The organism is Mycobacteriales bacterium (genome assembly GCA_035995165.1).
Classification (GTDB): domain Bacteria; phylum Actinomycetota; class Actinomycetes; order Mycobacteriales; family CADCTP01; genus CADCTP01.
The window spans coordinates 1-57,068 of record DASYKU010000070.1 but is presented as its reverse complement, the minus strand read 5'-3'; the positions used below and the strand labels follow the sequence as shown (position 1 = coordinate 57,068).

Here is a 57,068-nt window from a genome sequence, read left to right as displayed (position 1 = left end):
CCGGTGCTGCTGGACCGGATGCGCGACGGCGGGCTGCGGCTGTCGGTGACGCTGCCGCCGTCCGAGGGCACCGCGCCGGTGCCGCCGGACGTGGGCGCGGCGGCGTACCGGATCGTGCAGGAGTCGCTGACCAACGTGCTGCGGCACGCCGGCACCGACGAGGCGTCGGTCCGGGTGGCGCTCGACGGCGCCCTGCACGTCGAGGTGGCCGACCGGGGGACCGGTCCGGGTGGCGGCGAGGGCGGCAGCGGCATCGCCGGGATGCGGCGGCGGGCCGAGTCGGTCGGCGGCCGGCTCGACGCCGGGCCCCGCGACGGCGGCGGCTTCCTGGTCCGCGCGGAGCTGCCGGCATGATGGGCGCCGTGTTCCGCGCAGGGTGGCCGGCATGATCCGGGTCGTCGTCGTCGACGACCAGGCCCTGGTCCGGATGGGGCTGCGGGCGCTGTTCGAGACCGAGGACGACACCGAGCTGGTGGCCGAGGCCGAGGACGGGCGGGCCGGGCTGGCCGCGATCCGCCGTACCGTCCCCGACGTCGTGCTGATGGACGTCCGGATGCCGGTCCTGGACGGGCTGGCGGCGCTGCGCGAGATCACCGCGGACCCGCGGCTGGCGGCGGTCAGGGTCGTCGTGCTCACCACCTTCGAGCTCGACGAGTACGTCTTCGAGGCGCTGGCCGGCGGCGCCAGCGGTTTCGTGCTCAAGGACGCCGACCCGGTCGAGCTGCTGCGCGCGGTCCGGATCGTGGCCGATGGCGGCTCGCTGCTGTCGCCGAGCGTGACCCGCCGGGTGATCTCGGAGTTCGCGGCCGGGCGCCGGGTCGCGCCGCACCCGAAGCTCGGCGAGCTGACTGACCGGGAGCGGGAGATGGTCGCCTGGGTGACGACCGGGCGGTCCAACGAGGAGATCGCGGAGGCGCTGGTGATCAGCCCCGCGACCGTACGGACCCACGTGAGCCGGGCGATGCTGAAGCTGGGCGCCCGGGACCGGGCCCAGCTCGTCGTCTTCGGCATGGAGTCCGGACTGCACGTCGACTGACCCGGCATCGCCCTCGTGGCCGGGCGGGGCGAAGATGGACGGCGTGAGCGAGTCCCCGCAGGCGACCACCCGGTCCGACGTCGTCACCGCCCGGCCGGTCCGGCTGCGCCGGGTCGCGGTCGGCATCGCGATCGTGGTGGTCGTGCTGTTCAGCCTGATCGCCGCGCTGCTCGGGCACACCAGCAGCGAGGGCGTCGTGTTCGGCCCGGGCGACCAGGCCGCGATGGTCGTGCTCGGCCTGCTGCTGGCCGCCGGCGTGCTGCTCATCGCCCGGCCGACCGTGGTCGCCGACCTGTCCGGCCTGCACGTCCGCAACATCCTGAGCACCAAGGACGTGCCCTGGGAGGTGGTCCGGATGGTCTCCTTCCCGGACGGCTCGCCCTGGGCGATGCTGGAGCTGGCCGACGACGACCGGCTGGCGGTGCTCGCCGTCCAGGCCTCGGACGGGCCGCGGTCCGTCGCCGCCGTCCGCGGGCTGCGCGATCTGCAGGCCCGGCACGCGGCCGGGGAAGGCCGGGGCGGCAACGAGCGTTCACATGGGGTAACCTGAAAGGGACGACCAGCCCCTGCCCTGTGCTGGGGTGTGCAAGCGGAGCGCACGCTCCCACCCGAATTGCCGCAAGGTAGTCGGGTCCGGTCCCACCGAGGTGATCACCCGCCACGGTGGTGGAGGCGTCGCCTTAGCCGGCGCGCCTCCCGACCGGTCGGAATCGTGCCCCCGTGAGCGCCGTCCCTGACCGCTCACCGAGGAGGCCCCATCAGTACTGAGCCCCGCATCAACGACCGGATCCGCGTCCCCGAAGTGCGGCTCGTCGGTCCTGAGGGCGAGCAGGTCGGCATCGTGCGCATCGAGGGTGCGCTCCGACTGGCGCAGGAGTCCGAGCTCGACCTGGTCGAGGTCGCTCCGATGGCCAGGCCGCCGGTCTGCAAGCTCATGGACTACGGCAAGTTCAAGTACGAGAGCGCACAGAAGGCGCGTGAGGCCCGGCGCAACCAGGCCCTCACCGTCATCAAGGAGATGAAGCTCCGGCCGAAGATCGACCCGCACGACTACGCGACCAAGAAGGGTCACGTCGAGCGGTTCTTGCGTCAGGGCGACAAGGTCAAGGTCACCATCATGTTCCGCGGACGCGAGCAGTCCCGGCCGGAGCTCGGCTTCCGGCTGCTGCAGCGGCTGGCCGACGACATCCAGGAGCTGGGCTTCGTGGAGTCGTCGCCGAAGCAGGACGGCCGCAACATGGTGATGGTCGTGGCCCCGCACAAGAACGCGAAGATCGTCCGCGCTTCCCGCGAGCCGTCGGCCGACTCGTCGTCCGAGGTCCCGGCCGAGGCGGCGGCAGCACCCCAGCCTGAGACCGCCGGCTGACCCACCCGGTCAGCCGACACCTGACGCGCTCGCGCGTCCTTGCGAGGAGAACGTTTCACCATGCCGAAGAACAAGACGCACAGCGGCACTGCCAAGCGTGTCCGGGTGACCGGCAGCGGCAAGCTGCGGCGCCAGAGCACCAACCGCCGTCACCAGCTCGAGCACAAGTCGAGCACCCGCACCCGGCGGCTGGCCGGCACGACCGACATCGCGCCGGCGGACGTCAAGCGCGTACGCCGGCTGCTCGGTCGCTGACCGCCCTGACCAACACCGCCGCCCCGGACCCCGGCGCGGCGCCTGACGACGAGGACTACCAGTGGCACGCGTGAAGCGGGCGGTCAACGCCCAGAAGAAGCGCCGGACGACGCTGGAGGCCGCCAGCGGCTACCGCGGCCAGCGCTCCCGGCTGTACCGCAAGGCGAAGGAGCAGCTGCTCCACTCCGGCAACTACGCGTTCCGCGACCGGCGGGCGCGCAAGGGTGACTTCCGCCAGCTGTGGATCACCCGGATCAACGCGGCCGCCCGCGCGAACGGGATGACGTACAACCGGTTCGTGCAGGGGCTCAAGGCCGCCGGCGTGGAGGTCGACCGCAAGGTCCTGGCCGACCTGGCCGTGACGGACCCGGCCGCGTTCACCACGCTCGTCCGGACCGCGCAGGCCGCGCTGCCGGCGGGCGAGTCCGCCGCCTGAGCGTGAACCCGGCTCCCGACGCCGCGCCGCCCCTCCCGGGCCGGCGCGGCGTCGCCGTTCCCGGACCCCGGGCGGTGTTCCCCGCCCCGGGCCCGCGCGCCGGCGTTCCCGGCCGGGGCGCCTGGCGGGACGGCCGGGTGGACCTCGCCGGCGGGCGCCCCGGATGACGGAGTTCACGGAGCGGACGCCGCGGGTCGTGGCGGCGCGGAAGCTGACGCGCCGCGCGGGGCGGGACGCGGCCGGGCTGTTCCTGGCCGAGGGACCGCAGGCGGTCCGGGAGGCCCTGGCCCACCCGGACCGGCCGCGCGAGCTGTTCGTCACCGCCGCCGCCGCGGCCCGGCACCCCGAGCTGCTCGACACGGCCCGGACCCGCGGCGTCGAGATCTCCGCGGTCACCGACCGCGCCGCCGCCGCGCTCTCGGAGACCAGCAGCCCGCAAGGGATCGTCGCGCTCTGCCCGGTCCTGGACGTACCGCCGGACGCCGCACTCGCCGGCACGCCGAGGCTGGTCGTGCTGCTGGCCGACATCCGCGACCCCGGCAACGCCGGCACCGTCCTGCGCAGCGCCGACGCCGCCGGGGCCGACGCGGTCGTGCTGGCCGGCGACAGCGTCGATGCGTACAACGGCAAGACCGTGCGGGCCAGCGCCGGGTCGCTGTTCCACCTGCCGGTCGTCCGCGGCGCGGACCTGGACCGGACGCTGGCCGCCGCCCGGGCCGCGGGCCTGACCGTGCTGGCCGCCGACGGCGCGGGGGAGCGGGACCTGGACGACCTGCCCGAGCTCGCCGGCCCGACGGCCTGGCTGTTCGGCAACGAGGCCTGGGGGCTGCCGGCCGCGCTCGGCGCCCGCGCCGACGCCCGGGTCCGGATCCCGATCTCGCCCCGGGCCGAGAGCCTGAACCTGGCCGCCGCCGCAGCCGTGTGTCTGTTCGCCTCCGCGCGGGCCCAGCGGGTTCCCGGCGGCGGATCAGGGATGCGTACCATTCCCTAGATCCACAAGGGCCGAAGGGGGGAAGCCCTGCTGGACGCGTACGACGACCTGCCCGACGGCGTGCTGGTCGCAGGCCCGGACGGGACGGTCACCGCGCTCAACCGCACCGCCCGTCGAGTGCTGCGCCCGTCCGGCGACCCGGCGGGCCGCGACTACCGGGAGGTCCTCCCGCTGGTCGACTCCGCCGGCGCCGACTGGTGGGGCTGCGTCGCGCCCTACCGCGGGCTGAACATCCGCTCCGGGCATCCCGAGCGGCTGCTGGAGCTGCGCGGCACCGACCGCGAGCTGCTGGTCACCTCCCGGTACGTGCGGGAGACCCCGGGCGGTCCCGTGGTCCGGCTGGTGGTCGCGTTCCGGGACACCTCGGCCCGCCGCCGCGCCGACCGGGACCGCTCCGACCTCGTCTCCACCGTCGCGCACGAGATCCGCTCGCCGCTGACCACGGTCAAGGGCTTCACCTCGACCCTGCTGACCCGCTGGGACCGGCTGACCGACACCCAGAAGAAGACCATGCTGACCGCGGTCAACGCGGACGCCGATCGGGTCACCCGGCTGCTGTCGGACCTGCTGGACGCGTCCCGGATCGACGCCGGCCGGCTGACGCTGCGCCCGCAGGTGGTCGCCGTCCCGCAGATCGTGCGCAAGGTGCTCTCCGGCCGGGTGGCCGCGGGCGACCCGCCGGACCGGTTCCTGGTGCTGGCGGCCGCGGACCTGCCCGAGACCTGGCTCGACCCGGACCGGGTCACCCAGGTCGTCGCGAACCTGGTCGAGAACGGGATCCGGCACGGCGCCGGCACCGTCAGCATCGAGGTCGTGCCGGCCAAGACCGCGGCCGGCGAGCCCGGCGTCGGGCTGACCGTCGCCGACGAGGGCGGCGGCATCGACGAGGCGGTCCGGTCGCGGATCTTCTCCCGGTTCTGGCGGGCCGGGCAGGCCGGCGGCACCGGGCTGGGCCTGTTCATCGTCAAGGGCATCGTCGAGGCGCACCACGGTGACATCGAGGTGGACGCGGCGCCGGGCGGCGGCGCCCGGTTCCGGGTCCGGCTGCCGGCCGGGCACCCGCCGTACGAAGAACAACCCGCTCGGCCCTAGCGCAGGTCCCTCAATACACTTCTGGGGTGTCCGAAGTGAATCCTGCCGCCGGGCTGGCGGCCGAGGTCCTCGATTCCGCCGTACGGCAGGCGGAGAAGGCCTTTGCCGAGGCCGGCGACCTGGACGCGCTGTCCAAGGTCAAGCCGGTCCACCTCGGCGACCGCTCGCCGCTGCGGCTGGCCCGGCGCGGCATCGGCGCGCTGCCCGGACCGGAGAAGGGCCCGGCCGGCCGGCGGCTCAACGAGGCCCTCGGCGCCGCCCAGGCCGCGTACGACGCCCGGCTGCTCCGGCTGACCGAGGAGCGCGACGCGCGCGTCCTGGCGGAGGAGACCGTCGACGTCACGCTGCCCTGGGACCGCCGCCCCCGCGGCGCGCGGCACCCGATCACCAGCCTGTCCGAGCGGATCGCGGACGTGTTCGTGGCGATGGGCTACGAGGTCGCGGAGGGGCCGGAGGTCGAGTCGGAGTGGTTCAACTTCGACGCGCTCAACTTCGGCAAGGACCACCCCGCCCGGGCCGCGATGGACACCTTCTACGTCGACGGCGACCCGGGGCTGCTGCTGCGCACCCACACCTCGCCGGTGCAGGCCCGGGTGCTGCTGGAGCGCACCCCGCCGCTGTACGTCGTGGTGCCGGGCAAGACGTACCGGACCGACGAGCTGGACGCGACCCACAGCCCCGTCTTCCACCAGGTCGAGGGGCTGGCCGTGGCCGAGGGCATCACGATGGCGCACCTGCGCGGGACGCTGGACCACTTCGCCGCGCAGATGTTCGGCCCCGGTCTCGGCACCCGGTTCCGGCCGCACTTCTTCCCGTTCACCGAGCCGTCGGCCGAGTTCGACCTGCAGTGCTGGGTCTGCCGCGGGGCGTCGGTGGGCGACCCGTCGCGGCCCTGCCGGACCTGCAAGTCCGAGGGCTGGGTCGAGTGGGGCGGCTGCGGCATGGTCAACCCGCGGGTGCTGACCGCCTGCGGGGTCGACCCGGAGCGCTACAGCGGCTTCGCGTTCGGGATGGGGATCGAGCGCACCCTCATGGCCCGGCACGACGCCGAGGACATGCGGGACATGATCGAGGGGGACGTGCGGTTCACGCTGCCGTTCGGAACGGAGGTCTGAGCCGTGCGGCTGCCGCTGTCCTGGCTGCGTGAGCACGTCGCCCTGGGCGACCGCCCGGTCTCGGAGATCACCGCCGGCCTGGTCCGGCTCGGGATCGAGGTCAACGCCGTCGACTTCGTCGGCTCCGACCTGTCCGGACCGGTGGTGGTCGGCCGGGTGCTGGAGTTCGAGGAGTTCGTCGCCGGCAACGGCAAGACCATCCGCTGGTGCCAGGTCGACGTCGGCTCCGGCCCCCGCGGCATCGTCTGCGGGGCCCGCAACTTCGCCCCTTCGGATCTCGTGGTGGTGGCGCTGCCGGGCGCGGTGCTGCCGGGTGGCTTCGCGATCTCGGCGCGGAAGACGTACGGGCACGTGTCCGACGGGATGATCTGCTCGGCCCGCGAGCTCGGCCTCGGCGACGACCACGCCGGGATCCTGGTGCTGCCGCCGCCCGCGGCCCCGCTCGGCACCGACGCGATCGAGCTGCTGGAGCTGCGCGACGTCGTCCTGGACCTGGAGACGACGCCGGACCGCGGCTACCAGATGTCGGTCCGGGGGATCGCCCGCGACCTCTCGCTCGCGTTCGAGGTCGGGTTCAGCGACCCGGCCGCGGTCGAGATCGCGCCGGCGTCCGGGGGCGGCTGGCCGGTCGTGATCGAGGACCCGGCCGGCTGCGACCTGTTCACGGCCCGGACCGTGACCGGGCTGGACCCGGCCGCGCCGTCCCCGCTGGAGATCACCCGGCGGCTGGCGCTGGCCGGCATCCGCTCGATCTCGCTGGCCGTCGACGTCACCAACTACGTGATGCTGGAGACCGGCCAGCCGATGCACGCCTTCGACCGGTCCCGGCTCACCGGGGCGATCACGGTCCGGCGGGCCCGGGCGGGCGAGATGCTGGAGACCCTGGACGGCACCCGCCGGACGCTGGATCCCGACGACCTGCTGGTCACCGACGGGTCCGGGCCGATCGCGCTGGCCGGGATCATGGGCGGCGCGGCCACCGAGATCGGGCCGGCGACGACGGACGTGGTGCTGGAGGCCGCGCACTGGCAGCCGGCCACGATCTCCCGCGGCATCCGCCGGCACAAGCTGCCCAGCGAGGCGTCCAAGCGGTTCGAGCGCGGGGTCGACCCGGCGGTGGCCGGGGCGGCGCTGGCCCGGGCCGGCACGCTGCTGGCCACGTACGGCGGGGCGACCGCGGCCGGCGGCGTGACCGTCTCCGGCCCCGGCCCGGCGCCGGTGACCGTCACGATGGCGGCGGACCTGCCGGAGCGGACCGCGGGCGTGCCGATCCCGGCCGCGACCGTGGTCCGCCGGCTCTCGCAGATCGGCTGCACGGTCGAGGCGTCCCCCGGCGGGCTGCTCACCGTCGACCCGCCGTCCTGGCGGGACGACCTCCTCGACCCGGCCGACCTGGTCGAGGACGTGGTCCGGCTGGAGGGGTACGACACGATCCCGTCCACGCTGCCGACCCCGCCGCCGGGCACCGGGCTGACGGAGCGGCAGCGCAGCCGGCGCTCGATCGGCCGGGCGCTGGCCGCGGCCGGCTTGGTCGAGGTGCTGACGTACCCGTTCGTGGCGCCGTCGGCCTGGGACGAGCTCGGGCTGGCCGACGACGACCCCCGCCGGCAGGCGCTGCGGCTGGTCAACCCGCTGTCCGAGGCCGAGCCGGAGCTGCGGACCACGCTGCTGCCGGGGCTGCTGAGCACGCTGCGCCGCAACATCGGCCGCGGCCTGCGCGACGTCGCCCTGTACGAGACGGGTCTGGTCTTCCTGCCCGGCGGCGCGCTGCCGCCGCTGCCCCAGGTCGGCGTGTCCCGGCGGCCCACCGCGGCCGAGCTGGCCGAGCTGGCCGCCGGCATCCCGGACCAGCCCACCCACGTCGGGGTCGCGCTGGCCGGCGAGCTGGACCGGCCGGGCTGGTGGGGTCCGGGCCGGCCCGCGGGCTGGCCGGACGCGATCGAGTCGGCCCGGGTGGTGGCCCGCGCGGCCCGGGTGCCGCTGACCGTCCGGGCCGCCCGGCAGGCGCCCTGGCACCCGGGCCGGTGCGCGGCGCTGCTCCGCGACGGGACCGTCGTCGGGTACGCGGGGGAGCTGCACCCGCGGGTCGTCGCGGCCCTGGAGCTGCCCGAGCGGACCTGCGCGATGGAGCTGGACCTGGACGCGCTCGGCACCGGCGGGATCGTGCGGGCGCCGGCGCTGTCGAGCTACCCGCCGGCGCTGCTGGACGTCGCGCTCGTCGTTCCCGCCTCGGTTCCGGCCGCGTCGGTCGCGGCGGCGCTGACCGACGGCGCCGGGTCGCTGCTGGAGTCGCTGCGGCTGTTCGACGTGTACGCCGACCTCGAGCGGCTGGGGCCGGACGTGCGCTCGCTGGCATACGCGCTGCGGTTGCGGGCGCCGGACCGGACGCTGACCGCGGAGGAGGCGGGCGCCGCCCGCGACGCCGCCGTCGCCGAGGCCACCCGCCGCACCGGAGCCGTCCTCCGCACCTGACGCCCGGCACGCCGCGTCGGCCTCGCCCGGCACACCGCATCGGCCTCGCCCGGTACGCCGCATCGGGCCTCGCCCGGTACGCCGCGTCGGGCCTCCGCGGGGCCGCGTCGGGCGGCTGGCGGCGGGCTAGAGGTGTTTCAGCGCCTCGCGGCGGGAGAGCGGGCTGAGGTCGTGGGTGTCGGCGAAGGCCCGGACCCAGTCCGGGTCGAGCCGGGCGTGCTGTCGCAGCGCCCAGCCGATCCCCTTGCGCAGGAAGAAGTCCGGGTCGGCGAGAGTGGCCTCGATCGCCTCGGTCAGCAGCGCGACGTCGGTCCGGTCCTTGGCCCCGATCTGGCAGATCACCGCGGTCCGCCGCCGCCACCGGTCGGGGTCCCGGGCCCACGTGCGCAGGGCCGGCCGCACCGGGTCCGGGTGCTGGAGAAGCAGCGGCCCGACCAGCCGGATCGCGGTGTCGTCGACGAAGTCCCACCAGGCGCCGGTGACCACGATCTCGTCCAGCAGCGCGAGCGAGGCCGGCGCGTCGGCCTGCAGGTACCGCGGGTACCGGCGGGCGATCGCGAGCGCCGCGTACCGCTCCTCGCGGTGGGTGGCCTCCCGCCAGAGCGCCAGCACCGTCGACCGCCAGCCGGCCGGGTCCGTGATCGGGTGCGCCGTCAGCACCGGCCGCAGCGCCGCGGTCCGGGCCGGCATCGGCACGCCCAGGAACGGCATGTCCGACTTCATGTACGCCCGCATCGGCTCCGCCGCCGCCGGATCCGCCACCGCCCGCAACGCCGCCCGGACCGCCTCCACCAGCGCCCGGGCTGAGTCCTCCGTCACGTCCGGACCGTAGCGGGCCGTGCCGACCGCAGTCGCCGTCGCCGGATCTGTACACTTGATCCGTAGGCGGTCAGGACCGCCTCACTCTGCGGGCGAGTCGCCCGCCAGGCCGTACGGCGGACGTGACGCCAGATGCGGCCCCTAGCCGATCTGGAGTAATCCCGCTTGTCCCGCTCTTCCCGCCGCCCTCGGGCGGCTCAGTCCACCTCGTCCTCCACCGCCTGGTCCACCACGACCGGCGGCTCGAGTTCCGGCTCCGGCCGGTACGGCTCCTCTTCCGACCGTTCCACGGAAGGCCGCTCCGGCGGTCCCCGCGGCCGCTCCGGCGGCCGTCCGACCGGCTCCGGCCGTCCCGCGTCGGGCCGCTCCGGCCGCCCGTCCCGGCCGCGCTCCGAGCCGCGCCAGGCTGCGGTCAGCGAGCTCGAGCTCGCACTGACCGCCTCCCTGGAGGCGCCGGCCGGCCCGGCCGACTTCGCCGAGCTCAAGCTTCCGCAGCCGTTGCTGACCGGGCTGCAGCGGCGCGGCATCAGCACGCCGTTCCCGATCCAGTCCAAGACGCTGCCGGACGCGCTGGCCGGTCGTGACCTGCTCGGCCGGGCCGAGACCGGCTCCGGCAAGACACTGGCCTTCGGCCTGCCGATGCTGGCCCGGCTGATGGCCGACCGCACCCGGCGCTCGCCCGGTGCCCCGGCCGGCCTCGTCCTGGTGCCGACCCGCGAGCTGGCCGGACAGGTCCAGGACGCGCTGTCGCCGCTGGGCCAGCCCAACGGCGTCCGGGTGCTCGCGGTCTACGGCGGCGCCTCGATGGGCCGGCAGATCTCGGCCCTGCGCCGCGGCGTCGACCTGCTGGTCGCCACCCCGGGCCGGCTGCTCGACCTCATCCGGCAGGGCGAGTGCAACCTCGGCTCGGTCGAGATCACCGCGATCGACGAGGCCGACCACATGGCCGACCTCGGCTTCCTGCCCGACGTGACCACGATCCTGGACATGACCGTGCCCGGCGGCCAGCGGCTGCTGTTCTCGGCCACCCTGGACCGGGGCGTGGACCGGCTGGCCCGCGCGTACCTGACCGACCCGGTCGCGATCGCGGTCGCCTCGGCGTCGACGCCGGTCACCGGGATGGACCACCTCGCGTTCACCGTCCGGCACGAGGACAAGGTCCCGGTGCTGGGCCAGATCGTCTCCCGGCCGGCCCGCACGCTGGTCTTCGTCCGCACCAAGCACGGCGCCGACCGGCTGGCCAAGCAGCTGGCCCGGGAGGGCACCGAGGCCGGCGCGATCCACGGCAACCTGGCCCAGAACGCGCGGCAGCGGGCGCTGGACGCGTTCTCCGCCGGGCGCACCCGGGTGCTGGTCGCGACCGACGTCGCGGCCCGGGGGATCCACGTCGACGACGTCGACCTGGTCGTGCACTACGACCCGCCGGCCGACCACAAGGACTACCTGCACCGCTCCGGCCGTACGGCCCGGGCCGGCGCGAAGGGCACCGTCCTGTCGATGCTGCTGCCGGAGCAGGCCCGCGACGCGGGCCGGCTGTTCGAGCGGGCCGGGCTGGACGTGCCGGTGACGCCGGTCGGCCCGGGCCACGACGCGGTCACCGCGCTCGGGCGCTCGGGCGAGCCGATCGTGGTCCGCGAGCCGGAGCCGTCGGCGCCGCGGTCGTCCTCGACCCGGTCCGGCCGCCCCAACCGCGGTCGCCGTCCGGGTCAGCGCCCCGGCCGTCCCGACCAGCGGCGCTCGGCCCCCGCGGCCTAGGGCTGTCTCTCCATTGGCGGTGGCGTCCTGACGGCGTCCGGCACGGCGGAGGAGTTGGCCGATACCTCTCTGTATCGGTCGGCTCCTCCTACGCGGCCGGTCGTCGTCTGGGCGTCACCGGCGCCGCCAGGCAGTTGAGAGACACGGCCTAGTTCTCACACCACGGAGCCGGTGGGCGCCTCGGCGCCTGCCGGCTTCCGTGCGTCCGGAGCCGTTCAGAGGTTGACGGCCCCGGAGGCCAGGCAGAGCAGCGCCTTGTGGTGCCCGGCTCGACCACCAGCGCCCGCCCCGCGGCGGCCCGATCTTGACCCGGTCGCCGACCTCCGGCGTGCCGGACCAGCGCGTTGGACACGTCGCCGCCCTCGACCGCCCGCACGTGCAGGTCGAAGGTGTCGTTCGCCCGCGGCGCGCTGGCGATCGACATCTGCCGCCACATCTTCGGGCGCCGGTCCAGCTCGATCGTCGTGCCACCGCGTAGTGGGCCGGCTCGACGTCGAACTTGCGGTGGTCGGCGCCGAGCTGGGCCAGGTGCCCGGACAGCGTGGCCGGGTCGTCCGCGGTCACCCACTGGCCAGGACGCCGCGCGCCTCCGCGCCACCGCGACCCGCGCGCTCAGGGGTCGGAGTGTTCGGCGAGGTGGGCGAGGGTGCGGAGTTGTTTGCGCATCATGATCAGGTCGCCGTAGACGAGCGCCCGCCGCCGGAACGGGTCGAGCCCGCTGAGCCGGTACCGCACCAGCAGCCGGGACCGGTCCGGGCCGGCCGGCACCGCCGCGTACGTCGCGACGCCCTCGCCGAACCAGCGCCGGCCCCGCTCGGAGTCCAGCCGGATCGTCAGCTGCTCGCCCGCAGTGAAGTCGACCAGCGTGAAGATCCGCATGACGGGCTGGCCGACCTCGAGCAGCTCCAGCCCCGGCGTCAGCCGCCGTGGGCTGCGCCGCCCGCCGTTGTCGAGCCGGTCGAACGAGTACGGAGCCGCCCGCAGCTGGCAGATCCAGCGGAACGTCCGCGCGGCCGGCGCAGCGACGTCGACCGCCCGGTGCAGGACCAGGTCCGCCTGCGGCAGGATCCTGTCGCAGGGCAGCGGACGCGCCCGCTCCGCCGCGACCGCACCCCAGGACGTCATCGGATCACAGCAGCGATCGCAGCACGTACGGCATGATCCCGCCATGCCGGTAGTACTCGGCCTCACCGGGGGTGTCGATCCGCACGACCGCCTGGAACTCCCGGCCGTCGGCGCGGACGGTCACCGTCCGCGGCACGTCGCCGCCGTTCATCGCCTCCACCCCGACCACGTCGAAGGTCTCCTCGCCGGTGAGCCCGAGCGACTCGGCCGTCTCGCCCTCCGCGTACTGCAGGGGCAGGACGCCCATGCCGATGAGGTTGGAGCGGTGGATCCGCTCGTAGGACTCGGCCAGCACCGCGCGGACGCCCAGCAGCGCCGTCCCCTTGGCCGCCCAGTCCCGCGAGGAGCCCGAGCCGTACTCCTTGCCGGCCAGCACGAGCAGCGGGACCCCGGCCTCCGCATACGCCACGGACGCGTCGTAGATGGTCGTCTGCTCGCCGGTGAGCAGGTTGCGGGTCGCGCCGCCCTCGACGCCCGGCACCAGCTGGTTGCGCAATCGGATGTTGGCGAAGGTGCCGCGGATCATCACCTCGTGGTTGCCGCGGCGGGAGCCGTAGGAGTTGAAGTCGCGCCGCTCGATCCCGTGCTCGGACAGGTAACGCCCGGCCGGGGAGTCGGCCTTGATCGCGCCGGCCGGGGAGATGTGGTCGGTGGTCACCGAGTCACCCAGCTTGGCCAGCACCCGCGCGCCGGCGACGTCGGTGACCGGCGAGGGCTGCCGGTCCATGCCGTCGAAGTACGGCGGCTTCCGTACGTACGTCGAGTCGGCGGCCCAGGCGAACGTGTCGCCGGTCGGCGTCGGCAGCGAGGTCCAGCGCTCGTCGCCGGCGAAGACGTCGGCGTAGTCCCGGGTGTACATCTCGCTCGCGATCGAGGTGTCCACGACCTCCTGCACCTCGGCCGCCGAGGGCCAGATGTCGCGCAGGTAGACCGGCTGCCCGTCCGACCCGGTGCCGAGCGGCTCGGTCGTGATGTCGACGTCCATGGAGCCGGCCAGCGCGTACGCCACGACGAGCGGGGGAGAGGCGAGGTAGTTCATCTTCACGTCGGGGTTGATCCGGCCCTCGAAGTTGCGGTTGCCGGAGAGCACCGACACCACCGCGAGGTCGGAGTCGTTGACCGCCGCCGACACCGGCTCCAGCAGCGGGCCGGAGTTGCCGATGCAGGTCGTGCAGCCGTAGCCGACGAGGTTGAAGCCGAGCTTGTCCAGGTAGGGCGTCAGGCCGGCCCGCTCGTAGTAGTCCATGACGACCTTGGACCCCGGCGCCAGCGTCGTCTTCACCCAGGGGCGGCGCTGCAGCCCGCGCTCGACCGCGTTCTTCGCCAGCAGGGCGGCGCCGATCATGACCGACGGGTTGGACGTGTTGGTGCACGAGGTGATCGCGGCGATGACGACCGCGCCGTGGTCGACCTCGGTCTCGGTGCCGTCCTCGAGCGTGACCTTGGTCGGCTTCGACGGCCGCCCGCTGACCGGGGCCGAGGGCGCCGCGGCCGGCGTGCCCGCGCCGTTGCCGCCGTCCACCGCGACCGGATCGGAGGCCGGGAACGTCTCGGCCACCCCTTCGTCCACAGTGGACCGGATGCCGTCGTCGCCGTCCGCGTAGTCCGCGAGGGCGACCCGGAACGAGCTCTTCGCGTCGGAGAGCGCGACCCGGTCCTGCGGCCGCTTCGGGCCGGCCAGCGACGGCACGATCGTGGAGAGGTCGAGCGAGAGGGTCTCGGAGAAGACCGGCTCGGAGTCGGGCTCGTGCCAGAGTCCCTGCTCCTTCGCGTACGCCTCGACCAGGGCGACCTGTTCGTCCGGGCGGCCGGTGAAGCGCAGGTAGCGCAGGGTCTCCGCGTCCACCGGGAAGATCGCGCAGGTCGACCCGTACTCCGGGGACATGTTGCCGATCGTGGCCCGGTTGGCCAGCGGGACGGCGCCGACGCCGGGACCGTAGAACTCGACGAACTTGCCGACCACGCCGTGCTTGCGCAGCATCTGCGTGATCGTCAGGACCAGGTCGGTCGCGGTGGAGCCGTCGGGCAGCTCGCCGTCGAGGCGGAAGCCGACCACCCGCGGGATGAGCATCGAGACCGGCTGGCCCAGCATCGCCGCCTCGGCCTCGATGCCGCCGACGCCCCAGCCCAGCACGCCGAGGCCGTTGACCATCGTGGTGTGCGAGTCGGTGCCGACCAGCGTGTCGGGGTAGGCCGCGCCGTCGCGGGTGAACACCACGCGGGCCAGGTATTCGATGTTGACCTGGTGCACGATGCCGGTGCCGGGCGGGACGACCTTGAAGTCGTCGAATGCACCCTGACCCCAGCGCAGGAACTGGTAGCGCTCGTAGTTCCGCTCGTATTCCAGCTCGACGTTGCGGGTGAACGAGTCCGGCGTCCCGAACAGGTCCGCCACCACCGAGTGGTCGATGACCAGCTCCGCCGGGGCCAGCGGGTTGATCTTGGCCGGGTCGCCGCCGAGGTCGCGCATGGCCTCGCGCATGGTGGCGAGGTCCACCACCGCGGGCACGCCGGTGAAGTCCTGCATGACGACCCGGGCGGGGGAGAAGCGGATCTCCCGGTCCGGCTGGGCCGCGGGATCCCAGCCGGCCAGCGCCCGGACGTCGTCCGCGGTGATGTCCGCGCCGCCCTCGGTCCGCAGCAGGTTCTCCAGGAGGATCTTGAGGCTGAACGGCAGCCGCTCGGCGCCGTCGACCGCCGACAGGCGATGGATCTCGTACGACGCGTCGCCGATCGACAGAGTGCCCCGGGCCCCGAAAGAGTCTGCGCTGACCATGCGTTCATCTTTCCACTCGCGCGCGGAGATATAGCGGCTGGGAGGCCGGACTGTGGACGGCGTCACGCCCTGTGGACGCCGAATTGACGAACGAGCGTGAACGGGCATCCCGACGTACCGTCGTGCGCGTGGACACGATGGTCGTCCGGGCAACAGCGGCCGGCCAGGAACGGCAGCCGCGGGACCCGCTGAGCGCGGCCCGGGACCTCGACACGCTGACCGACCTGGTCGCCGCCGGCGACGTCCTGGTCCTGTCCGGCGCGGGCATCTCCACCGAGTCCGGCATCCCCGATTACCGCGGCCCGTCCAGCGCCGCCCGGCGGGCGTCGCCGATGACCGGGAAGACCTTCACCGGAGACCCGGTCGCGCGGCGCCGCTACTGGGCCCGCAGCCACCTCGGCTGGGGCCTTATCGACCGGGCCCGGCCCAACGACGGGCACCGCGCCGTGGCCGAGCTGCAGCGGCACGGCCTGCTCACCGGCGTCATCACGCAGAACGTGGACGGCCTGCACCAGGCCGCCGGCGCCACCGAGGTGATCGACCTGCACGGCCGGCTGGACCGGGTCCGCTGCCTGGACTGCGGCTGCCGGACCGACCGCGACGAACTGGCCGCCCGGCTGGACGCGGCCAACGCCGACTGGCACGCGACCGCGGCCGGCATCAACCCCGACGGCGACGTCGAGCTGGCCGACGGCGCGCTGGACGGGTTCCGGCTGGTCGACTGCACCGCCTGCGCCGGCGTGCTCAAGCCGGACGTGGTGTTCTTCGGGGAGACGGTGCCGCCGGAGCGGGTCGAGCACTGCTACGACGCGCTGGCCCGGTCCCGGACCCTGCTCGTCCTCGGCTCCTCGCTGACCGTCATGTCCGGGCACCGGTTCGTGCTGCGGGCGGCTCGGGACGGGCGCCCGGTGGCGATCGTCAACCAGGGCGCGACCCGCGGCGACCGGTACGCGGCGGTCACCGTCGACGCCCCGCTCGGAGCCGTCCTGCCGGCCCTCGTGGCCCGCATCGCGGCCCCGAGCTAGCCGACCGAGCCGGCCCGGTCGACCAGCGGGTCGAAGGTCAGCCTCACCCGAACGGCGCAGCGGACCCCGCTACCGAGCGGCCGAGAGCCGCAAATTTGTCGACCCGACACGCCGCAGAAGGCTCAGAATTGTCCGGTTCAACCCTTGATGTGACTGCTGTGAATGAAGTTACCCCTGGCGGCTATGGGGCCAGCGTGGCAGGGTGTGCCCGTCGTTGCGCATGGGGGGTATGTGGTGCACAGAACGAGGACTCTGATCCGGACGGCGATCGTGACCACGATCGCCGCCCTGACCGTCACGCTCGTTCCGCACATCGCGGAAGCACGGCCGCACGATCCGGGCAATGGTGCGATCACCGCCGCGCAGCAGGCCAAGAACAAGAAGGCGGCCGAGGTCGGCCGGCTCACCGGCCTGGTCGCGAAGGCCGACGGCGAGGCCAGCCGGGCCCAGGACCGGGCCGAGCTGGCGGTGGAGAAGTACAACAAGGCCGTCGTGGACCTCGACACCGCCACGAAGAAGGCCGCCGCCGCCAAGGCCGACGTCGGCAGGTCGGCCAAGGCCGTGCTGGCCGCCCGCGCGGACTTCGCCAAGTTCGCCCGCAACAGCTACATGCAGGGCAGCACGGTCGGCTCCGCCGCCACCGCCCTGCTGGACTCGGAGAGCCCGACCGACCTGCTGCAGCGGGCCGACCTGCTCGACTATGCCGGCAAGCACAAGCTCGACGTGATGGGCCAGCTGCAACGGGCCAACGTCAAGAAGGCCAACTCCGAGTCCACCGCCCGGCAGCTGCTCGCGGCCCAGAAGGCGGCGACCGACCGGGCCGAGAAGCTGAAGGTCGAGGCCGCCCGCGAGGTCGCCGACGCCCGCGCCAAGCTGTCCGCGCTGCAGGGTCAGAAGGCCCAGCTCAACGCCCAGCTCGAGGCCGCCCGGGTCAAGCTCAACGGCCTGTACGCCGAACGCGCCCGTTACCAGGCCTACAAGAAGGCCCAGGCCGAGGCGGCGGCCCGCGAGGCCGCCCGACAGCGGGCGCTGAAGGCCGCGGCGGCGGCCCGGGACGCGGCAGCCGCGGCGGCGCAGGCCTCGCAGTCCTCGCAGTCCTCCCGCCCCAGCCGGTCCAGCGGCAGCGGCAGCCGTTCGGTCAGCGTGCCGCGCTGGAACGGCGGTGGCGGCTGGTCGGCGTCCAAGGGCCAGCGGGTGGCCGACATCGCCCTGCAGTGGCTCGGCACGCCGTACTCCTGGGGCGGCGGCAACGCCGGCGGCCCGACCTGGGGCCAGGGTGGCCCGACCGGCTTCGACTGCTCCGGGCTGGCGCTGTGGGCCTGGGCCCAGGTCGGCGTCTCGCTGCCGCACTACTCCGGCTACCAGTTCAACTCCGGGCAGCACATCTCCCGGTCGAACCTGATGCCGGGCGACCTCGTCTTCTGGGCGTACAACACCTCGGACCCGGGCTCGATCCACCACGTCGCGATCTACATCGGCGGCGGCCGGATCGTGCAGGCGCCGCAGACCGGAGATGTGGTCAAGATCTCCTACATGTGGTCCAACGGCTACATCGGGGCAGCCCGGCCCGGATCGTGACTACCCTGATGGGGTGACGGCACCCGGAAAGCTGGTCGACCGGTTCGGCCGGGTCGCGACCGACCTGCGGGTCTCGTTGATCGATCGCTGCTCGCTGCGCTGCTCGTACTGCATGCCTGAGGAAGGCCTGGCCTGGCTGCCCAAGGCGACCCTGCTGACCGACGACGAGATCGTCCGCGTGGTGCGGGTGGCGGTTTCCCTGGGCGTCACCGAGGTCCGGCTCACGGGCGGCGAGCCGCTGCTGCGCCGCGGCGTGCCGGCGCTGGTGGCCCGGCTCGCGGCGCTCGAGCCACGGCCGGAGCTGTCCATCACCACGAACGGGATCCTGCTCGGCCGGGACGCGAAGGCCCTGGCCGAGGCGGGTCTGGACCGGGTCAACGTCTCGCTCGACACACTGGACGCGGCCCGCTTCAAGCAGATCACCTTCCGGGACAAGCACGCGGCCGTGCTGGCCGGCCTGGCCGCCGCCCGGGACGCGGGGCTGACCCCGGTCAAGGTCAACTCGGTGCTGCTGCGCGGGGCCAACGACGACGAGGCGCCGCAACTGCTGGGCTGGGCGCTGCGCGAGGGCTTCCAGCTCCGGTTCATCGAGCAGATGCCGCTGGACGCCCAGCACGGCTGGGACCGGTCCGTGATGGTCACCGCCGACGAGATCCTCGACCGGCTGCAGGCCGTGTACGACCTGGCGCCGGTCCCGGACCCCGATCGGGGCAGCGCCCCGGCCGAGACCTGGGCGGTGCTCGACGGCCCGGGCCGGGCGGACTGGCCGGACCGGCAGCCGCGGGTCGGCGTCGTCGGCGCGGTCACCCGGCCGTTCTGCGGCGACTGCGACCGGGTCCGGCTGACCGCCGACGGGCAGCTGCGCAACTGCCTGTTCGCGACGACCGAGAGCGACCTGCGGGCGGCGTTGCGGGACGGCGCGGACGACGCCGAGATCGCCCGCCGATTCATCGCCTCGGTGGGTGGCAAGAAGGCCGGGCACGGGATCGACGGGCCGGATTTCCGGCAGCCGGACCGTCCCATGTCGGCAATCGGCGGATGACGGTCTAGAGCCGCTCCACCCGCAGCGGGAAGTCGCGTCGGGCCAGGAAATCCGCGAGCGTGGCCCGGTGGTCCTCGCACGCCAACCAGCGCTTGGTCCGATCGGCGGTGTGGATCTTCGGGTTGCGCCAGAGCAACGCGAATACCGCCGCCTGCTTGCAGCCTTTGGCCGAACAGAGAAGCTCTGTGTCGAGCGAGGAAGTCATCGGCGTTAATTCTGTCACGCCGGAAACAGACAGACATTCTGGGCGTCGGGCGGCCACGGGGGGAGCCGCCCGACGCGTGGCAAAGCTACACCAGGTCGATGCCAGGGTGCGACAACAGGATCCGAAGATCACCCGAACGGCCGCAGCGACGCCAGACGGTCCCTCTCCGTGACGTTCGCGCCGATCGGTCGTTCGGTTCACCCTAAATCGAATTCCCAGGTCAGAGGCGTACGGACGGCTACCTCACGCCGGTCTCACGGCCGCTGGGGTTCGCTTGGTCACCAGGATCGAGCGCGGTCCGGCTGCGGCCGGCCGGGGGAGGCGGCGACGCGGATGGTCGAGACAGCGGTCGGGGGCGGTCCGGCCCACACTCCGGCGCGGGACGCGCAGTTGCTGGAGCGCGCGCTGTTCGAGGTCAAGCGGGTGATCGTCGGGCAGGACCGGATGGTCGAGCGGATGCTCGTCTGCCTGCTGGCCAAGGGCCACTGCCTGCTCGAAGGCGTGCCCGGTGTGGCCAAGACGCTCGCGGTCGAGACGCTCGCGGCGGTCGCCGGCGGCACGTTCTCCCGCCTGCAGTTCACCCCGGACCTGGTCCCCTCCGACATCGTCGGCACCCGGATCTTCAAGCCCGGCTCGGACCGCTTCGACACCGAGCTCGGCCCGGTGTTCGCGAACTTCGTGCTCACCGACGAGATCAACCGGGCGCCGGCCAAGGTGCAGTCCGCCCTGCTCGAGGTCATGTCGCAGGGGCAGGTCTCGATCGGCGGCACCACGTACCCGATGCCGCGGCCGTTCCTGGTGATGGCGACGCAGAACCCGATCGAGTCCGAGGGCGTCTACCCGCTGCCCGAGGCGCAACGTGACCGGTTCCTCATGAAGGTCGTGGTGGACTACCCGACCGGCGAGGAGGAGCGGGAGATCGTCTACCGGATGGGGGTCAAGGCCCCGGTCGCGGACCAGGTGCTGAGCCCGGCCGACCTGATCCGCCTGCAGGAGGCGGCCAGCCACGTGTTCGTGCACCACGCGCTGGTCGACTACGTGATCCGGCTGGTGCTCTCGACCCGGACGCCGGCCGACCACGGGATGACCGACGTCGCCGGCTGGGTGGCGTACGGCGCCAGTCCGCGGGCGTCGCTCGGCATGATCGCCGCGTCCCGGGCGCTGGCCCTGATGCGCGGCCGGGACTACGTGCTGCCCCAGGACGTGCTGGACATCGCGCCGGACGTGCTGCGGCACCGGCTGGTGCTCTCCTACGACGCGCTGGCCGACGGCGTCCCGGCCGAGCACGTCGTGCACCGGGTGCTGCAGAGCGTCCCGCTGCCCCAGGTCACGCCGCGGCAGCGGGCGGCCGGCGGGCCGTACGGGTCGCAGGGCCAGGGCTACGCGCCGGCCACCGGCGCCACCCCGGCCATGCCGCCGTCCGGGCCCCCGACCGGCCAGCAGCCGAGCCGGCCGCCGGAGCAGCTGTCCAACGGTCCCGGCGAGGAGCGCAGCGCGTGACCGTTCCCTCCGAGGCGGCCGGACCGGCCGCGCGCGCGGCGAGCCTGCGCGACGCCGGTCCGGCCGAGGCCGCGGCGGTGCTGCGCCGGCTGGAGCTGACCGTGCGCCGCCGGCTGGACGGGCTGCTGCAGGGCAACCACCTCGGTCTGGTCCCCGGTCCGGGCAGCGAGGCGGGGGAGTCCCGCGACTACCACCCGGGCGACGACGTCCGGCGGATGGACTGGGCGGTCACCGCCCGGACCACCATCCCGCACGTACGGCAGACCATCGCCGACCGCGAGCTGGAGACCTGGGCCGTCGTCGACCTCTCGCCCAGCCTCGACTTCGGCACCGCCCGCTGCGAGAAGCGCGACCTGGCCATCGCCGCGGTCGCCGCGGTGGCCCACCTGACCGGCAAGGGCGGCAACCGGTTCGGCGCGGTCGTCACCACCGGCGAGACGCTGCACCGGATCCCGGCCCAGTCCGGCCGGGTGCACTCCACCATGCTGCTGCGCAAGCTGGTCGCGATGCCGCGCTCGGCCAAGGGCAACCGGGGCGACCTGGCCGCCGCGCTGGAGGCGCTGCGCCGGCCGCCGCGCCGGCGCGGGTTCGCGGTGGTGATCTCCGACTTCCTCGGCGACCTGGACTGGGAGCGCTCGATGCGGGCGCTGGCCGTCCGGCACGACGTGCTCGCGGTCGAGGTGCTCGACCCGATCGAGCTCGGGCTGCCCGCGGTCGGGCTGCTCACGCTGGTCGACCCGGAGAGCGGCAGGCTGCTGGAGGTCCAGACCGGCAAGAAGCAGCTGCGGGAGGACTACGCGGCCGCCGCCACCGCGCAGCGGGCCGAGATCGCCGCCGCCCTGCGCCGGGCCGGCGCCTCCCACCTCCAGCTCCGTACGGACCGGGACTGGCTCGTCGACATGGTCCGCTTCGTGGCCGCGCGCCGGCGCGGCGCCTCCGGAGGAGCACTGCGGTGAGCCGACGAGGGAGTGAGCATCGCAGGGCCCCCGGGCGGTGGCCCGCCCCACGGCCGCCCGAGGAGCGGAGCGACCGACGAGGCGAACGAAAGGCAGCACTGCGGTGACCCGTACCTTCCTCTCGCCCGGGTGGCTCTGGCTGCTCGCCGCGGTCGTGGCACTGCTCGCGCTGTACGTCGTGCTGCAGTGGCGCCGCCGGGCGTACGCGGTCCGCTTCGCGAACCTGGACCTGCTCGGCAAGCTGGCGCCGAAGCGGCCGGGCTGGCGGCGGCACCTGGCCTTCGCCGCGCTGCTGCTGGCGCTGTCCTCGCTGACCGTCGGGATGGCCAAGCCGACCAAGGACACGAAGGTCCCGCGGGACCGGGCCACGGTGATGATGGCGATCGACGTGTCGCTGTCGATGCGGGCCGAGGACGTCTCGCCCAACCGGCTGGAGGCGGCCCAGGCCGCGGCCAAGGAGTTCGTCGGGCTGCTGCCGCCGCGGATCAACCTCGGGCTGGTGACGTTCTCCGGCACGGCCACGGTCGCGGTCTCGCCGACCACCGACCGGGCCTCGGTGCTGCGCGCGATCGACGGCCTGCAGCTGGCCGAGCGGACCGCGATCGGGGAGGCGATCTTCTCCTGCCTGGACGCGGTCAAGACGTTCCAGGCCCAGCTGCAGGGGACCGATCCGACCGAGGGGAACGCGCCGGCCCGGGTCGTGCTCATGTCCGACGGCAGCAACACCTGGGGCCGCAGCCCCGAGCAGGCCGTCGGCGCGGCCAAGCAGCAGCAGATCCCGGTCTCCACGATCGCGTTCGGCACCGACACCGGGTTCATCGACCTGGAGGGCCAGCGGGTGGTGGTGCCGGTCGACCACGAGAAGCTCAAGCAGATCGCGGACGGCACCGGCGGCAGCTACTACGCGGCGGCCTCGGCCGAGGAGCTGAGCAACGTCTACCGCGACCTCGGCAGCCAGATCGGTTACACCACCGAGCGCCGCGAGATCACCACCTGGTTCGTGGGCATCGGCCTGCTGTTCGCGTTCGCGGCGGCCGGCGTGTCGTTGGCCTGGTCCAACCGATTGTTGTGACGCTGCCGGACATGGATGGTGTGGTCCGGCAGCTCTCGACCCGCGAGGTCTACCGCAACCCCTGGCTGTCGCTGCGGGAGGACGAGGTCCGCCGGCCGGACGGGTCCGACGGGGTCTACTCGGTGGTCGACAAGCCGGATTTCGCGTTGGTCATCCCGGCCGAGGCGGGCGGCTTCCACCTGGTCGAGCAGTACCGCTACCCGGTCGGCGGGCGGTTCTGGGAGTTCCCGCAGGGGACCGCGGCCGGGGGCGCCGTGCTGCCGCCGGCCGAGCTGGCCCGGGCCGAGCTGGCCGAGGAGACCGGGCTGCGGGCCGGGTCGCTGGTGCAGCTCGGCCACCTGCACTGCGCGTACGGGATGAGCAGCCAGGGGTTCGACGTCTTCCTCGCCACCGACCTGACGCCCGGGCCGACCGCGCGGGAGGTGACCGAGCAGGACATGCGGCAGCGGCTGGTCGGCCGGGACGAGTTCGAGGAGATGATCCGGACCGGGCGCATCACCGACGACAGCACGCTGGCCGCGTACGCGCTGCTGCTGATGCGCGAGGCCGGCCGGCTCTAGCTACAGCTCGAGCAGGCGGTCGACGAGGGTGCGGTATTGCCGGAGGGCGACGCGGAGGTCCTCGGTGCCGCTGGTGCCGTCCTCGGCCTGCCAGCTCTCCACCCGCTCCGAGTCCGCGATCTTGTCCGACAGCGCCGCGAGCACGTCGCGGGCGAGCTCGCCGGCGCCGCGGACGGCCTGCTGCGGGTCGTCGACGAAGTCGGCCTGCAGGTCGCGCCAGCGGTCCTTGAACGCGCCGGTGTGCTCGGCCGCCAGCATCCCGGTCCTGGCCGGGGTGCTGCCGGGCGTGGTGCCGCGGGTGGCGGTGACGGCCGGGGTCTCGGCCTTCGGGGCCGGCTTCTCGGCCGGGATCTCCGCTTCAGGAGCGGGCGTCACGGTCTCGGTGGTCGGCGCCTTGATGACCGGAGCCTCCGTGACCGGAGCCCCGCCGACCCGGGCCTCGGCGATCCGGGCCTCGGCGGCCCGGGCCTCGGTGACGGGAGCCCCGGCGGCCCGGCCGGTGGCGTCGCCGGGCCTGGCGGCGGGCTCGGCCGGCTTCGCGGTGGGCTCGGCCGGCTTCGCGGTGGGCTCGGCCGGCTTGTCAGCAGGCCTGGCCGGCGCACCCGGCGCACCCGACGTCGCCGGCGCGGATCCGAAGGCCGGGCTCGCCCCAGGCACGGCCGGCACAGGCGCCGGGGACGGGACCGCGGGCGCCGGAGCCGAAGCGGCCGGGGGAGCGACCGGCGGCACCGGGGGAGCGGAGGTCCAGTTCGACTCGCGCCACGGGCTGTCGGTGGGCGCTCCCGGCGCCCCGCCCTGCTCGCCGGTCCGGGGCAGCGGCGGCGTCACCTGGTCCTCGGCGGGCGCGGGGCCCGCTCCGCGGTAGCGCGACATCAGCGAACCGCGGCCGCCGGTGTCGTCCGGGGCCTCGCCGGCCGGGTCCTGCTCGGAGGACCGCACGGTACGGCTGTCGCGCCCGTTCGGCCCAGTGGCACCGCCCTCGAGGAACTGCATGCGGAGCACCGTAGTCGCCCCGCCGTCCCGATAGAACCCGATCGGCGCAGGTCACCCGTCCGCAGCAGCGATCACCGGCGGGGGTCGAGCACCAGCTTCCCGGTCGAGGACCGATCCCGCAGGGCACGGTGCGCGTCGGCCACGTCACCCAGCGCGTACGTCCCGCCGACGACCGCGGTCAGCCGCCCGTCGGCCAGCATCGCCAGCAGCTCGGTGATGCCCGGCGTCAGCCACCGGGCCGGGTCCCGGAAGCCGTGTGCCAGCCAGAAGCCGATCACCGCGGTCGAGTGGGCCATCAGGTTGGTCGGGTCGATGGATGCGGGGGTCTCCCGGGACGCCTGCCCGTACGTGACGAGCCGGCCGAAGGGCGCCAGCGCCCGCAGGCTGGCGTCGAACGCCGCCCCGCCGGTCATCTCCAGCACCACGTCGACCCGGCGGCCGCCGTTGGCCGCCCGCAGCGCCGCGGTGAGGTCGTCGACGGCCGGGTCGACGGCCTCGTCGGCGCCCAGCGACAGCGCCAGCTCGCGCTTCTCGGCCGAGGACGCGAGCGCGATCACCCGGCCGGCGCCCCAGGCCTTGGCCAGCTGGACGGCGACCGTGCCGACCCCGCCGGCCGCGGCGTGCACGACGACGGTCTCGCCCGCGGCCAGGTGGGCGCAGGTGCGCAGCGCGTGCCAGGCCGTCACTCCCTGCAGGACCACCGACAGCGCGGCGCCGTCGTCGACCCCGTCCGGGATCGGCCAGGTCATCACGTCCGCGGCCAGCACGCGCTCGGCGTACCCGCCGCCGCCGAGCAGGCCGACCACCCGGCGGCCGTCCGCCCCGATCCCGGCGAACTCGGCCCCCGGCACCAGCGGCAGCGTCTGCGGGGCCAGGTACGAGTCCTCGGTCTGGTGCGTGTCGGCGTAGTTCACGCCGGCCGCGGTGACCTCGTAGACCTGCCTGCCCGGGGCCGGCGACGGCTCCGGGACGTCGGCGACCTCGAGCACTTCCGGCCCACCGAACCGACGAATCTGGATACAGCGCACGCCTGGACTATAGGGTTCGCGGTCGTGACCAGATCCGTGCTCGTCACCGGCGGCAACCGGGGCATCGGCCTCGCCATCGCCCGCGCCTTCGCCGATCAGGGTGACAAGGTCGCGGTCACGCACCGGGGTCAGGGCGCGCCCGAGGGCACGTTCGGGGTGCAGTGCGACGTGACCGACAGCGCCGCAGTGGACGCCGCGTTCACCGCGGTCGAGGCGGAGCAGGGGCCGGTCGAGGTGCTGGTCTCCAACGCCGGCATGACCGACGACACGCTGCTGCTGCGGATGAGCGAGGACCAGTTCACCCGGGTCCTGGACGCCAACCTGACCGCGGCGTACCGGCTGTCGAAGCGGGCCGCGGGCAAGATGCTGCGGGCCCGCACCGGCCGGATCATCCTGGTCTCCTCGGTGGTCGCGCTGACCGGCAGCCCGGGCCAGACCAACTATGCGGCGGCCAAGGCCGGGCTGATCGGCTTCGGCCGGTCGCTGGCCAAGGAGCTCGGCTCCCGCGGCATCACGGTCAACATCGTGCTGCCCGGCTTCGTGCAGACCGACATGACCGCGGCGCTGCCGGAGGCGCAGATCGCCACCATCAAGAGCCAGGTGGCGCTGCAGCGGCTGGCGACGCCGGAGGAGGTCGCGGGGGTGGTCACGTTTCTCGCGTCGGAGGCGGCCGGCTACGTCACCGGCGCCGTGGTGCCGGTGGACGGCGGACTGGGGATGGGGCACTAGATGGGTCTGCTCGACGGCAAGCGGCTGCTGATCACCGGCGTGATCACCGACGCCTCGATCGCGTACTCGGTGGCCCGGGTGGCGATCGAGCAGGGCGCCACGGTCGTGCTCACCGGCTTCGGCCGGATGTCGCTGGTGGAGCGGGTGGCCAAGAAGCTGCCCGGGCCGGCGCCGGTGGTCGAGCTCGACGTGACCAGCCCGGAGGCGATGGCCTCGCTGCCGGAGCGGGTCCGCGAGCACGTCGACGGGATCGACGGCGTGCTGCACTCGATCGGGTTCGCGCCGGCGTCCTGCCTGGGCGGCGGCTTCCTGGACACGCCCTGGGAGGACGTCGCCACCGCGGTGCACGTCTCGACGTACTCGCTGCCGGCGCTGGCGAAGGCCGCGCTGCCGCTGCTGCCGGAGCGGGGCGGCTCGATCGTCGGGCTCACCTTCGACGCCACGATCTCCTGGCCCGCGTACGACTGGATGGGCGTGGCCAAGGCCGGGATGGAGTCGGCGGCCCGGTACACGGCGCGCGAGCTCGGCCCGCGCGGCATCCGGGTCAACCTGGTCGCGGCCGGCCCGCTGCGGACGATGGCGGCCCGGTCGATCCCGGGATTCAAGCGCTTCGAGGACGTCTGGGACGAGCGGGCGCCGCTCGGCTGGGACATCACCGACCCGGAGCCGGTCGCCCGCACCTGCGTGGCGCTGTTCTCGGACTGGATGCCGGCGGTGACCGGCGAGATCGTGCACGCCGACGGCGGGTTCCACGCGACGGGCGTGTAGCCCGGCGGTCCGGCAGGATGGACCGGTGAGCCCCGAGTACGACGCGTTGCTGCTGCTGTCCTTCGGCGGTCCCGAGGGACCCGAGGACGTCCTGCCGTTCCTGGAGAACGTGGTCCGGGGCCGCGGCGTCCCGCGGGAGCGGCTGCTGGACGTGGCCGAGCACTACACCCACTTCGGCGGGGTCTCGCCGATCAACGACCAGAACCGGGCCCTGCTGGCGGCGATCCGGGAGGTCGTCGACCTGCCGGTCCACTGGGGCAACCGGAACTGGCACCCGCTGGTCGAGGACACCGTCGCGGCGATGCGCGACGACGGCGTACGGCGGGCGCTGGTGTTCGTGACCTCGGCCTACACGTCGTACTCGGGATGCCGTCAGTACCAGGACGACCTGGTCCGGGCCCGGGCCGCGGTGGGGGCGGACGCGCCGGAGCTGGACAAGCTGCGGCACTACTTCAACCACCCCGGGTTCGTCGAGCCGGCCGCGGACGGCGTCCGGGCCGCGCTGGAGTCGCTGCCGGACGCCCGGCTGGTGTTCACCGCGCACTCGATCCCGCAGTCGATGGAGGACGCCAGCGGCCCGGGCGGGCACCTCTACTCCGCGCAGCTGCGGGAGGCGTCCCGGCTGGTCGCGGAGGCCGTCCGGGGGCCGGGCGCGGAGTTCGACGTGGTCTGGCAGTCGCGGTCCGGTCCGCCGTCCGTGCCCTGGCTGGAGCCGGACGTCAACGACCACCTCTGCGCGCTGGCCGAGGCCGGGACCGGGTCGGTGGTGGTCTCGCCGATCGGGTTCGTCTCCGACCACGTCGAGGTGCTCTGGGACCTGGACGAGGAGGCGGCGGCGACCGCGGCCAAGCTCGGGCTCGGGTACGCCCGGGCCGCCACCGTCGGCACCGACCCACGGTTCGTCGCGATGGTCCGCGAGCTCGTCGACGAGCGCCGGTCCGGGGCGCCGGCCCGCGCGCTCGGCCCGATGGGTCCGAGCCACGACGTCTGCCCGTTCGACTGCTGCCCCGCCCCCCGCCGCCGCCCGATCCCCAACCCCTGACCCGCCCGCCGAGACGGCGGCCGGCACCCGCCGCGGCCGCGCGCCCGGCACCCGCCGCGGCTCGGCCGGGCGGTCAGGGAGTGCGGAAGTCTCAGCGGTGCCGGGAGGGGACCGCGTTGTAGGCGGCCAGGCGGGCGCGGCGGACCGCGGTCACCAGCGGGCGCAGCGCGTCGTCGCGGGCCCGGGCCTCGGCCCCGTTCACGGCGCTGCCGGGCGAGTCGGCCCGGGCCAGGTCCAGCACCGCGGACAGCCGGTCGGCCGAGGCCAGCAGCCGCACCGCCCGCGCCTCGTGCCCGGGCGGCAGGTCCGGCGTCACCCCGCGGCGCATCCGGGCCAGCTCGCCGGCGACCTCGGGCCGCCAGCTGGCCACGTCCAGGGCCGCCAGCGCGGAGGCGGCGTCCCGGGTCGCGGCGGTCAGGTCGTACTCGGCCTCGGCGACGGTGAGCGGGTCCGGCGTCGGCTCCGTGATCACGTACGCCCTCCAGAGCACGCACTCGGTCCGGTCCTGCACCGACCCGTGCGAGGTCACCAGCGGCACCAGCCCGATGCCCCGCCCGACCACGGCCTCGCCCGCCGCCAGCGCGGCGGTCGTGAACGGCCCCGGGCCCGGCAGCCCGCGCGGGTCGCCCGCGACCGGCAGGACCGTACGGATGCCCTCGGGCGAGCGCTCCCGCAGCACCGGCAGGGCCCAGCCCAGCGGCTGCTCGCCCTCGACGCCCGGCAGCGCGGTCACCCGGTGCGGCTCGTCGTCGCCGGTCACCCGGCCGACCACGTCGTCGTACGCCGCCTCGCCGGCCAGCCAGGCCGACGTCCAGGCGGCGAACACCCCGGAGCGCACCCTCACGCCGGCAACCCTACGTGCTCCGTCCGACACGGCACATCGGAACCCGGCGCGCCACCCCGGACCCGTCGATCCCGGCCCGTACGGTCCGGACGTGCGCAGCGACGACTACGGGACCGACGTGCTGGCCGGTGACTGGCGGAAGAAGAAGACGATCCCGGCCGTGCCGGCCGAACCCGAAATGGTGGTCGAGGAGGCCGGTACCGGCTTCTGCGGTGCGGTCGTGGCCTGCGAGAAGGACGCGGTCACGCTGGAGGACCGGCACGGCCGGCGGCGGATGTTCCCGCTCGCGCCGGCCGGCTTCCGGCTCGACGGCCGGCTGGTCACGCTGACCCGCCCGGTCGCGGCGCCGGCGACGAGGAAGCCGGGACGTACGGCCTCCGGCTCGGTCGCCGTCGCCAACGTCCGGGCCCAGGTCGCCCGCGGCAGCCGGATCTGGGTCGAGGGCGTGCACGACGCCGCGTTGGTCGAGCGGGTCTGGGGCGACGACCTGCGGATCGAGGCGGTCGTGGTGGAGCCGCTGGACGGCATCGACGACCTGGCCGGGGCGGTCCGCGGGTTCCGGCCGGACCGCGAGCACCGCCTCGGCGTCCTGGTCGACCACCTGGTGCCGGGCACCAAGGAGAGCCGCATCGTCGCCGCGGTCACCGATCCGGACGTGCTCGTGCTCGGCCACCCGTACGTGGACGTCTGGCAGGCGGTGAAGCCGTCCTCGCTCGGCATCGCCCGCTGGCCGGTCGTGCCCCGGGGAGAGGACTGGAAGACCGGCATCTGCACCCGGCTGGGCTGGGGCGACCCGCGCGACGGGTGGCGCCGGGTGCTGGCCGCCGTCGACTCGTACGCGGACCTCGAGGTCCCGCTGCTCAGGGCGATGGAGGAATTGATCGACTTCGTGACCGTCGGCCGGTCCGGTTAGCCCGACCGTGGGAGAATGGCCCTGTGCCCGGGTGGTTGATCTGGCTTATCGCGGCCGGCGTGCTGGCCATCGCCGAGGCGCTCTCGCTCGACCTCGTCCTGATCATGCTGGCGGTCGCGGCCCTGACCACGGCGGGCGCGGCAGCGCTCGGGGCCGGTGCGGTGGTGCAGGTCGGGGTCTTCGCGATCGTCTCGCTCGGGCTCGTCGCCGTGGTCCGGCCGCTGGCCAAGCGCCGGCTGCAGGTGCCGCTGACCAACGCCCAGCGCACCGGCATCGAGGCCCTCAAGGGCCGCAACGCGGTGGTGGTGCGGACCGTCGACCAGCACGGCGGCCGGGTCAAGCTGGCGGGCGAGGAGTGGTCCGCCCAGTCCTACGACCCGCTGCAGGTCCTGCCGGTCGGGGCGACCGTGCAGGTGATGGAGATCCGCGGCGCCACCGCCGTCGTCTGGTCGCACGAGTGAGAGAACCCGGGGAACCCCGCACTGGCGCGGTTCGTCCTCCCGGCACACATAACGCACTGGAGCAGTCATGACAGCCGGCCTGATCGCCCTCCTCGTCGTCATCCTGTTCATCGTCGTGGTGCTGGTCCGCAGCATCCGGATCATCCCGCAGGCCCGGGCCGGCGTGGTGGAGCGACTGGGCAGTTACTCGCGCACGCTGTTGCCCGGCCCGCACGTGCTGATCCCGTTCGCTGACCGGGTCCGCGCCACGATCGACCTGCGCGAGCAGGTCGTCTCGTTCCCGCCGCAACCGGTGATCACCGCCGACAACCTGACCGTGAACATCGACACGGTCATCTACTTCCAGGTCACCGACCCGCGCGCGGCGACGTACGAGATCGCGAACTACATCCAGGCGGTCGAGCAGCTCACCGTCACCACCCTGCGCAACGTGGTCGGCTCGATGAACCTGGAGCAGACGCTGACCTCGCGGGACCAGATCAACTCGAAGCTGCGCGGCGAGCTGGACGAGGCCACCGGCAAGTGGGGGATCCGGGTCGCCCGGGTCGAGCTCAAGGCGATCGACCCGCCGCTGTCCATCCAGGACGCGATGGAGAAGCAGATGCGCGCCGACCGGGACAAGCGGGCGATCATCCTGCAGGCGGAAGGCGCCCGGGAGTCCTCGATCAAGACCGCCGAGGGCCAGAAGGCGGCCCAGATCCTCGCCGCCGAGGGGGGCAAGCAGTCCGCGATCCTGGCCGCGGAGGCCGAGCGGCAGTCCCGGATCCTGCGGGCCGAGGGTGAGCGGGCGGCGCGCTACCTGGCCGCCCAGGGCCAGGCCAAGGCGATCGAGACCGTGTTCGCCTCGATCCACGCCGCCGACCCGGACCCGAAGCTGCTGGCGTACCAGTACCTGCAGACACTGCCGCAGATCGCCCAGGGCGACGCGAACAAGCTCTGGATCATCCCGAGCGAGTTCTCCCAGGCGCTGCAGGGGCTGGCCGGGATCACCGGCCAGGCCCCGGCCGCCGGAGCCGAGGGCAACGGCGCCAGCTGGCTGACCGAGGCCGGCCGGTCCGGCGACGCTCCCTCGACCCGGCCGCCGTACCAGTCGCTGGACACGGAGGACTGGTTCGACTCCAAGCTGCCGCCGGCCCGGCTCCAGCCGGAGGCCGAGATCCGCGCGTCCGACCGGGACTCCGAGACGGCCGCGGCGCACTCGAACCTGTCCTTCGACGTGCCCGACGGCGCCGACGACCCGACCGACGAGGACGACGCGCCGCGCGCGCTGCCGCCCTCGCAGCCGGCGCCGTACGCCGGACCGCCGTCGGGACAGCAGCAGCCGACCCGCCACGGGCCGCCGTCCGGCGGGAACCCGGCCCAGGGCGGCCCGCCGCCGAACTAGGGCACGCCCCGCTAGTACCTCAACCTTGCCCCACCGCCCGCCTCGGGTCGCTCCGAGGCGGGCGGTGGGCGTTCGGCGGCCCACTCCCGCTACTTGTCCGGACAAGGTTGCATTTAGGCAATCCGCCGAACGGACGCACCGCGATCGGCCTTACACGGCCTTATCGGGCAGGATTCGCCGAATTCATTGACAGCATGGCGGGAGTGATTCAACACTCTGAGCGACCGCACGAAGAATGCCCCTTCGGACGGTGCTGGTGGTCAGACCCGCACCTTTCTGGAGGAACCTGTGCCTCTTCCCCGCGTCCTGTTGGCCGTTCCGCTGCTGGTGGCCGGTGCTCTGATACCCGGAGTCACCAGGAGCCCGGAGCCCGCGCCGACCGGCACCGTGGGGATGGGGCACGAGACGTTCACCGTCGCCGACGTCGACGCGGACCCCGCCGCCGGAGCCGAGGGCGACGAGTACGCGGCCGTAAAGATCCGCCGCGGTACGGCCCTCACTTTCGTCAACGACTCCCGCTGGCTGCACGTCATCGGCCCGGGCGAGGACGGCCGGATCACCTCCGAGCCCGGCGCGCCGTCGCTGGGCCCGCGCGGCGCGTTCCTCAGCCAGACCGGCCAGACGTACACGACCGCGACCTGGAACACCCCGGGCACGTACTCGGTGACCTGTTCGCTGCACCCGGAGATGACCGTCAGGGTGACGGTCACCGACTCCTAGGCGCGGCCCCCTTACCCCGGCCCGGCGCTGTCGCGACCGCCCCGCCGGCCCCGTCCCTCCCAGGCCCGAGAGGAGGTCGCCACATGTCCGCTCTCATCAGCAGCGTCAAGCACGCTCGGTACGCGATGGGCTCGCTCACCGCCGTGCTGTTCGCGGCGTGCGCCGGCGGTTCCTGAGCGAACCGGGCCGGTGCCCGTCGCGCCGGTCGGCCGCTACTCGGCCGCCGGGGGCAACGTGACGGGCGCCGGCCCCCGCCCACCTTCCGACAAGGGAGCAACAGGATGTTCGAGACCGGGGTGCGGCAGTTCCGGATGGCGATGGCGATGGTGTGGGGACACCGCATCAACCCCGACGTCGTGCACAAGCTCGTCGCGGACGCGCGCGCCACGCTGGCCGAGTTCGGCTCGCCCGGGGCGGACGTCCAGCAGCTCACCGACGGGCCGTTCGCCGACCCCGCGGCCCGGCAGGAGTTCACCGACCGCTCGGTCCGGCGAACCGCGAAGCGGCTGGCGGAGCTGTCCCCCTTCTACGCCGAGCGGTTCGCCGCCGCCGACGTGGACCCGGCCAAGGCCACCGCCGGGACGCTGGCCGGCGTCCCGGTCACGGTGAAGGCCGACCTGCGGGCCCGGCCGGCGGACTTCCGCTGCCGCGGGGTGGAGGCCGTGCTGTCCACCCGGACCACCGGCACCACCGGTCGGCCGGCCGAGGTCTGGCTGTCCGCGTACGAGACCCAGCTGTGGCCGGCGATGGCGGCCCTGTCCGGCGTGCTTCGGGCCGAGATCGGCCCCGAGGACTGCATGCAGGTCAACATCAGCTCGCGGGCGACCGCCGCCGTGCAGCAGGACGTCACGCTGTGCCGGCTGGTCGGCGCCCGCAGCCGGGTGCTCGGCGTGCTGCCGCCGGACGAGAGCCTCGACTCGCTGCTCGACGGCGGCCCGACGATGCTCGCCACCTATCCGTCGTACCTGGCCAAGCTGGTGGTCCGGGCCCGGGCCCGCGGGCTCGGACCGGCCGACTTCGCGCTGCGGCGGGCCGACGTCGGCGGCGAGGTGCTGTCCCCGGCGGTGGCCGCGGCGGCCCGGGCCACGTTCGGGCTGGACCTGGTCAACGACACGTTCGCGATGACCGAGGTGCTGCCGGTCTCCGGCCGCAGCTGCTCGCTCGGCCACCTGCATCCGGACCTCAACATGGGGCTGGTCGAGGTGGTGGCCATGGACGGGTCCGGGCCGGCCGCGCCGGGGGAGCTGGGCACGCTGGTCATCACGCCGTACTTCCCGTACCGGGACTGCATGCCGGTGCTGCGCTACGACACCCGCGACGTCGTCCGCACCCTGATCGAGCCGGCCGACTGCGAGCTGGCCGCGATCCCGGCCACCTCGGCCATCCTCGGCAAGGCCGGCGGCCTGTACGAGACCGCGGCCGGCATCGTCACCCCCCGCGAGGTGATCGAGGCCTGGGAGGCGCTGCCGTCCGCGCCCTGGCCGGCCCGGTTCCGGGCCGACGTGATCGAGGGCCGGCTCACCCTCACCGTGCCGGCGAGCGCGCTGGCCGGGATCGGCGAGCACGGCACCCGCGAACACCTGGCCGACCGCGGCCTGGACGTCGACCTGCGTCCCGTGCCCGGGAACGGCCGCGAGTTGCGGACCGTCCGGGCCGACCTGCTCGAGACCAGCTTCACCACCGTCTGAACGGAGCGTCCGATGGTCGACATGCTCGTCCCGCAGACCATGGTGCAGGTCGCGGTCGTGTTGTTCGGGGCGATCGCGACCTGCCTGTTCGCCACCGGCTACCTGCGCCGGGTCCGGCTGGAGCGGCCGGCGGTGGGGACCTTCAACGGTCGCGACGTGGTCGTGCTGTTCGTCTTCATCGTGGCGCTGCCGATGCTCTACCTGATCCTGCCGCACTGGGCGCTGACATCGTTCCTGGTGATCACGTTCGTCGCGTCGCTGTCGATCGGCTACCGGCCGGTGGTCGCGCCGGCACCGCTGTGGGCCGGGATCGGCCTGCTGCTGGGGGCGAACATCTGGATCGCCCGGACCTCGCTCGGCACTGTCGGCGGCTGGCAGGTCTACTGGGCCGAGACCAGCGTGATCGTGCTGCTCGGCGCGTCCGCCGTGGCCAACCTCTACGTCCAGGGCGGCATGCGGCTGCGGCACGTGGCCTGGTTCGCGCTGTTCCTCGCCTTCTACGACTTCACCTTCAGCCAGCTCATCCCGCTCACGCCGCTGCTGGCCGACGCGTTCATCGGCTACCCGCTGGACCCGTCGATCGGGATGCGGCTGGGCATCTACAACGCCAACATCGGCATCGGCGACCTGCTGGTGTACGCGCTGTTCACGATCGCCGCGCTCAAGGCGTACGGGCGGCGGGCCTGGCGGGTGGCGCTGGCGGTGGTGATCGTGTTCGGCTCGCTCGGGCCGGGGCTGGCGCCGCTCGTGCTGGACGCGGTCACCCGCGGGTCGAACAACTTCGTGGTGCCGGCGCAGACGTTCTTCGGGATCCCGGCCTTCCTGGTCTACCTGTGGATGCGGCGGCGCTGGGGACCCGAGCGAACCGTGCAGGAGTTCCTGGCCAGCGCGGACGTGCGGTCGCCGATCAACCAGCCGGAGGAGCAGGCACCGGCACCGGCTCCCGTACCGGAGCCGGCCCCGGCAGGGTGATCGCGACCGGCTCCGGCTGGGCCGTCGGCTCGGCCGGAGCCGGGATCGCGGGCGTGCGCTGCTCCGGGCGGGTGCCGAGCCAGGCCGCGGCGAGCAGGATCCCGGCGGTCATCACCAGGGCCAGGATCCGGAAGTCGACGACCGCCACCAGCGCCGCGCCGAGCGCGATCGACAGGCTCTGCGGTCCGGAGATGAGCACGTCGACCGCGGAGGACGTACGGCCCAGCAGGTGCGCCGGCGTCCGCAGCTGCAGCGTGATCGACAGCCCGGCCACGATCGGCGGGACGCCCAGCCCGACGATCGCCATGGCGGCCACCGCGACCGCCACCACCGGCACGACGGTGAGCGCCATCCCGGCCGCGACCGCGACCAGCCCGGCGGTCACCGCGGTGCCGGCCCCGAGCCGCCTGACCACGGTCGCGGCCAGCAGCCCGCCGGCCACCGACCCGGCGCCGAAGCTGAGGTCGAGCACGCCCAGGAACGCGGGGGAGCGGTGCAGGCCCTGGTCGACGACCGCGAACATGACCACCTCGATGAACCCGATGACGAGCATCGCCAGCGCGACCGCGGTCACGATCTGCCGCAGCACCACGGTCCGGCGCAGGTGGCCCAGGCCGGCGCCGACCTCGGCCAGCCAGCGTCCCTCGGACCGGGCCGGGGCGGGCTCGGTCACCCGCATCAGCAGCAGCCCGCCCGCGGCCACGACGAAGGTCGCCGCGTCCAGCAGCGCGACCGAGTGCGGGCCGACCGCGGCGTAGAGGCCGGCGCCGGCGATCGGGCTGAGCAGCCGGGACAGCGCCGCGACCGTCTGCAGGGCGCCGTTGGCGGCGATCAGCTCGTCGTCGGCGGCGAGGCTCCGCAGCAGCGCCGACTGGGCGGAGCGCAGCAGCGCCCAGGACGCGCCGTACAGGGCGGCGACGGCGTAGATCAGCCAGAGCTGGTCGCGGTCGTGCACCAGCAGCAGGAGCAGCACGGCCCCGGCCGAGACCACGTTGACCAGCACCAGCAGCGGCCGCCGGCGGACCCGGTCGACCAGCATCCCGGCGGCCGGCGCCAGCAGCACCGGCGCCACCAGCACCGCGAAGATCACCATGGCGGCGGCGGTGGTGCTGCCGGTCAGCGCCTTGACCCAGATCCCCAGCGCCAGCCAGAGCGCGCTGCTGCCGGTCAGCGACAGCGCGTCCATGCCCAGGAAGATCCGCAGGTTGCGGTTGCGCAGCAGGCTGCTCATGACTGGTCCTCCTGACCGTGCCGGGACGTGGGGACGGCGTGCAGGCCGAAGGAGACCGGGAGCGTGTCCGGCCGCTGGTTCGCCTGCCGCGCGTTGTCGATGTACGGCTGGACCGTCGCCTCGATCGCGGCGGTGAGCGCGGCCAGCTCCTCGACGGTGAGATGCAGGACCAGCCGCATCTCCTGGGAGGCCTCCCGCCAGGCCTTCGGATACAGCGAGCGGGCGGAGTCCCAGGCCCGCAGCCGGTTCAGGTCGCGCTCCCGGATCAGCTGCAGCAGCGCGTCGGCGGCCATCTTGGCCTCGGCGTTCAGCTCGTCGTCCGGGATGTCGTTCGCGACCGGGACCGTCCGCCAGGGCCGCTGCCGGCCCTTGCCGCCCTCGGCCTCCTCGACGTAGCCGTACTTGGCCAGCGTGCGGAGGTGGAACGAGGCGCTCGCGGGGGACTCGCCGAGCCGCTCGCCGGCCTGGGTCGCGGTGAGCGGACCCACTTCGTCCAGCAGCTCGAGCAGGGCGATGCGGGTGGGATGGCTCAGCGCGCGCAGCTCGGTGGCCGAGGTGAGCCGCCGTCGTTCGGAAGACATGTTTCGAAGTGAAGCTTTCGAAACAACTCTTGTCAAGCAGTTACTCTTCGGCGGCGGCGAGAAAGAGGGCGTTCGCGCGCTGGAAGCGGCCGCCCGAGCCGAGGTCGGCCAGCAGCCCGGTCAGGTCCTGCGCGCCGGCCGTCCGGGCCCGGCGGGCGAGCAGCGCCAGCCGGTCGCCGTGGGCCGGCCCGTCGATCTCGGCCGGCAGCGCCGCGGGTCCCTTCGCCATCCGCACACCGTAGAGACCGGTCAGTCCGGGGCCGGCGCACTCCAGCGTTCCTCGATGCGGCCGAAGCGCCAGACGGCCAGCGCGACGATCCAGGTCACCACGAACAGCACGACGATCGCGTAGCCGACGTAGTTGAGGTCGATGGAGGAGACCCAGCCCCAGAACCCGCCGGTCAGGCCGGCCTTCTCGGCCAGCAGGCCGAGCAGCTCGACGCCGCCGATGATCAGCGCGACCGCGACCGAGAGGCCGGTGATCGCGATGTTGTAGTAGACCTTGCGGACCGGCTTGGAGAACGCCCAGCCGTACGCGAAGTTCATGAAGCAGCCGTCGATCGTGTCGAGCAGGCTCATGCCGGCGGCGAACAGGACCGGCAGGACCAGGATCCCGTACCAGGGCAGGGCGGTGGCGGCGGCGCCGCCGGCCAGCACCAGCAGCGAGACCTCGGTGGCGGTGTCGAAGCCGAGGCCGAACAGCAGGCCCACCGGGTACATGTGCCAGGGCTTGGTGACGGCCCGGGTGACCCGGCCGAGGACCCGGTTGAGCAGGCCGCGCTCGTCCAGCCTGCGCTCCAGTTCGGCCTCGTCGTACGTGCCACCGCGCATCTTCTGGAACACCTTCACGATGCCGATCAGCACGACCAGGTTGATCATCGCGATCAGGGTCAGGAACACCCCGGAGACCAGCGTGCCGATCAGGCCGGTCGTCTGCTGCAGCCCGGAGTTCTCGTCCGAGACCTCGCCGGCCAGGGCGCGGATCCCGATCGCCAGCAGGAAGCAGAGTCCGAACACGATCGAGGAGTGGCCGAGGGAGAACCAGAAGCCGACCGACAGCGGCCGCTGCTTCTGGGTCATCAGCTTCCGGGTGGTGTTGTCGATCGCGGCGATGTGGTCGGCGTCGAACGCGTGCCGCAACCCCAGCGTGTACGCGGTGACGCCGAGCCCGATCCCGAACACGCCGCCGGCGCTGCCGAGGTCGTAATGCCGCGGGGCGAGCAGCGCGACCAGCGTCACCCAGCCGACGACGTGCAGCAGGACCACGAACGCGGCCATGCCCACCAGCCGCAGCCACTCGTCCCGCGTGAGCCGGCCGCGGACGCGGGTGAGGACTCCGCCGCTGATCAACGCCATGCCGTGCCCCGCTCGGTCGCCGGTAACCGTCAAGGCGGACGATAGGGGTAACGACGCAGGTCGGCAACCTACGGGCGGGTAAACCTGATCAGAAGTGCAGGGTGGCCCAGGGTGCACGGTCAGGGGCGAGGAGCCGATCGGCGGCCCGGGTCGCGCCCGGGGTGTGCTCGTCGACCAGGCCCGCGGCGGCCAGCGTCCCGAGCCGATGGCCACCCAGGTACGCCGACCCGAGCGCGGTCACCGGCAGGGTCAGGTCGGCCGAGCGGGTGGTCGCCACACAGGTCGCGCCGTCCGGGCCGGCGTCCAGCGCGAACCGGCCGGCGCCGTACCCGGCCGGGTCGACGATCTCCAGCACGAGGCTCCCCGCGCCGCCGTAGTCGCGGATGGTGAGCGCGGCCGGGACGTCCAGCAGCCGCAGCCAGAGCTTGTCGTAGCGGTCGGTCTGCTGGACGAACCGGCCGTCGCCGACCAGCCAGGGCAGCGCCTCGTCCACCGGCCGGCTCCGCGCCTTCACCACCGTGATCAAGTCGACCGCGAGCGCGAAGAACCAGAGGTCCCGGTACGCCGCGTCGGTCGCCGCGACGAGCTCGTCCACGGTCAGCTCGGAGTTCCCGCTCACGTCCCAGGACGAGTGCCAGCGCAGGTAGCCGTCGACCTCGCCGGCCCCGTCGCGGTGCACGACCGCGCGGCCGTCCCAGTCCGGCGGGCCGCCGTCGGCCGAGACCAGCCCGAAGTCGCGGTCCCAGCGCGGCTCCGGCCGGCTGAGGCCGCCGGCCCGCAACAGCCGGGCCCGGTCGTACGCGGCCGGGGCCACGGCGCGCAGCTCCGCCGGGCCGATGAGCTCGAGGTCGCCGGCCGGGACGGGCGCGCCGACGCGGAGCTTGTCGACGGTCCACTCGGCCGCCTCGGTGGCCGGGCCGAAGCCGTACCGGCCGTAGATGCGCCACTCCGAGGCGACCAGGATCGCGGCGATGTCACCGCGCTCGGCCGCGGCGGCCAGGTCCTGGCCCATCATCCCGGTGAGCAGCCCGCGGCGGCGGTGGGTCGGGGCGACGGTCACCATCGAGATCGCGTCGGCCGGGACCGTACGGCCGCCGGGGACGGTCAGCTCCATCGGGAAGCTGCGCAGGCTGCCGACCGCCTTGCCGCGGTCGAAGGCGCCCCAGGTGCGGTTGAGGTCGGGCCGGACGTGCTTGAGCCAGAACTCGGTCCGCGGGGCGTCGCGGCTGCTCGGCTTCAGGAACGCGGTACCGACGTTCCGCATGAGCTCGGCGGCTTCGGACAGGTCGGGGTGGCGGATGTCGAGCGACACGATCGCTGACACTAGCCCGGCGGCCGCCCACCCCGGCAGCCGTTTTCGCCCCCGGCGCACGCCGGACGCGGACCCGGCGCACGCCCACGCCGGACCTGAACCCGACGCACGACCGGGGCCGGCACCGGGATCGGCGGGGCGGATGGATCGGACCGGCTCGCGCGGGTAGACCTGCGGCGTGAGCGAGAGATCCGGCGGTGCGGCCGGGCACGACGAGACCCAGGCGCAGCGGCTCGACCGCAACTACGGCGAGCTGCTGCAGGAGCTGCGGGTCGCGCAGGTCGGCGTGCAGATCCTGTTCGCCTCGCTGCTCACCGTCGTGTTCACCGACCGGTTCACGATGATCAGCACGCTGCAGCGGGTCACGTACGTGGTGACGCTGCTGGCCGCCGCGGCCGCGACCGCGCTGCTGGTCGGCCCGGTCGCGTTCCACCGGATCGTCTTCCGGCACAACCAGAAGGACGACCTGGTCCAGGTCTCGCACCGGATGGCGCTGGGCGGGCTGGCCTGCCTGTCGGTCGCGTTGGTCGGGGTGGTGCTGTTCATCCTGGAGGAGGTGCTGGGGGAGACCCCGGCGCTCTGGTTCAGCGCCGGGGTCGCCGCCGTCTTCGTCGTGCTCTGGTTGGTGATCCCGCTGGTCAGCCGGACCCGGGAAGAACTCCCGGGTCACGACTAGGGCCTGAACACCGCCACCGACTCCGTCGCCCGCCGAAGGCCGACACGAACGTGAGCGGCAGGAGCGCGGCGGCGAACCCGATGGTGAGCGCGCGGAGAGGGCGCACTGAGCCTCCTCGTCGAGGCGGGTACGGACGGATCCAGCCTTCCTGTCCGGACAGGGCCGGGCGAGGGTCAGTCCAGCTGCAGCGTGACGTCCGTGGCGGCGACGTAGCCGATGTGGTCGCCGAAGCCGATCGTGAGGTAGTCGCCGACCGCGTCCGGGTCGAGCAGGACGGCGGCCTGGCCGGTGCCGAGGGTGCCCACCGGGGTGCCGGACTCCGCCGCGCCGAAGACCGGGACGGCGGTGGAGATCGGGGTGACGCGGTCGGCGTCGCCCGGCAGCGTCCGGGTCCCGGCCGGGTCGGACAGGTACGCGGCGCGGCCGCCGTACCAGACCTCGGTCCAGCCGTCCGTCGTCCCGGCCACGGCCAGGGACCGGCCGACCGCGGGCTGGTCCGCCAGCGCGGCGCCGCCCGGCGCGGAGCGCAGCACGAGGCCCGGGGCGGCGACGGTGACGACCCGGTCGGCCCGGAACGCCTGCGCGGTCAGCGGAGCGCCGGCCGCACGCAGCACTCGGACCCAGTCGAAGCCGGACTGCAGCGAGACCGGCGCACCCGCGACCTCGTCCATGCCCAGCAGGTGCTGCCGGTCCAGGGTCAGCCCGCGGCCGGCGAGGTAACGCAGCAGCCGGGCCACCGACGCGTACGCGGCCGGGGTCGGGTTCGCCTCGACCGCGATGCCGACCGAGCCGGCGTCCACGGTCGGGTTGCCGGCGTCCCAGGCGACGTCGCGCAGCAGCACGGTCTGGGTCACCGCGCCGTCGGCGGCGCGGACCACGTAGTGCGCGCTCCACCGGGCGCTGGCCCGCTGGGCCGCGGCGATCGTCGCGCTGTAGCCGGCCGGCGCGGTCGAGATCACGACCTGGTTCACGGTGGTCCGGTCGCCGGGCTGGTAGCCCGCGGCCGGCACCAGCCGGCAGCCGGCCGGGCACTCGCCGGTGACGGCCTCGCCCGGCCCGGCCGGCAGCGCGGCCGCCGGGTCGGCGGCGATGGAGAACCGCTGGCCGGCCACCACGGTCGCCGGCAGGCCCGCCCGCAGCTGGGCGAACACGTCGTCGGCGACGGCCCGGCCGGTCATCGAGTCGCCGGTGGCGAACCGGGCCACCGCGCCGTACCAGCCGAGGAGGGAGGTGGGCAGGGCGCCGCCGGCGGCCTGCTTCCCGTACGAGGCGAGCAGCGCGGCGGCGGCCCGGGCGCCCTCGGCCGGGACGTCCCGGGCGCCGGCCGCGGAGGTGCCGGCCAGACCGGCGGCGGTGGCCAGCGCGCGGGTGGCCGGGTCGTGGCCGGCCAGCGCGCGGACCTGGGCGACCCGGGTGTCGGCGATGCCGCCGCGGCCGTCCAGGGCCGGCGTGCCGTCGGCCAGCCGGAACAGGCCGTGGCCGCCGTCGAGCCTCGGGTCGGTCGCCCCGAAACCGGAGAGCGTGCCGGCCAGCGCCACGAGCAGCGGCGCGGGCACGCCGTACTGCGCGGCGGCCGCGGTGATCTCCTGCTGCCGCTGGTCCGAGACCTCCGGCGCGGCCGGGGCGTTGCGGGCGCCCGCCACGCCGACCGCGGCCACCAGTACGCCGAGGAAACCGACCACTGTTAGCGCGGCTGCGCGCCGCACTGCCCTGCGCACCGACGGACCTCCAGAACGTACTGCTGACGACCGCGGAAGCCTCGTCCGTCCGGTCGCAGTACGCAAGCTGCGACGCGCCGAGTCAGCCGGTCGGGGCAACCACCGCGTCGGCCACGCCACTCGCCGCGATCAGGACGTCACTCGCGTCGGCCGCACCGCTCACCGGGACGTCGCCGCTCACCGGGACGTCGCCGCTCACCGGAGCATCCCCACCCACCGGAGCGTCGCCGCTGGCCGCGCCCGCGCCGGTGTCGCCGTCCCCGGGCAGGCTCGCGCCGGCGCCGGGCGGCGTCGTGTCCACCGGCGCCTCCGGCGTCGTCGGGTCGGGGGTCGGCGTCACCGGCGGATTGGCCGGGATGCTCGCGGGCGGCGGGGTGGGGGAGACCGTCGCGGGCGGGGGCACGGGCACGGTCGCCTTCGGCGCCGGCGAGGTCGCCATCGGGCTCCTCGTCGAGGCGGGCTTTCCGGCCGGGGTGCCGCTGGGGCTGACGGCCGGCGCCGACCGGGCCGGTGCGGTCACCGTCACGTAGACGATCCGGCCGTCCGGGCCGACGGACGGGCTGAGGACCGGCGACGGCGGAGCCTGTCCGGACTCGCTCGCGGTCAGCCCGTGCTGCGGCGGCGCGACCTGCTCGTCGGCGGGGCCGCCGTTCGCCTTCATGCCGAGCGTGACGCCGCCGACCACGGCGACGATCCCGGCCGCGGCCAGGCCGACGACCCAGCGCCGGGACCGCAGCGGGGGACGGCCGATCAGCACGTCCCGCCCCGCGTCGAGGTCGGCGTGCTGGTCGTCGATCATGACGTGCGTGAGCTCGTGCTCGATGACCTCGGCGACCTTGGCCTCGCTCAGCCCGCGGTTCACCAGGACGGTGCGCTCCTCCGGGACCCAGAGCCCGTCCGCGCCGTCCAGGTCCGCGAAGCAGATGGTGACCCCACGATCGCTCGCCTGCCTGAGCAGGGACGGATCGACCACGGAACCCCCGGGGATGTGGGCATGACGAGAGGAGTCGCCCGACTACGAAACCACACCAGAGCCCGGGGTACCAAGCCCTGGCGTGGGGGTGCCCGGTCGCTCCGTCGTCCGGCTCAGCGGCGCTGGTCGTCCTGCTCGTCGAGGAACACGACCTGCCGGCCGGACCGGGCCGCCTCCTCCCGGGCCAACCGGGCCTGTTCACGCACTCTGGCCTGCTGATCCTGGCTCAGCTTGGCTCCGCCGTACGCCGCGTAGCGCAGCGGCTCGGCGGGTGCCTCCGGAGCCGGCGCGATCGACTCGACGGCGCGCGGGCCGTTCTGCGCGCGCAGGAATGTGACGAAGTCCTCGAGCTGGCGGACCTGGTCGGTGGTCAGTCCCTCGGTCGAGATGCCGACCTGGACCGGTGCCGGCGGCACGGGCGCGTCCTGCAGCTCGGCCTCCTCGAGGCTGAGGTAGCCGGCCGCGACGATGAGCTCCAGCATCGGGACGCCCAGCACGGGGCGCACGCGCCGCAGGTTCGGGACGTCGGGCTGGTTCAGCCCGCGCAGCCAGCGCGACACCATGGACTCGGCGAGGCCGCTGCGCCGGGCGAGCTCGGCCTGGGTCAGGCCGGAGCTCCGCATGGCGGATTCCAGGTACGCGGCCCATTCGCGTCCTGACTCCGTACGGATGTGGCGGACTATGGCTCGGCGCTCCCTGATGAACGGACCGACGAGACGGCCCCCGACTGATTGTGCCGGCGCCATTGTGGCGCGAATTGCTTGCGCGCGCATCCCCCTGTGGTTAGTCTTCCATGCGTGCAAGCAAGGTAGCCTCGAGCTGCCGCCCGGCTCGCAGGACGCGACCACCCCTTCGAGCCGGGCGGCGTCGGCGGTTCGGATCTTCCGCACCGACACGGGTCGACGGACCCGTGGGGAGATCCGCCGTCGGCGCCATTGCTTTCTCGGGCCCTGAGGGGAGGTCCGAGGAGCGCACGGCAAGACCGCCCCCGCCCAGTCGCACTTCCGTGACCGCGAGTGGGTGGGGACGGTCAGTGTCGCCGGGCCCGGGCCCGCTCTGGGGGGAGCGGTCCGGGCCCGTTCACGTCCGCACCACATCAGCGCTGGTTGACTGGACGGGTGACCCGTACGGACCCGGCGCCGACGCTGCGGGAACGGCTCGCCCTCGACCCGGGCGCGCCGCCGCCTTCGGCACTGCCGCCGCGGACCCTACGGTCCGAGGTGCTGCTGGTCCTGGCCGTCTCGCTCGGCGCCTCCGCCGTCTACGCCGTGCTCTCGCTGCTGCGCAAGCTGCTCGCGCCGATCCCGCTCTCGCAGAGCCAGGCCACCCTCAACGGCTCGGTCGTGCCGGACCAGCAGTGGTTGGACCTGCTCTACCAGCTGGTCGGGATCGGCTTCGGGGTGGTGCCCGCGTTCCTCGCGCTGCACCTGCTGGCCCGGGACCGGATCTCGGCCCGCTCGCTCGGTGTCGACAACACCCGGCCGGGCAGCGATCTGGCCCGGGGCGCGCTGCTGGCCGCGGTGATCGGGATCCCCGGTCTCCTGCTCTACGTGGTCGCGCACGCGCTCGGGATCTCGGCCACGATCGTGCCGTCCGGGCTGCCGGACGTCTGGTGGCGGATCCCGGTGCTGATCCTGTCGGCGGCGATGAACGCGACGCTGGAGGAGGTCGTGGTCATCGGCTACCTGCTGACCCGGCTGCGCCAGCTCGGGCGGTCGGTGCCGTGGGCGATCGGCCTGGCGGCGGTGCTGCGCGGGTCGTACCACCTCTACCAGGGGTTCGGCGCGTTCGTCGGCAACGCCGTGATGGGCGTGATCTTCGGCTGGTTCTTCCTGCGGACGAAGCGGGTGATGCCGTTGATCGTCGCCCACACGATCCTCGACACGGTCTCGTTCGTCGGCTACGTGGCGCTCTCCGGCCACGTCTCCTGGCTCCCCTGACCCAGCCCGCTCCGGCCGCCCGTCCACGGTGCCGGACGGCCGTTCGCGGGCGGCCGGTTGCGCGGCCGCGGGCGGGGCGGATGTTCCGGGCGCCGGTGAGTGGGCTGGTCGGCGTCCGGGTGGGACGCCGACCTGGGGTCAGTCCGCCTCGTCGGCGGGGCGCTCGGCGTGCCGGCCGCGGCGGACGCCGTCGCGGTAACTGGACAGCCGGCCGCGGACCTCCTGAGGGGACCGGTGCGTGGTGCTCGGCGGCGGGGTCTCGCCGCTGGAACCACCCACCGCGCCAGGGACCGCCATCGCCTGCGGGCGGCGGCGGGGGAGCCCGGCGGTCGTGGTGCCGGCCGTGGTCGGCTCGGCCAGCTTGGCCGCGGCCCGCCAGCCGTCGTCGGCCGCCATCTGCCAGGACGGGCTCTTGCTCTCGTCCTGCTGCACGAACCATTCGGACTGCAGGTCCTCGAAGATCGAGAGCCGGACGTCCTCGGCGGTACCGGCCGGCGCGGGCGGCAGCGTGCCCTCGGCGCCGTCGCCCCCGCGGACGGCGGCCCGGGACCGGCGCGGCGTCCCGGGGGAGGCCAGCGAACGGACCCCCGGGTCCGGGCTGGTCAGACCGGCGGCCGGCGGGAGGTGTCCGCCGTCGCTGCCGTTGCGCGGTGGAGCGCTGAACAGCTCCGCTCCGCCGATCGAGTCACGCCGGGAGGCCGGCTGCCCGCCGCCGTTGGACCGGTACGGGTTCGGCCCCTCCGAGCCGGTGGCCCGGAACGGATCCGGGATCGGGTGCCCCGAGGTGTCCGGCCGGTACGGGTTCGGGCCGGCGGCGTCCCGGGCGGGCGCGTCCCCGAACCGGGGCAGGTCGCTCGGCTCGCTGGTCGGCGGCGGGGTCCGGTACGGCGAGTTGCCGCGGACCGGGCGCTCGGCGCCCGGCGCCGGAAGGCCGGGCGCCGGGAGGCCGGCCGCCGGAGGACCGCCGGGCGCCGGGACGCCGGGCGCGGGCAGGCCGCCGGGCGCCGGACGGCTGCCGGGCGCGGCCGGGGCTCCGGGGGTGCGCCCGGGAAGGTCGGCCGCTGCGGACCGGCCGAAGCCGCCCTCGTCGCGGCCCGCGCCGAACGCGGGCGTCTCGCCGGTCCGCGGCGGGCCGTCGGTGTTCCCGAACGCGCTCGCGCCGGCCGTCCGGCCGGGCAGTTCGCCCGCGGGCGGGAGGCCGCCGAAGTCGCTGCGGGCCGCGGGCGGCAGGTCAGCCGCCCGATGCCCGGCCCCGGTCTCCCGGCTCTCGCCGGGCGCGGGCAGGCCACCCGGCGCGGCGCGCCGGCCACTGCGACCGCCCGGAGCCGGCTCGCCGAAGGCGGGCAGGTCGTGGGCCGGCTCGGAGGCGCCGGTCCGGTTCGGGTGATCGGCCGGACCACCGAAGGCGGCCGGTCGGCTCGGGAGGTCCGAGGGCCCGGCCGTGCCGGGGGAGCGGTCCGGGAGATCGGCGGGGATGCCGTGGCGGGCGGGACCGGTGTCACGGGCCAGCGGATCGGCCGGCGCCGGCCGGCTGCTCCGCCGGGGGCTCGCGAAGCCGGCGATGCCGCTGTCGTCGTCCGGCGGCACGCTGCGCCCCGGCACCTCGCCGCGACGCCCCAGCCCAGAACCGTCGCCCACCCCCGGCCGGTCGCCCGGCCCGGAGAGATCGCTCGGACCGCGACGGTCGCCCGGCCCGGAGAGATCGCTCGGACCGCGTCGGTCGCCCGGCCCGGGGCGGTCGCCCGGTCCGGAGAGATCGCTCAGCCCGGGGCGGTCGCTGGGGGCGGGGCGGTCGCTGCCCGGGCCGAAGGAAACGGCACCGGTGCGCCGGTCCGCGGGCGGCAGCCCGGGCGGCGGCAGCTCGGGCGAGCCGGGCCGGTCCGGGCCGACGCCGTTCCGGTCGGAGCCGAAGCCGGGGAGGCCAGGGCCGGGACCGGGGAGACCAGGGCCGGGGAGACCGGGGTTCGAGGTCGGCTGACCGGGCGCCGGCAGGCCGAAGCCGGACAGGTCCTGTCCGGACAGGTCGTTGCCGAAGGCCGGGGTGTCGCTCCCGAAGGGCGTCCCGTTGCGCCCCGGCCGGTCGGAGCTGCCGTTCTGCCCGGGGTCCAGACCGGGCGGCGGCAGGCCGGGCCCGGGCGTCCCGTTGCGCGCCGGCCCGGAGTCCGGGCTCGCAGTGGGCAGCCCCGGCGGGGGGAGCCCCGGCCCGGGCGTTCCGTTGCGCGGCGGCAGGTCGCCGGACCCGTTGCGGGACGGCAGGTCGGTGCCCGACGGCGTACCGAAGCCGTTGCGGGACGGGAGGTCGGACCCGTTGTGCGACGGGCGTGAGCCGTTGGTGTCGGCTCGGCCCCGGTCGGCCCACGGGTCACGGCGCCCGTTGCGCGGCGCGTCCGGCAGCGGGTCGAACAGCGGATCGGGCCTGCGCGAGGGCGGGCCGGCGGACGGGCCGGCCGGCGGGGCGGCGGGCGGCGGGACAGGCGCGGCGACCACACCCGGCACCGCGGCAGCGACCCGCCGAGCCGCCCCGGCCAGCGCGTCCAGCAGTTGCCGGACGCCCGGGTCGGCCGCGGCCGACCGCCGGTACGCGGCGACCACGGTCCGGCGCAGCCCGCCGTCCAGCACGGTGAGGAAACGGGCCCCGTCCACGGGCGACGCGGCCGAGGCCGGCACCAGCGCCACCCCCTGCCCGGCCGCGACCAGCGTCAGCGCGAGCGCGTCCTCACCGACCTCCGCGACCAGCCGGGGCGCGAATCCGGCCCCCGCCGCGGCCCGCTCCAGCGCCACCAGCGCGTCGCCGGTCCCGCCGATCCAGGCCTCCGCGGTCAGCTCGGCCAGCCGGACGCTGGCGCCGGTGGCCCGGTGCCGGGTCGGCACCGCCAGCATCAGCGGCTCGGTGAACAGCTCCCGGCGCTCGACCGCGGCGTCGGCGCGGTGCGGCACGGCCGCGCCGTACTCACCGACCACGACGACGTCGAGGGTGCTGCCGAGGGCACCGACCTGCTCGTCGACCAGCTGCCGGACGTGCACGGTCAGGTCACCGGAGCGCAGCGTGGCCAGCGCGTCGCCGAGCAGGGCGCGGCCCGCGTCCGCGCCGACGCCCAGCCGCAGCGTCCCGCTGGCCCGGCCGGCGACCGCGGCCGCGTCTGACTCCGCCGCTTCGAGCTGGCCCAGCAGCCGGCCGGCGTGCTCGGCCAACCGCCGGCCCGCGGGCGTCAGCCGGTCGCCGTCGAGCAGCGGCAGGCCGAGCTCACGCTCCCAGTCCGTCACCTGACCGGCGACGTCACCGGCCGGCGTTCCGAGCGCGCGGGCGGCACCGGAGGACCCCCCGTGCTCGGAGATCGCCAGCAGCGTGCGGAGTCGACCTACTTCGAGCATGCAGGGGAGGCTAACGGTCCCCGGGGCCCGTGTGCGCACCTCGGCCGATGCGGATTCCGGGAAATCCGCCGGACATCGCGGTACGTACGCGCGTCATTCCGCTGCGTCGTAATCCCCTGTGAGAACCCTCACACGCGGCTCCCGCGACCGGAGTCGTACATCTCGTCGAGGAGGTTCTTGTAGCGGGACTCGACAACCCTCCGCTTGAGCTTGAGGCTCGGCGTGAGCTCGCCGGACTCGACCGTCAGATCATGGTCGAGGATGCGGAAGTCCTTGATCGTCTCCCACCGGTTCAGCCCGGCGTTGAGCTCCTTGACCCCGGCCGCGACCACCGCCCGGACGTCCTCGCGGCGGGCCAGCGCGCCCGGGTCCCGCTCGGCGACGTTGTTGGTCTGCGCCCACTGGGCCAGCGCGTCCGGGTCCAGCGTCACCAGCGCGGTCACGTAGTTGCGGCCGTCGCCGTGCACGATGAACTGGCTGGCCAGCCCGCAGATGACCGGGAACGAGACCTCGATCGGCCCGGGCGCGACGTACTTGCCGCCGGAGGTCTTGATCAGGTCCTTCTTGCGGTCGGTGATCCGCAGGAAGCCGTCCTGGTCGAGCTCGCCGATGTCGCCCGTGTGCAGCCAGCCCTCGGCGTCCAGCGTCTCCTCGGTCGCCTCGGCCAGCCCGTGGTAGCCGCGCATCACGCCCGGCCCCTTCACCAGCAGCTCGCCGTCGGGGGCGATGCGCAGCTCGGTGCCGGGCAGCGGCGGGCCGACCGTGCCGAAGCGGAAGGACTCCGGCAGGTTCACCGTGGTGGCCGCGGACGACTCGGTCATCCCGTACCCCTCGACGATGAGCAGGCCGGCCGCGTGGAACCACTCGGCGACGTCCCGGGACAGCGGCGCGCTGCCGGAGACGAACAGCCGGATCCGGCCGCCGAAGCGGTCCCGGAGCTTGGAGAACACCACCTTGTCGGCGCCCGCGTACGCCACGGTGAGGCCGATGCCGGGCTTGCGGCCCTGCTGCAGGACGGCCGAGTGCTTCTTCCCGGTCTCGAACGCCTTGGCGAACAGCTTGGCCTTGACCCCGCCGTCGGCCTCGACCGAGCCGATGACCCGGTTGTGGACCTTCTCGAAGATCCGCGGCGCGCCGGCCATGAAGGTCGGCTTCACCACGCCCAGGTTGTCCACGATCTTGTCGATGCGGCCGTCGATCGCGCTGGCGAAGCCGATCTGCAGCTGCGCCGCCAGCAGCACCTTGCCGAACGAGTGCGACAGCGGGAGCCAGAGGTACTGCAGGTCGTCGGGGCGCAGGAAGTCCAGCTCCTCGATCGCCGCGCCCTCGTACGTCCAGTTGTCCTGCACCAGCCGGACGCCCTTGGGCCGGCCGGTGGTCCCGGACGTGTAGATCAGGGTGGCCAGGTCCTCCGGGCCGATGCTGTCCACGACCTTGTCCACGGCGGCGGCGTCCTCGGCCAGCAGCGCCCGGCCGCGCTCGGCCAGCGTGGCCAGCGAGAGCTCCCGGTCGCTGCCGTCCCCGTCGCCGTCGATGAGCACGACGTGGCGCAGCTCGGGCGTGCGGTCGGCCAGCTCGCGCAGCGTCGCGGCCTTGCTCTCGTCCTCGGCGAAGGCGATGACCGCCTCGGAGTCGCCGACGATGTGCAGCACGTCCTCGGGCTGGGAGGACGGGTAGACGGTCGTGGTCGCGCCGGCCGCGGTGTTGATGGCCAGGTCGGCGAGCACCCACTCCAGCCGGGTCGAGGCGTAGACGATCACCCGCTGCTGCGGCTGCAGGCCGAGCGCGAGCAGGCCGGCGGCCAGCTCGGTGACCCGCTCGCCCAGCTCCGCCCAGGTCAGCGACGTCCAGGTCCCGGCGCCGCCGGCGTCCGGCGACACCCACCGGAACGCCTCGGCGCCGGGCGTCGCGGCCACCCGGTCGGCCAGCATCCGGGCCACCGAGGGCGCACGTCGGATCGCGTCGGTCACCGTCGACCTCCTAAAGGAATTGGTCCTTCTCTCAGGTTGCCAGATTCCGTGCCCGGGAGGTGGCGGCGCTCCGGACGGACCGGAAACGACAGGGCGGCCAGGAGCCCACGGGGGGAGGCTCCTGGCCGCGCGCTGGATGGTAGCCCTACCGGCGAGTAGGTGCACGCACCGGGCCCCTTGTGTCGTGTCGCGTCGCGCGGGGCACACCGGTGCCCATGTGGTTCCTGCTGCGTTCCCGGATCAAGACCGTGCTGTTCACGATCGTGCTGGGCCTGGCCGCGCCCAGGATCGCCCGGCTGCTGCGCGGCTACGGCCAGCGGCAGCGGAAGGCCGGCGGCGGCACGCTGAGCACGACGGTGCCGCTCACCGCCGCCGACGCGCTCGACAAGGTCGCGGTCTGGGCCCGGCCGCCGAAGGAGAAGCGTCGCCGGTTCCGCTGACCGCGACGGCCGCGGGCTCAGCCGTCCGCGGTGCCGCCGGTCCGGTCCAGCCCGTCGAGCGCCGCCATCTCCTCGTCGGTGAGGGCGAAGTCGAAGATCCGCGCGTTCTCCGCGATCCGCTCCCGGTTGGCGGACTTGGGGATCACCGGGATGGCCCGCTGCACGCCCCAGCGCAGCAGCACCTGGGCCGGGGTCCGCTCGTGCGCCTGCGCGACCTCGGCCACCGTACGGTCGCGGAGGTCGTGGCCGCGGGTGAGCGGGCTGTACGCCTCCAGCACCACCCCGGTGGCCTCGCACGCCTCCCACAGCGCCCGCCGGAACTGGAACGGGCTGAACTCGACCTGGTTCACCGCCGGCGGCACGTCCGAGTCGTGCAGCACGGCCAGCTGGTCGGCGGAGAAGTTGCTGACCCCGACCGCCCGGGCCAGGCCGCGGGCGGCGATCCGCTCGAACGCCGCCCAGTGCCTGGTCGGGCCGCCCTGCGGCCAGTGCCAGAGGTAGAGGTCGACCTGGTCGAGCCCGAGCAGCCGCAGGCTGCCCTCCAGCGCCCGCTCCGGGTCGGGCTCGCGCGGATGGAACTTGGTCGCGACGAACAGCTCCTCGCGGGCGATGCCGCTCGCGGCGACCGCCTTGCCGACGCTCTCCTCGTTCCGGTAGAGCGTCGCGGTGTCCACGTGCCGGTAGCCGGCCTCCAGGGCCCAGCGCACCGCCTGCTCGGTGTCCTTGCCGTCCGGGATCTGCCAGACCCCGAAGCCGAGCAGGGGCATCTCCACCCCGTTGTCGAGCACCCGCGCCGTGCCGTCCGCGGTCAGCGTCACCGTTCACCCTCCGGGTCGGGGTCCGCCGGCAGGATGATCGCGGTGACCAGGAGGCCGTTGCCGACGGCGTACCGGCCCTCCAGGGTCGTCACCGTACGGCCCGCGACGGCCGGGCGCTCGGTCACCAGCAGACGCGCGGTGAACGCGCCCCGGGCCGGGTCCGGTCCGGGGGCGAATTCCAGCACCGCGTCCTCGAACCCGAGCCAGCGCCCGGCCAGCGGGAACCAGGTCTTGTAGACGCTCTCCTTGGCGCTGAACAGCACCCGGTCCCAGTGCACCCCGGCCGGCAGCCGGCGCAGGTGCTCCCGCTCGGCCGGCACCGAGACCCGGTCCAGGATCCCCTCCGGCAGCGGCGCGTGCGGCTCGGCGTCGATGCCGAGGGAGGCGACGTCGGTGTCCCGGGCGACGGCGACGGCCCGGTAGCCGTCGCAGTGGGTGATGCTGCCGACGATCCCGGCCGGCCAGAGCGGCTCCCGCCTCGGCCCGGACAACAGCGGCGCCGGCGGCAGGCCGAGGCGCCCCAGCGCGATCCGGGCGCAGGTCCGGACCGTCGTGAACTCGGCCCGGCGCTTGCCGACCGCGGTCTCGACCAGCCGCTCCTCCTCCGGCAGCAACGCCTCGCCGGGCACCGGCCCGGTCGCGTCCTCGACGACGACGACGGCCGGGACCAGCGTCGCGATCAAAAGGACTCGGCGATCGGGTCCACCGAGGGGAAGACGTCGCGCAGCACCCCGCGGCGGTGGTGGTGGACGTGCCATTCGCGCGGGTAGCCGACGGAGACCTCCTCGAACCGCACCCCGTCCTCGTACGTCGTACGCGGGATGTGCAGGTGCCCGTAGATCACCACGGCGGCGTTGAAGCGGACGTGCCAGTCCGCGGTCCGCTCGGTGCCGCACCAGATCGCGAACTGCGGGTGGCGCAGGACCCGGGTCGGCAGCCGGGTCATCGGCCAGTGGTTGACCAGCACGGTCCGGGTGCCGGCGGGCAGCGCGGCCAGCCGCGCCTCGGTCTCCTCGATCCGGGCCCGGCACCAGGCCGACCGGTCCGGGTACGGGTCCGGGTGCAGGATGGCCTCGTCGGTGGCGACGACGCCGGCCTCGCGGGCCGCCGCGACCGCCTGCTCGGCGTCCTCGATCCCGGGCATCCGGAAGCTGTAGTCGTAGAGCGCGAACAGGGGCGCGATGGTGACCGGGCCGCCGGCGCCGGTCCACTGCGGGTACGGGTCCTCGGGCGTCAGCACGCCCATCCCGGCGCAGAGCTTGACCAGGTGCTCGTACCGCTCGAGGCCGCGCAGCTGGCACGGGTCCTTGGGGTGCGTGTAGAGCTCGTGGTTGCCGGGCGTCCAGATCACCTGGGCGAACCGCTCGGCCAGCGTCCCCAGGGCCCACTCGACGTCCGACGGCGTCTCGGAGACGTCGCCGGCCACGATCAACCAGTCGTCGGGCGTCTCCGGACGCAGTTCGCCGGACACGATCCGGCGATTCTCCGCGTACCCGACGTGCAGGTCGCTGGTCGCCCACAGCCGTCCCTCAGCCACGTCCCGCACCCTAACGGCAAGGCGATCAGGGTGCGGGACGGATGGCTCAGCGCGCGGAGACCGGCACGTACTCGCGCTCCGGTACGCCGGTGTAGAGCTGCCGCGGGCGGCCGATCTTGGCCTGCGGGTCGTCGACCATCTCGCGCCACTGGGCGATCCAGCCGGGCAGCCGGCCGATCGCGAACAGCACCGTGAACATCCGGTCGGGAAAGCCCATCGCCCGGTAGATCAGCCCGGTGTAGAAGTCCACGTTCGGGTAGAGCTTGCGGGAGACGAAGTAGTCGTCCTCCAGGGCGACGCCCTCCAGCTCCATCGCGATGTCGAGCAGGTCGTCCCGCTTGCCCATCTCGTTGAGGATCTTGTCGGCGGTCTTCTTCACGATCGCCGCGCGCGGGTCGTAGTTCTTGTAGACCCGGTGCCCGAAGCCCATCAGCTTCACGCCGTCCTGCTTGGACTTCACCTTCTGCACGAACGCGCCGACGTCCCCGCCCTCGGCCCGGATGCGCGAGAGCATCTCCATGACCTCCTGGTTCGCCCCGCCGTGCAGCGGGCCGGACAGCGCGTGGATGCCGGCCGAGACGGAGGCGAACAGGTTGGCCTGGGACGAGCCGACCAGCCGTACGGTCGCGGTCGAGCAGTTCTGCTCGTGGTCGGCGTGCAGGGTGAACAGCATGTCCAGGGCGCGCACGACGGCCGGGTCGGCCTCGTACGGCTCCGCGGGCAGCCCGAAGGTCATCCGCAGGAAGTTCTCCACGATCCCGAACGAGTTGTCCGGGTAGAGGAACGGCTGCCCGATCGACTTCTTGTACGCGTACGCCGCGATCGTCGGCAGCTTGCCCATCAGCCGCAGCATCGGCAGCTCGAGCTGGTCCGGGTCGGTCGGGTCGAGCGAGTCCTCGTAGTACGTCGAGAGCGCGGAGACCGCGGAGGACAGCACCGGCATCGGGTGCGCGTTGCGCGGGAACCCGTCGAAGAAGCCCTTGAAGTCCTCGTGCAGCAGCGTGTGCCGCTTGATCTTGGCGGTGAAGTCGGCCAGCTGGGTCTCGGTCGGCAGCTCGCCGTGGATGAGCAGGTAGCTCACCTCGGCGAAGGTCGACTTCTCGGCCAGCTGGTCGATCGGGTAGCCGCGGTAACGCAGGATCCCGGCGTCCCCGTCGATGTACGTGATCTGCGACGAGCAGTTGGCCGTGTTGACGAAGCCGGGGTCGTACGTGACGAGCCCGCCCTTGGACAGCAGGCCGCCGATGTCGACGCCCGGAGCGCCCTCGGTGGGCTGGACGACGGTCAGGTCCTGTTCGGTCCCGTCGGCGTGGCGGAGGCTCAGGGTTCCTGAAGCCGGCGTTTCGGGCATCGGTGGCGCCCCTCTCGAACTGTTCGCGGCGGGGTCTCGGGAAGTCGCAAACTCTGTTTACTTGACGGTAATCGATCGGGCCGCGGCGGACACCCGCAGGGTCCGTGACGACGGGCACAGCCTGCGATTTCGTATCCGTGCAGGTCGTCCCCCTATGACCCCTCTGCGAGGTCGGGACGGACGCGGGGGAGACTGTCGCGGACCGACCCGCGGACCGAGGGAGACCACGCCGATGCCCGACTACGCCACCTGGCTGGCCGCGATCCGCGGCTCCCACGACCGGATGAGCGGCCTCCTCGCCGACCTGTCCGACGAGCAGATCCGCATGCGGTCGTACGCGGACGAGTGGTCGGTGGCCGACGTCGCCTCCCACCTCGGCAGCCAGGCCGAGATCTTCGACCTCTTCCTCACTGCCGGGCTGGACGGGACCGAGCCGCCGGACGGGGACGTGTTCGTGCCGATCTGGGACCGCTGGAACGCGATGCCGCCGCGCGAGCAGGTCACCGCGAGCGTGCAGGGTGACGAGCGGCTGGTGTCCCGGCTGGAGAAGCTGACCGACGAGCAGGAGTCGTCGTTCACGCTGTCGTTGTTCGGCACGGACCTGGACGCGGCCGGGTTCGCGTCGATGCGGCTGGGCGAGCACGCACTGCACACCTGGGACATCGCCGTCGCCCTCGACCCCGCCGCCCAGGTCGCCCCGGACGCCGTCGAGCTGCTCGTCGACACGCTGCCGGCGACCGCGGCCCGGGCCGGTCAGCCGGTGCCGGGCGGCACGCCGGTCACGATCGTGACCAGCGACCCGCTGCGGACGTACGCGGTGGAGCTCAACCCCGCGGTCACGCTCACCCCACGCGACTCCGTCGGCCCCGACGCCGGGGTCGTCCAGCTCCCGGCCGAGGCCTTCCTGCGCCTCGTCGCCGGCCGCCTCGACCCCGAGCACACCCCCCTCGGCGTCGACGACCCGGCCGACCACCTCGACCAACTTCGGCAGGCTTTTCCCGGGTTCTGAGTGCGTTAGGTCGGACACGTTCGGTCAGGACAGGTTCGGCGCACAGGTCCGCCGGGTACGGTGAAGATGGCTGCGAGAGCAGCTGACGGGCGTCGTGTGGGCCCGTGTCACGTCCGGCGGGTCACCCGCCGCGGCTCCTGCCTCCGCTCCTTCCGGTCCGTACGCGGACCGCGGGACGGCGCAGGTCCAGCTCGACGTCCGGTTCCACCCGGCCTCGTCCGTCCCCGCCCGGGGCGGCCGGCGCCCGGTCGTACGGACGCCCGCCCGACCGAACGCCTGACCGCCGGACTGCCGGACGCCTGACCGAGGAGAAGCCCCGTGACCCCTGCCCTGTCCGCTCCGCCGACCGAGGTGCGCCATGAGGCCGGTTCGCCGGCGGCCCCCTGGAACCAGCCGGAGGCCGACGCCCCGGGCGACGGCAACGGCGAGCGGCAGAGCCTGAGCGAACGGGTCATCCTCGGGATCTTCATCGCGCTGCCGTTCCTGGCGATGCTCGCCGCGATCCCGCTCGCCGTCGTCTACGGCTGGATCTCCTGGCTCGACGTCGGTCTGGCCGCCGGCATGTTCGTGATCTCCGGGCACGGCATCACGGTCGGGTTCCACCGCTACTTCACGCACGGCTCGTTCCGGGCCAAGCGGCCGCTGCGGGTCGCGCTCGCGGTCGCCGGCAGCCTCGCCGTCGAGGGCGACGTCGCGACCTGGGTGGCCGACCACCGCAAGCACCACAAGTTCTCCGACAAGGACGGCGACCCGCACTCGCCCTGGCGGTTCGGCACCAGCACCGGCGCCCTGGCCAAGGGCCTGCTGTACGCGCACGTCGGCTGGCTGTTCGACATCGAGCAGACGGACAAGCGCCAGTTCGTGCCGGACCTGCTGGCCGACAAGGACATCGCCCGCGTCTCCCGCGCGTTCCCGCTGCTGGTCGCGACGTCGCTGCTGGTCCCGCCGCTGGTCGGCGGCCTGGTGACGATGTCCTGGACCGGCGCCGCCACCGCCTTCTTCTGGGCCTCGCTGGTCCGCATCGGCCTGCTGCACCACGTGACCTGGTCGATCAACTCGATCTGCCACGCGATCGGCGAGCGCCCCTTCGCCAGCCGCGACAAGGCCGGCAACGTCTGGTGGCTGGCCGTCCTGTCCATGGGCGAGTCCTGGCACAACCTCCACCACGCCGACCCCACCTGCGCCCGCCACGGCGTCCTGAAGGGCCAAGTGGACAGCAGCGCCCGCCTCATCCACTGGTTCGAGCGCTTCGGCTGGGCCACCAACGTCCGCTGGCCCCGCGAGGACCGCCTAGCCACCAAGCGGGTCTGACAAGCAAGAGCGCCAGAAGCGCCGGCAAGCACGAAGCCGGCGCTTCTGGCGCGGGCGGGCGGGTCCGGGGCGGCAACCGTGACCACCTACGCAGACCCCAGCGCCGGAAGTTGAGCGCCATTCCGGAAGACAGGGGGCCGCTCCGCCGGCGAGGCACGGCGCGCCCAGCGCCGGAAAACCCGAGCGCCGTTCCGGGGGACCGGGGCCGCTCCCCGGTTGAAATGAAGATCCCGTCCCCCGCGAAGCGCCCCGAAGGGCGCGAGCAGGGGACACACGTGCCGCCTGATGTCACTTCCGCCGGTCAGCGTCGAATCGTGGTGTCGTCCCGTGTCGGCTGGTGTCGGTTGCTTTGCACGACCGCCGAGCACCGAGCACCGAGCGAGGACCGCACGCGTTGGGGCCGGTGCTCGATCGGCGGACGAGGCGAAGGAGCAGTAAGGCGCCAACGAACGGACTCTTGGTTTGCTGGCTCTTCGCAGATGACGGTGTGGCGGGGCTCGGCGCGTCGGTGCCCGGGTAGGCGTCGAGGTCCTTCGAGGATGGGAGTTCTCACGCTGCCATCTGAAGGACCTCGACGTTGCTGGACGTTACCGCCGGCGCTGTGTTCGGCTGCGCTGATCTGACCGTGTTCTGCCGGCTCGACGAGCTCGGCCTGCAAGTGATCGGGCTGCGGGTCGATCCTGGTCGTGCGGTGCTGGCGTGCCGGGTCGTGGAACCTGATGACTGGTGTCGAGGGTGCGGCTGTGAGGGAGTCC

The 57,068-nt window shown here is 74.1% G+C and carries 54 protein-coding genes (1 of these 54 running past the window's edge); 33 read left to right on the top strand and 21 right to left on the bottom strand.

Annotated features, from left to right (window positions below):
• The 10 genes from VGP36_11745 to pheT all read left to right on the top strand — a co-directional run.
• Positions 1–354: the 3' portion of a histidine kinase gene (locus VGP36_11745; GenBank protein HEV7655387.1), read on the top strand. Its footprint begins 768 nt before the window's first position; 354 of the gene's 1,122 nt are visible here — the last part of the coding sequence; the start codon falls outside the window, past its left edge; the stop codon is at positions 352–354.
• A 31-nt stretch (positions 355–385) separates the two neighbouring features.
• A complete protein-coding gene (locus VGP36_11740) occupies positions 386–1,036 on the top strand; it encodes a response regulator transcription factor (protein HEV7655386.1) in 651 nt (216 codons plus the stop codon).
• 43 nt (positions 1,037–1,079) lie between these two features.
• Complete coding sequence (locus VGP36_11735; GenBank protein ID HEV7655385.1) at positions 1,080–1,586, top strand: PH domain-containing protein; 507 nt, start codon at positions 1,080–1,082, stop codon at positions 1,584–1,586.
• Positions 1,587–1,769: 183 nt separating this feature from the next.
• A complete protein-coding gene (infC, locus tag VGP36_11730) occupies positions 1,770–2,402 on the top strand; it encodes a translation initiation factor IF-3 (protein HEV7655384.1) in 633 nt (210 codons plus the stop codon).
• 60 nt (positions 2,403–2,462) lie between these two features.
• The gene (rpmI, locus tag VGP36_11725; GenBank protein HEV7655383.1) at positions 2,463–2,657 is read left to right on the top strand and encodes a 50S ribosomal protein L35; all 195 of its coding nucleotides are present in this window, start codon (positions 2,463–2,465) and stop codon (positions 2,655–2,657) included.
• A gap of 61 nt (positions 2,658–2,718) precedes the next feature.
• Entirely contained in the window at positions 2,719–3,093 is a 375-nt protein-coding gene (rplT, locus tag VGP36_11720; GenBank protein ID HEV7655382.1) for a 50S ribosomal protein L20, read from the top strand.
• A 163-nt stretch (positions 3,094–3,256) separates the two neighbouring features.
• Positions 3,257–4,084, top strand: a complete 828-nt coding sequence (locus VGP36_11715) for an RNA methyltransferase (protein HEV7655381.1) — start codon at positions 3,257–3,259, stop codon at positions 4,082–4,084.
• The gene (locus VGP36_11710; GenBank protein ID HEV7655380.1) at positions 4,085–5,176 is read left to right on the top strand and encodes a HAMP domain-containing sensor histidine kinase; all 1,092 of its coding nucleotides are present in this window, start codon (positions 4,085–4,087) and stop codon (positions 5,174–5,176) included.
• Positions 5,177–5,229: 53 nt separating this feature from the next.
• Positions 5,230–6,291, top strand: coding sequence for a phenylalanine--tRNA ligase subunit alpha (locus tag VGP36_11705; protein ID HEV7655379.1), 1,062 nt, complete (start codon positions 5,230–5,232; stop codon positions 6,289–6,291).
• Between the two features lie 3 nt (positions 6,292–6,294).
• The gene (pheT, locus tag VGP36_11700) at positions 6,295–8,763 is read left to right on the top strand and encodes a phenylalanine--tRNA ligase subunit beta (GenBank protein HEV7655378.1); all 2,469 of its coding nucleotides are present in this window, start codon (positions 6,295–6,297) and stop codon (positions 8,761–8,763) included.
• A 126-nt stretch (positions 8,764–8,889) separates the two neighbouring features.
• Here the strand turns inward: pheT and VGP36_11695 are convergent, their stop codons facing one another.
• A complete protein-coding gene (locus tag VGP36_11695; protein ID HEV7655377.1) occupies positions 8,890–9,582 on the bottom strand; it encodes a DNA alkylation repair protein in 693 nt (230 codons plus the stop codon).
• Positions 9,583–10,080: 498 nt separating this feature from the next.
• Between VGP36_11695 and VGP36_11690 the strand changes: the two genes are divergently transcribed.
• Entirely contained in the window at positions 10,081–11,337 is a 1,257-nt protein-coding gene (locus VGP36_11690; GenBank protein HEV7655376.1) for a DEAD/DEAH box helicase, read from the top strand.
• Between the two features lie 612 nt (positions 11,338–11,949).
• On the opposite strand, the gene VGP36_11685 is transcribed toward VGP36_11690, so the two are convergent.
• Both VGP36_11685 and VGP36_11680 read right to left on the bottom strand, forming a co-directional pair.
• Positions 11,950–12,462, bottom strand: a complete 513-nt coding sequence (locus VGP36_11685; GenBank protein ID HEV7655375.1) for a hypothetical protein — start codon at positions 12,460–12,462, stop codon at positions 11,950–11,952.
• Positions 12,463–12,466: 4 nt separating this feature from the next.
• Entirely contained in the window at positions 12,467–15,238 is a 2,772-nt protein-coding gene (locus VGP36_11680) for an aconitate hydratase (GenBank protein ID HEV7655374.1), read from the bottom strand.
• Positions 15,239–15,375: 137 nt separating this feature from the next.
• Between VGP36_11680 and VGP36_11675 the strand changes: the two genes are divergently transcribed.
• The 3 genes from VGP36_11675 to moaA all read left to right on the top strand — a co-directional run bounded on the left by VGP36_11675 (position 15,376) and on the right by moaA (position 18,883).
• Positions 15,376–16,263 (top strand): NAD-dependent protein deacetylase, encoded by an 888-nt coding sequence (locus VGP36_11675; protein HEV7655373.1) that lies wholly within the window; start codon positions 15,376–15,378, stop codon positions 16,261–16,263.
• A gap of 270 nt (positions 16,264–16,533) precedes the next feature.
• Positions 16,534–17,841: an NlpC/P60 family protein gene (locus VGP36_11670; protein HEV7655372.1), complete on the top strand. Its 1,308-nt coding sequence runs from the start codon at positions 16,534–16,536 to the stop codon at positions 17,839–17,841.
• Between the two features lie 13 nt (positions 17,842–17,854).
• Positions 17,855–18,883 carry a GTP 3',8-cyclase MoaA gene (moaA, locus tag VGP36_11665; protein HEV7655371.1) on the top strand — a complete coding sequence of 343 codons (1,029 nt, stop codon included), beginning with the start codon at positions 17,855–17,857 and terminating at the stop codon, positions 18,881–18,883.
• Between the two features lie 4 nt (positions 18,884–18,887).
• On the opposite strand, the gene VGP36_11660 is transcribed toward moaA, so the two are convergent.
• Positions 18,888–19,088: a hypothetical protein gene (locus tag VGP36_11660; GenBank protein ID HEV7655370.1), complete on the bottom strand. Its 201-nt coding sequence runs from the start codon at positions 19,086–19,088 to the stop codon at positions 18,888–18,890.
• Positions 19,089–19,421: 333 nt separating this feature from the next.
• Between VGP36_11660 and VGP36_11655 the strand changes: the two genes are divergently transcribed.
• From VGP36_11655 to VGP36_11640, 4 genes are all read left to right on the top strand, one after another.
• A complete protein-coding gene (locus VGP36_11655) occupies positions 19,422–20,588 on the top strand; it encodes a MoxR family ATPase (protein HEV7655369.1) in 1,167 nt (388 codons plus the stop codon).
• Entirely contained in the window at positions 20,585–21,544 is a 960-nt protein-coding gene (locus VGP36_11650) for a DUF58 domain-containing protein (GenBank protein ID HEV7655368.1), read from the top strand. Before VGP36_11655 ends, VGP36_11650 begins: the two co-directional genes overlap by 4 nt.
• A 103-nt stretch (positions 21,545–21,647) precedes the next feature.
• A complete protein-coding gene (locus VGP36_11645; GenBank protein ID HEV7655367.1) occupies positions 21,648–22,616 on the top strand; it encodes a VWA domain-containing protein in 969 nt (322 codons plus the stop codon).
• An 11-nt stretch (positions 22,617–22,627) separates the two neighbouring features.
• Positions 22,628–23,176, top strand: coding sequence for an NUDIX hydrolase (locus VGP36_11640; protein ID HEV7655366.1), 549 nt, complete (start codon positions 22,628–22,630; stop codon positions 23,174–23,176).
• On the opposite strand, the gene VGP36_11635 is transcribed toward VGP36_11640, so the two are convergent.
• Together VGP36_11635 and VGP36_11630 are read right to left on the bottom strand one after the other, a co-directional pair.
• The gene (locus tag VGP36_11635; protein HEV7655365.1) at positions 23,177–24,169 is read right to left on the bottom strand and encodes a hypothetical protein; all 993 of its coding nucleotides are present in this window, start codon (positions 24,167–24,169) and stop codon (positions 23,177–23,179) included.
• A gap of 71 nt (positions 24,170–24,240) precedes the next feature.
• Complete coding sequence (locus tag VGP36_11630) at positions 24,241–25,197, bottom strand: NADPH:quinone oxidoreductase family protein (GenBank protein ID HEV7655364.1); 957 nt, start codon at positions 25,195–25,197, stop codon at positions 24,241–24,243.
• Between the two features lie 24 nt (positions 25,198–25,221).
• On the opposite strand from VGP36_11630, the gene fabG reads away from it, so the two are divergent.
• The 3 genes from fabG to VGP36_11615 are packed head-to-tail and all read left to right on the top strand — an operon-like array spanning position 25,222 to position 27,736.
• Positions 25,222–25,926: a 3-oxoacyl-ACP reductase FabG gene (gene fabG, locus VGP36_11625; GenBank protein HEV7655363.1), complete on the top strand. Its 705-nt coding sequence runs from the start codon at positions 25,222–25,224 to the stop codon at positions 25,924–25,926.
• On the top strand, positions 25,927–26,694 hold the full coding sequence (gene fabI / locus VGP36_11620; protein ID HEV7655362.1) for an enoyl-ACP reductase FabI: 768 nt from the start codon (positions 25,927–25,929) through the stop codon (positions 26,692–26,694).
• Positions 26,695–26,719: 25 nt separating this feature from the next.
• Entirely contained in the window at positions 26,720–27,736 is a 1,017-nt protein-coding gene (locus VGP36_11615) for a ferrochelatase (protein ID HEV7655361.1), read from the top strand.
• Positions 27,737–27,827: 91 nt separating this feature from the next.
• On the opposite strand, the gene VGP36_11610 is transcribed toward VGP36_11615, so the two are convergent.
• Positions 27,828–28,580 carry a hypothetical protein gene (locus VGP36_11610; GenBank protein HEV7655360.1) on the bottom strand — a complete coding sequence of 251 codons (753 nt, stop codon included), beginning with the start codon at positions 28,578–28,580 and terminating at the stop codon, positions 27,828–27,830.
• 91 nt (positions 28,581–28,671) lie between these two features.
• Here VGP36_11610 and VGP36_11605 point away from each other — a divergent pair, with 91 nt between their 5' ends.
• From VGP36_11605 to VGP36_11580, 6 genes are all read left to right on the top strand, one after another.
• Positions 28,672–29,493 carry a DUF3097 domain-containing protein gene (locus VGP36_11605; protein ID HEV7655359.1) on the top strand — a complete coding sequence of 274 codons (822 nt, stop codon included), beginning with the start codon at positions 28,672–28,674 and terminating at the stop codon, positions 29,491–29,493.
• A 23-nt stretch (positions 29,494–29,516) separates the two neighbouring features.
• A complete protein-coding gene (locus VGP36_11600) occupies positions 29,517–29,954 on the top strand; it encodes an NfeD family protein (GenBank protein HEV7655358.1) in 438 nt (145 codons plus the stop codon).
• Positions 29,955–30,021: 67 nt separating this feature from the next.
• Entirely contained in the window at positions 30,022–31,338 is a 1,317-nt protein-coding gene (locus VGP36_11595) for an SPFH domain-containing protein (GenBank protein ID HEV7655357.1), read from the top strand.
• 393 nt (positions 31,339–31,731) lie between these two features.
• Positions 31,732–32,058 carry a hypothetical protein gene (locus tag VGP36_11590; protein HEV7655356.1) on the top strand — a complete coding sequence of 109 codons (327 nt, stop codon included), beginning with the start codon at positions 31,732–31,734 and terminating at the stop codon, positions 32,056–32,058.
• 281 nt (positions 32,059–32,339) lie between these two features.
• Positions 32,340–33,746 carry a hypothetical protein gene (locus VGP36_11585; protein ID HEV7655355.1) on the top strand — a complete coding sequence of 469 codons (1,407 nt, stop codon included), beginning with the start codon at positions 32,340–32,342 and terminating at the stop codon, positions 33,744–33,746.
• 12 nt (positions 33,747–33,758) lie between these two features.
• Positions 33,759–34,718 carry a hypothetical protein gene (locus VGP36_11580; protein HEV7655354.1) on the top strand — a complete coding sequence of 320 codons (960 nt, stop codon included), beginning with the start codon at positions 33,759–33,761 and terminating at the stop codon, positions 34,716–34,718.
• On the opposite strand, the gene VGP36_11575 is transcribed toward VGP36_11580, so the two are convergent.
• The 5 genes from VGP36_11575 to VGP36_11555 form a co-directional block, all read right to left on the bottom strand.
• Positions 34,654–35,949 (bottom strand): MFS transporter, encoded by a 1,296-nt coding sequence (locus VGP36_11575; GenBank protein ID HEV7655353.1) that lies wholly within the window; start codon positions 35,947–35,949, stop codon positions 34,654–34,656. The two genes, VGP36_11580 and VGP36_11575, sit on opposite strands and share 65 nt — an antisense overlap.
• On the bottom strand, positions 35,946–36,530 hold the full coding sequence (locus tag VGP36_11570) for a winged helix-turn-helix domain-containing protein (protein HEV7655352.1): 585 nt from the start codon (positions 36,528–36,530) through the stop codon (positions 35,946–35,948). The genes VGP36_11575 and VGP36_11570 overlap by 4 nt, the downstream gene beginning before the upstream one ends.
• A gap of 40 nt (positions 36,531–36,570) precedes the next feature.
• Positions 36,571–36,759: a hypothetical protein gene (locus VGP36_11565; protein HEV7655351.1), complete on the bottom strand. Its 189-nt coding sequence runs from the start codon at positions 36,757–36,759 to the stop codon at positions 36,571–36,573.
• A 20-nt stretch (positions 36,760–36,779) separates the two neighbouring features.
• Entirely contained in the window at positions 36,780–37,886 is a 1,107-nt protein-coding gene (locus VGP36_11560; protein HEV7655350.1) for a HoxN/HupN/NixA family nickel/cobalt transporter, read from the bottom strand.
• Between the two features lie 88 nt (positions 37,887–37,974).
• Positions 37,975–39,198, bottom strand: a complete 1,224-nt coding sequence (locus VGP36_11555) for a GNAT family N-acetyltransferase (GenBank protein ID HEV7655349.1) — start codon at positions 39,196–39,198, stop codon at positions 37,975–37,977.
• A 178-nt stretch (positions 39,199–39,376) separates the two neighbouring features.
• Here VGP36_11555 and VGP36_11550 point away from each other — a divergent pair, with 178 nt between their 5' ends.
• The gene (locus VGP36_11550) at positions 39,377–39,874 is read left to right on the top strand and encodes a DUF6328 family protein (protein HEV7655348.1); all 498 of its coding nucleotides are present in this window, start codon (positions 39,377–39,379) and stop codon (positions 39,872–39,874) included.
• 173 nt (positions 39,875–40,047) lie between these two features.
• Here the strand turns inward: VGP36_11550 and VGP36_11545 are convergent, their stop codons facing one another.
• The 3 genes from VGP36_11545 to VGP36_11535 form a co-directional block, all read right to left on the bottom strand.
• Positions 40,048–41,592 carry a peptidoglycan recognition family protein gene (locus VGP36_11545; protein HEV7655347.1) on the bottom strand — a complete coding sequence of 515 codons (1,545 nt, stop codon included), beginning with the start codon at positions 41,590–41,592 and terminating at the stop codon, positions 40,048–40,050.
• Positions 41,593–41,674: 82 nt separating this feature from the next.
• Positions 41,675–42,565, bottom strand: a complete 891-nt coding sequence (locus VGP36_11540) for a DUF6782 family putative metallopeptidase (protein HEV7655346.1) — start codon at positions 42,563–42,565, stop codon at positions 41,675–41,677.
• A 113-nt stretch (positions 42,566–42,678) separates the two neighbouring features.
• A complete protein-coding gene (locus VGP36_11535) occupies positions 42,679–43,188 on the bottom strand; it encodes a helix-turn-helix transcriptional regulator (GenBank protein HEV7655345.1) in 510 nt (169 codons plus the stop codon).
• A 495-nt stretch (positions 43,189–43,683) separates the two neighbouring features.
• Here VGP36_11535 and VGP36_11530 point away from each other — a divergent pair, with 495 nt between their 5' ends.
• Positions 43,684–44,505 carry a CPBP family intramembrane glutamic endopeptidase gene (locus VGP36_11530; GenBank protein ID HEV7655344.1) on the top strand — a complete coding sequence of 274 codons (822 nt, stop codon included), beginning with the start codon at positions 43,684–43,686 and terminating at the stop codon, positions 44,503–44,505.
• Positions 44,506–44,643: 138 nt separating this feature from the next.
• Here the strand turns inward: VGP36_11530 and VGP36_11525 are convergent, their stop codons facing one another.
• Together VGP36_11525 and VGP36_11520 are read right to left on the bottom strand one after the other, a co-directional pair.
• Positions 44,644–47,877 (bottom strand): LysR substrate-binding domain-containing protein, encoded by a 3,234-nt coding sequence (locus VGP36_11525; protein ID HEV7655343.1) that lies wholly within the window; start codon positions 47,875–47,877, stop codon positions 44,644–44,646.
• A gap of 128 nt (positions 47,878–48,005) precedes the next feature.
• The gene (locus VGP36_11520; GenBank protein HEV7655342.1) at positions 48,006–49,808 is read right to left on the bottom strand and encodes a long-chain fatty acid--CoA ligase; all 1,803 of its coding nucleotides are present in this window, start codon (positions 49,806–49,808) and stop codon (positions 48,006–48,008) included.
• 254 nt (positions 49,809–50,062) lie between these two features.
• Between VGP36_11520 and VGP36_11515 the strand changes: the two genes are divergently transcribed.
• Positions 50,063–50,287, top strand: coding sequence for a hypothetical protein (locus VGP36_11515; GenBank protein HEV7655341.1), 225 nt, complete (start codon positions 50,063–50,065; stop codon positions 50,285–50,287).
• 17 nt (positions 50,288–50,304) lie between these two features.
• Here the strand turns inward: VGP36_11515 and VGP36_11510 are convergent, their stop codons facing one another.
• From VGP36_11510 to VGP36_11495, 4 genes are read right to left on the bottom strand one after another with little or no spacing between them, the layout of a single operon-like run.
• Positions 50,305–51,105 (bottom strand): aldo/keto reductase, encoded by an 801-nt coding sequence (locus VGP36_11510; GenBank protein HEV7655340.1) that lies wholly within the window; start codon positions 51,103–51,105, stop codon positions 50,305–50,307.
• Positions 51,102–51,788 (bottom strand): 4'-phosphopantetheinyl transferase superfamily protein, encoded by a 687-nt coding sequence (locus VGP36_11505; protein ID HEV7655339.1) that lies wholly within the window; start codon positions 51,786–51,788, stop codon positions 51,102–51,104. Before VGP36_11505 ends, VGP36_11510 begins: the two co-directional genes overlap by 4 nt.
• Positions 51,785–52,651: a metallophosphoesterase gene (locus tag VGP36_11500; protein ID HEV7655338.1), complete on the bottom strand. Its 867-nt coding sequence runs from the start codon at positions 52,649–52,651 to the stop codon at positions 51,785–51,787. The genes VGP36_11505 and VGP36_11500 overlap by 4 nt, the downstream gene beginning before the upstream one ends.
• A 37-nt stretch (positions 52,652–52,688) precedes the next feature.
• Positions 52,689–53,993, bottom strand: a complete 1,305-nt coding sequence (locus VGP36_11495) for a citrate synthase (protein HEV7655337.1) — start codon at positions 53,991–53,993, stop codon at positions 52,689–52,691.
• A gap of 232 nt (positions 53,994–54,225) precedes the next feature.
• On the opposite strand from VGP36_11495, the gene VGP36_11490 reads away from it, so the two are divergent.
• The 3 genes from VGP36_11490 to VGP36_11480 form a co-directional block, all read left to right on the top strand.
• Complete coding sequence (locus VGP36_11490) at positions 54,226–55,002, top strand: maleylpyruvate isomerase family mycothiol-dependent enzyme (protein HEV7655336.1); 777 nt, start codon at positions 54,226–54,228, stop codon at positions 55,000–55,002.
• A gap of 318 nt (positions 55,003–55,320) precedes the next feature.
• On the top strand, positions 55,321–56,313 hold the full coding sequence (locus tag VGP36_11485) for a fatty acid desaturase (protein ID HEV7655335.1): 993 nt from the start codon (positions 55,321–55,323) through the stop codon (positions 56,311–56,313).
• A gap of 580 nt (positions 56,314–56,893) precedes the next feature.
• Positions 56,894–57,068, top strand: a 175-nt coding sequence (locus VGP36_11480) for an ISL3 family transposase (GenBank protein ID HEV7655334.1), incomplete at its 3' end; no start/stop codon positions are given.

What these genes read in the sequence shown, in the direction of transcription:
- VGP36_11740 (HEV7655386.1), top strand. Translation starts at nt 386, where the DNA reads ATGATCCGGGTCGTCGTCGTCGACGACCAGGCCCTGGTCCGGATGGGG.
- rpmI (HEV7655383.1), top strand. Translation starts at nt 2,463, where the DNA reads ATGCCGAAGAACAAGACGCACAGCGGCACTGCCAAGCGTGTCCGGGTG.
- VGP36_11715 (HEV7655381.1), top strand. Translation starts at nt 3,257, where the DNA reads ATGACGGAGTTCACGGAGCGGACGCCGCGGGTCGTGGCGGCGCGGAAG.
- VGP36_11685 (HEV7655375.1), bottom strand. Translation starts at nt 12,462, where the DNA reads ATGACGTCCTGGGGTGCGGTCGCGGCGGAGCGGGCGCGTCCGCTGCCC.
- VGP36_11680 (HEV7655374.1), bottom strand. Translation starts at nt 15,238, where the DNA reads ATGGTCAGCGCAGACTCTTTCGGGGCCCGGGGCACTCTGTCGATCGGC.
- VGP36_11675 (HEV7655373.1), top strand. Translation starts at nt 15,376, where the DNA reads ATGGTCGTCCGGGCAACAGCGGCCGGCCAGGAACGGCAGCCGCGGGAC.
- VGP36_11660 (HEV7655370.1), bottom strand. Translation starts at nt 19,088, where the DNA reads ATGACTTCCTCGCTCGACACAGAGCTTCTCTGTTCGGCCAAAGGCTGC.
- VGP36_11655 (HEV7655369.1), top strand. Translation starts at nt 19,422, where the DNA reads ATGGTCGAGACAGCGGTCGGGGGCGGTCCGGCCCACACTCCGGCGCGG.
- VGP36_11640 (HEV7655366.1), top strand. Translation starts at nt 22,628, where the DNA reads ATGGATGGTGTGGTCCGGCAGCTCTCGACCCGCGAGGTCTACCGCAAC.
- VGP36_11635 (HEV7655365.1), bottom strand. Translation starts at nt 24,169, where the DNA reads ATGCAGTTCCTCGAGGGCGGTGCCACTGGGCCGAACGGGCGCGACAGC.
- fabI (HEV7655362.1), top strand. Translation starts at nt 25,927, where the DNA reads ATGGGTCTGCTCGACGGCAAGCGGCTGCTGATCACCGGCGTGATCACC.
- VGP36_11595 (HEV7655357.1), top strand. Translation starts at nt 30,022, where the DNA reads ATGACAGCCGGCCTGATCGCCCTCCTCGTCGTCATCCTGTTCATCGTC.
- VGP36_11590 (HEV7655356.1), top strand. Translation starts at nt 31,732, where the DNA reads ATGGGGCACGAGACGTTCACCGTCGCCGACGTCGACGCGGACCCCGCC.
- VGP36_11585 (HEV7655355.1), top strand. Translation starts at nt 32,340, where the DNA reads ATGTTCGAGACCGGGGTGCGGCAGTTCCGGATGGCGATGGCGATGGTG.
- VGP36_11580 (HEV7655354.1), top strand. Translation starts at nt 33,759, where the DNA reads ATGGTCGACATGCTCGTCCCGCAGACCATGGTGCAGGTCGCGGTCGTG.
- VGP36_11575 (HEV7655353.1), bottom strand. Translation starts at nt 35,949, where the DNA reads ATGAGCAGCCTGCTGCGCAACCGCAACCTGCGGATCTTCCTGGGCATG.
- VGP36_11570 (HEV7655352.1), bottom strand. Translation starts at nt 36,530, where the DNA reads ATGTCTTCCGAACGACGGCGGCTCACCTCGGCCACCGAGCTGCGCGCG.
- VGP36_11565 (HEV7655351.1), bottom strand. Translation starts at nt 36,759, where the DNA reads ATGGCGAAGGGACCCGCGGCGCTGCCGGCCGAGATCGACGGGCCGGCC.
- VGP36_11560 (HEV7655350.1), bottom strand. Translation starts at nt 37,886, where the DNA reads ATGGCGTTGATCAGCGGCGGAGTCCTCACCCGCGTCCGCGGCCGGCTC.
- VGP36_11535 (HEV7655345.1), bottom strand. Translation starts at nt 43,188, where the DNA reads ATGCGGAGCTCCGGCCTGACCCAGGCCGAGCTCGCCCGGCGCAGCGGC.
- VGP36_11525 (HEV7655343.1), bottom strand. Translation starts at nt 47,877, where the DNA reads ATGCTCGAAGTAGGTCGACTCCGCACGCTGCTGGCGATCTCCGAGCAC.
- VGP36_11520 (HEV7655342.1), bottom strand. Translation starts at nt 49,808, where the DNA reads ATGCTGGCCGACCGGGTGGCCGCGACGCCCGGCGCCGAGGCGTTCCGG.
- VGP36_11515 (HEV7655341.1), top strand. Translation starts at nt 50,063, where the DNA reads ATGTGGTTCCTGCTGCGTTCCCGGATCAAGACCGTGCTGTTCACGATC.
- VGP36_11495 (HEV7655337.1), bottom strand. Translation starts at nt 53,993, where the DNA reads ATGCCCGAAACGCCGGCTTCAGGAACCCTGAGCCTCCGCCACGCCGAC.
- VGP36_11490 (HEV7655336.1), top strand. Translation starts at nt 54,226, where the DNA reads ATGCCCGACTACGCCACCTGGCTGGCCGCGATCCGCGGCTCCCACGAC.